This is a genomic window from Actinoplanes sp. NPDC051537 (assembly GCF_055586105.1).
Genome location: NZ_JBVJIU010000004.1, coordinates 225,624 through 280,786 on the forward strand (window position 1 = coordinate 225,624; position 55,163 = coordinate 280,786).

The 55,163-nt window shown below is 73.8% G+C and carries 52 protein-coding genes and 1 pseudogene (1 of these 53 only partly in view); 23 read left to right on the forward strand and 30 right to left on the reverse strand.

The annotated features are described in order from the left end of the window. Nucleotides 1-1,267: the 3' portion of a serine/threonine-protein kinase gene (locus tag ACZ6TB_RS10765; protein ID WP_465552960.1), read on the forward strand. The gene continues 245 nt to the left of window position 1, outside the view; only the last 1,267 of its 1,512 coding nucleotides appear in the window; the start codon falls outside the window, past its left edge; it ends in the stop codon at nt 1,265-1,267. Here the strand turns inward: ACZ6TB_RS10765 and ACZ6TB_RS10770 are convergent. From ACZ6TB_RS10770 to ACZ6TB_RS10780, 3 genes are all read right to left on the reverse strand, one after another. Further along, entirely contained in the window at nt 1,264-2,529 is a 1,266-nt protein-coding gene (locus ACZ6TB_RS10770) for an ROK family protein (RefSeq protein WP_465552962.1), read from the reverse strand. The two genes, ACZ6TB_RS10765 and ACZ6TB_RS10770, sit on opposite strands and share 4 nt — an antisense overlap. Before the next feature lie 206 nt (nt 2,530-2,735). Further along, nucleotides 2,736-3,845, reverse strand: a complete 1,110-nt coding sequence (locus tag ACZ6TB_RS10775) for an RCC1 domain-containing protein (protein WP_465552964.1) — start codon at nt 3,843-3,845, stop codon at nt 2,736-2,738. Between the two features lie 586 nt (nt 3,846-4,431). After that, nucleotides 4,432-5,967 (reverse strand): amidohydrolase family protein, encoded by a 1,536-nt coding sequence (locus ACZ6TB_RS10780; protein ID WP_465552966.1) that lies wholly within the window; start codon nt 5,965-5,967, stop codon nt 4,432-4,434. Between the two features lie 231 nt (nt 5,968-6,198). Between ACZ6TB_RS10780 and ACZ6TB_RS10785 the strand changes: the two genes are divergently transcribed. Then, complete coding sequence (locus ACZ6TB_RS10785) at nt 6,199-6,951, forward strand: SDR family NAD(P)-dependent oxidoreductase (protein WP_465552968.1); 753 nt, start codon at nt 6,199-6,201, stop codon at nt 6,949-6,951. Next, nucleotides 6,951-8,147: a four-carbon acid sugar kinase family protein gene (locus ACZ6TB_RS10790; protein WP_465552970.1), complete on the forward strand. Its 1,197-nt coding sequence runs from the start codon at nt 6,951-6,953 to the stop codon at nt 8,145-8,147. The genes ACZ6TB_RS10785 and ACZ6TB_RS10790 overlap by 1 nt, the downstream gene beginning before the upstream one ends. Here ACZ6TB_RS10790 and ACZ6TB_RS10795 read toward each other — a convergent pair. The 5 genes from ACZ6TB_RS10795 to ACZ6TB_RS10815 form a co-directional block, all read right to left on the reverse strand. Continuing rightward, the gene (locus tag ACZ6TB_RS10795) at nt 8,128-8,361 is read right to left on the reverse strand and encodes a biotin/lipoyl-containing protein (RefSeq protein WP_465552972.1); all 234 of its coding nucleotides are present in this window, start codon (nt 8,359-8,361) and stop codon (nt 8,128-8,130) included. The genes ACZ6TB_RS10790 and ACZ6TB_RS10795 overlap by 20 nt on opposite strands. After that, the gene (locus tag ACZ6TB_RS10800) at nt 8,358-9,380 is read right to left on the reverse strand and encodes an alpha-ketoacid dehydrogenase subunit beta (protein ID WP_465552974.1); all 1,023 of its coding nucleotides are present in this window, start codon (nt 9,378-9,380) and stop codon (nt 8,358-8,360) included. Before ACZ6TB_RS10800 ends, ACZ6TB_RS10795 begins: the two co-directional genes overlap by 4 nt. Then, nucleotides 9,377-10,447: a thiamine pyrophosphate-dependent dehydrogenase E1 component subunit alpha gene (locus tag ACZ6TB_RS10805; RefSeq protein WP_465552976.1), complete on the reverse strand. Its 1,071-nt coding sequence runs from the start codon at nt 10,445-10,447 to the stop codon at nt 9,377-9,379. The genes ACZ6TB_RS10800 and ACZ6TB_RS10805 overlap by 4 nt, the downstream gene beginning before the upstream one ends. Nucleotides 10,448-10,519: 72 nt before the next feature. Beyond that, on the reverse strand, nt 10,520-10,912 hold the full coding sequence (locus ACZ6TB_RS10810) for an SgcJ/EcaC family oxidoreductase (protein WP_465552978.1): 393 nt from the start codon (nt 10,910-10,912) through the stop codon (nt 10,520-10,522). Beyond that, nucleotides 10,909-12,108, reverse strand: a complete 1,200-nt coding sequence (locus ACZ6TB_RS10815; RefSeq protein ID WP_465552980.1) for an MFS transporter — start codon at nt 12,106-12,108, stop codon at nt 10,909-10,911. Before ACZ6TB_RS10815 ends, ACZ6TB_RS10810 begins: the two co-directional genes overlap by 4 nt. Before the next feature lie 89 nt (nt 12,109-12,197). Here ACZ6TB_RS10815 and ACZ6TB_RS10820 point away from each other — a divergent pair, with 89 nt between their 5' ends. Beyond that, entirely contained in the window at nt 12,198-13,142 is a 945-nt protein-coding gene (locus tag ACZ6TB_RS10820) for a sensor histidine kinase (RefSeq protein ID WP_465552982.1), read from the forward strand. Between the two features lie 7 nt (nt 13,143-13,149). Here the strand turns inward: ACZ6TB_RS10820 and ACZ6TB_RS10825 are convergent, their stop codons facing one another. Continuing rightward, nucleotides 13,150-13,509: a response regulator transcription factor gene (locus ACZ6TB_RS10825; RefSeq protein WP_465552984.1), complete on the reverse strand. Its 360-nt coding sequence runs from the start codon at nt 13,507-13,509 to the stop codon at nt 13,150-13,152. A gap of 35 nt (nt 13,510-13,544) precedes the next feature. Between ACZ6TB_RS10825 and ACZ6TB_RS10830 the strand changes: the two genes are divergently transcribed. Continuing rightward, nucleotides 13,545-15,836, forward strand: coding sequence for an ATP-binding protein (locus ACZ6TB_RS10830; protein ID WP_465552986.1), 2,292 nt, complete (start codon nt 13,545-13,547; stop codon nt 15,834-15,836). Nucleotides 15,837-15,842: 6 nt separating this feature from the next. Here the strand turns inward: ACZ6TB_RS10830 and ACZ6TB_RS10835 are convergent, their stop codons facing one another. Continuing rightward, nucleotides 15,843-16,802: a hypothetical protein gene (locus ACZ6TB_RS10835; RefSeq protein WP_465552988.1), complete on the reverse strand. Its 960-nt coding sequence runs from the start codon at nt 16,800-16,802 to the stop codon at nt 15,843-15,845. Nucleotides 16,803-16,916: 114 nt separating this feature from the next. On the opposite strand from ACZ6TB_RS10835, the gene ACZ6TB_RS10840 reads away from it, so the two are divergent. From ACZ6TB_RS10840 to ACZ6TB_RS10860, 5 genes are read left to right on the forward strand one after another with little or no spacing between them, the layout of a single operon-like run. Next, nucleotides 16,917-17,228, forward strand: coding sequence for a type VII secretion target (locus ACZ6TB_RS10840; RefSeq protein WP_465552990.1), 312 nt, complete (start codon nt 16,917-16,919; stop codon nt 17,226-17,228). Then, nucleotides 17,225-17,926, forward strand: coding sequence for a WXG100 family type VII secretion target (locus ACZ6TB_RS10845; protein ID WP_465552992.1), 702 nt, complete (start codon nt 17,225-17,227; stop codon nt 17,924-17,926). The genes ACZ6TB_RS10840 and ACZ6TB_RS10845 overlap by 4 nt, the downstream gene beginning before the upstream one ends. Before the next feature lie 7 nt (nt 17,927-17,933). After that, nucleotides 17,934-18,620, forward strand: a complete 687-nt coding sequence (locus ACZ6TB_RS10850; protein ID WP_465552994.1) for a hypothetical protein — start codon at nt 17,934-17,936, stop codon at nt 18,618-18,620. Between the two features lie 12 nt (nt 18,621-18,632). Further along, nucleotides 18,633-19,094: a hypothetical protein gene (locus tag ACZ6TB_RS10855; RefSeq protein WP_465552996.1), complete on the forward strand. Its 462-nt coding sequence runs from the start codon at nt 18,633-18,635 to the stop codon at nt 19,092-19,094. Between the two features lie 57 nt (nt 19,095-19,151). Then, on the forward strand, nt 19,152-20,003 hold the full coding sequence (locus ACZ6TB_RS10860; protein WP_465552998.1) for an SMP-30/gluconolactonase/LRE family protein: 852 nt from the start codon (nt 19,152-19,154) through the stop codon (nt 20,001-20,003). Here ACZ6TB_RS10860 and ACZ6TB_RS10865 read toward each other — a convergent pair. Together ACZ6TB_RS10865 and ACZ6TB_RS10870 are read right to left on the reverse strand one after the other, a co-directional pair. Beyond that, a complete protein-coding gene (locus ACZ6TB_RS10865) occupies nt 19,987-21,300 on the reverse strand; it encodes a lipase family protein (RefSeq protein WP_465553000.1) in 1,314 nt (437 codons plus the stop codon). The genes ACZ6TB_RS10860 and ACZ6TB_RS10865 overlap by 17 nt on opposite strands. A 293-nt stretch (nt 21,301-21,593) precedes the next feature. Then, nucleotides 21,594-22,178 carry a GIY-YIG nuclease family protein gene (locus ACZ6TB_RS10870; protein WP_465553001.1) on the reverse strand — a complete coding sequence of 195 codons (585 nt, stop codon included), beginning with the start codon at nt 22,176-22,178 and terminating at the stop codon, nt 21,594-21,596. Between the two features lie 361 nt (nt 22,179-22,539). On the opposite strand from ACZ6TB_RS10870, the gene ACZ6TB_RS10875 reads away from it, so the two are divergent. After that, a complete protein-coding gene (locus ACZ6TB_RS10875) occupies nt 22,540-23,691 on the forward strand; it encodes an aminotransferase (RefSeq protein ID WP_465553003.1) in 1,152 nt (383 codons plus the stop codon). A 65-nt stretch (nt 23,692-23,756) separates the two neighbouring features. On the opposite strand, the gene ACZ6TB_RS10880 is transcribed toward ACZ6TB_RS10875, so the two are convergent. Together ACZ6TB_RS10880 and ACZ6TB_RS10885 are read right to left on the reverse strand one after the other, a co-directional pair. Further along, nucleotides 23,757-24,434, reverse strand: a complete 678-nt coding sequence (locus ACZ6TB_RS10880; protein ID WP_465553005.1) for a VIT1/CCC1 transporter family protein — start codon at nt 24,432-24,434, stop codon at nt 23,757-23,759. Between the two features lie 94 nt (nt 24,435-24,528). Next, nucleotides 24,529-24,978 (reverse strand): hypothetical protein, encoded by a 450-nt coding sequence (locus ACZ6TB_RS10885; RefSeq protein WP_465553007.1) that lies wholly within the window; start codon nt 24,976-24,978, stop codon nt 24,529-24,531. Between the two features lie 258 nt (nt 24,979-25,236). Here ACZ6TB_RS10885 and trpD point away from each other — a divergent pair, with 258 nt between their 5' ends. Beyond that, the gene (gene trpD / locus ACZ6TB_RS10890; protein ID WP_465553009.1) at nt 25,237-26,376 is read left to right on the forward strand and encodes an anthranilate phosphoribosyltransferase; all 1,140 of its coding nucleotides are present in this window, start codon (nt 25,237-25,239) and stop codon (nt 26,374-26,376) included. Here the strand turns inward: trpD and ACZ6TB_RS10895 are convergent. Beyond that, nucleotides 26,329-27,021 carry a phosphotransferase gene (locus ACZ6TB_RS10895; protein ID WP_465553011.1) on the reverse strand — a complete coding sequence of 231 codons (693 nt, stop codon included), beginning with the start codon at nt 27,019-27,021 and terminating at the stop codon, nt 26,329-26,331. The two genes, trpD and ACZ6TB_RS10895, sit on opposite strands and share 48 nt — an antisense overlap. 613 nt (nt 27,022-27,634) lie before the next feature. On the opposite strand from ACZ6TB_RS10895, the pseudogene ACZ6TB_RS10900 reads away from it, so the two are divergent. Then, nucleotides 27,635-27,835 (forward strand): annotated as a pseudogene (locus ACZ6TB_RS10900) (APC family permease); the annotation flags it as partial. Between the two features lie 577 nt (nt 27,836-28,412). On the opposite strand, the gene ACZ6TB_RS10905 reads toward ACZ6TB_RS10900, so the two are convergent. Further along, nucleotides 28,413-29,396, reverse strand: a complete 984-nt coding sequence (locus ACZ6TB_RS10905; protein ID WP_465553013.1) for an SDR family oxidoreductase — start codon at nt 29,394-29,396, stop codon at nt 28,413-28,415. Between the two features lie 186 nt (nt 29,397-29,582). Between ACZ6TB_RS10905 and ACZ6TB_RS10910 the strand changes: the two genes are divergently transcribed. Beyond that, a complete protein-coding gene (locus ACZ6TB_RS10910) occupies nt 29,583-30,410 on the forward strand; it encodes a helix-turn-helix transcriptional regulator (protein ID WP_465553648.1) in 828 nt (275 codons plus the stop codon). Here ACZ6TB_RS10910 and ACZ6TB_RS10915 read toward each other — a convergent pair. Together ACZ6TB_RS10915 and ACZ6TB_RS10920 are read right to left on the reverse strand one after the other, a co-directional pair. Further along, nucleotides 30,407-31,255: an SCO6745 family protein gene (locus tag ACZ6TB_RS10915; RefSeq protein WP_465553015.1), complete on the reverse strand. Its 849-nt coding sequence runs from the start codon at nt 31,253-31,255 to the stop codon at nt 30,407-30,409. The genes ACZ6TB_RS10910 and ACZ6TB_RS10915 overlap by 4 nt on opposite strands. A 16-nt stretch (nt 31,256-31,271) precedes the next feature. Next, nucleotides 31,272-32,087, reverse strand: a complete 816-nt coding sequence (locus tag ACZ6TB_RS10920) for a LysR family transcriptional regulator (RefSeq protein ID WP_465553650.1) — start codon at nt 32,085-32,087, stop codon at nt 31,272-31,274. Nucleotides 32,088-32,157: 70 nt separating this feature from the next. Here ACZ6TB_RS10920 and ACZ6TB_RS10925 point away from each other — a divergent pair, with 70 nt between their 5' ends. Beyond that, entirely contained in the window at nt 32,158-32,859 is a 702-nt protein-coding gene (locus ACZ6TB_RS10925) for an SDR family oxidoreductase (protein ID WP_465553017.1), read from the forward strand. 36 nt (nt 32,860-32,895) lie between these two features. Then, nucleotides 32,896-34,590 carry a serine/threonine-protein kinase gene (locus ACZ6TB_RS10930; RefSeq protein ID WP_465553019.1) on the forward strand — a complete coding sequence of 565 codons (1,695 nt, stop codon included), beginning with the start codon at nt 32,896-32,898 and terminating at the stop codon, nt 34,588-34,590. Here the strand turns inward: ACZ6TB_RS10930 and ACZ6TB_RS10935 are convergent. The 5 genes from ACZ6TB_RS10935 to ACZ6TB_RS10955 are packed head-to-tail and all read right to left on the reverse strand — an operon-like array spanning nt 34,587 to nt 37,549. After that, nucleotides 34,587-35,048 (reverse strand): DUF3291 domain-containing protein, encoded by a 462-nt coding sequence (locus ACZ6TB_RS10935; protein ID WP_465553021.1) that lies wholly within the window; start codon nt 35,046-35,048, stop codon nt 34,587-34,589. The two genes, ACZ6TB_RS10930 and ACZ6TB_RS10935, sit on opposite strands and share 4 nt — an antisense overlap. 40 nt (nt 35,049-35,088) lie before the next feature. Then, nucleotides 35,089-35,745 (reverse strand): helix-turn-helix transcriptional regulator, encoded by a 657-nt coding sequence (locus ACZ6TB_RS10940; protein WP_465553023.1) that lies wholly within the window; start codon nt 35,743-35,745, stop codon nt 35,089-35,091. A 39-nt stretch (nt 35,746-35,784) separates the two neighbouring features. Beyond that, nucleotides 35,785-36,240: an NUDIX hydrolase gene (locus ACZ6TB_RS10945; protein ID WP_465553025.1), complete on the reverse strand. Its 456-nt coding sequence runs from the start codon at nt 36,238-36,240 to the stop codon at nt 35,785-35,787. Beyond that, complete coding sequence (locus ACZ6TB_RS10950) at nt 36,237-37,094, reverse strand: oxidoreductase (RefSeq protein WP_465553027.1); 858 nt, start codon at nt 37,092-37,094, stop codon at nt 36,237-36,239. The genes ACZ6TB_RS10945 and ACZ6TB_RS10950 overlap by 4 nt, the downstream gene beginning before the upstream one ends. After that, nucleotides 37,058-37,549 (reverse strand): DUF6197 family protein, encoded by a 492-nt coding sequence (locus ACZ6TB_RS10955; RefSeq protein ID WP_465553029.1) that lies wholly within the window; start codon nt 37,547-37,549, stop codon nt 37,058-37,060. Before ACZ6TB_RS10955 ends, ACZ6TB_RS10950 begins: the two co-directional genes overlap by 37 nt. 83 nt (nt 37,550-37,632) lie before the next feature. Here ACZ6TB_RS10955 and ACZ6TB_RS10960 point away from each other — a divergent pair, with 83 nt between their 5' ends. Beyond that, nucleotides 37,633-38,268 carry a tetratricopeptide repeat protein gene (locus ACZ6TB_RS10960; RefSeq protein WP_465553031.1) on the forward strand — a complete coding sequence of 212 codons (636 nt, stop codon included), beginning with the start codon at nt 37,633-37,635 and terminating at the stop codon, nt 38,266-38,268. Here ACZ6TB_RS10960 and ACZ6TB_RS10965 read toward each other — a convergent pair. The 3 genes from ACZ6TB_RS10965 to ACZ6TB_RS10975 are packed head-to-tail and all read right to left on the reverse strand — an operon-like array spanning nt 38,252 to nt 42,348. After that, nucleotides 38,252-38,941: a SprT-like domain-containing protein gene (locus ACZ6TB_RS10965; RefSeq protein WP_465553033.1), complete on the reverse strand. Its 690-nt coding sequence runs from the start codon at nt 38,939-38,941 to the stop codon at nt 38,252-38,254. The two genes, ACZ6TB_RS10960 and ACZ6TB_RS10965, sit on opposite strands and share 17 nt — an antisense overlap. Before the next feature lie 13 nt (nt 38,942-38,954). Then, on the reverse strand, nt 38,955-41,690 hold the full coding sequence (locus tag ACZ6TB_RS10970) for an ATP-binding protein (protein WP_465553035.1): 2,736 nt from the start codon (nt 41,688-41,690) through the stop codon (nt 38,955-38,957). Continuing rightward, nucleotides 41,617-42,348: a sigma-70 family RNA polymerase sigma factor gene (locus tag ACZ6TB_RS10975; protein ID WP_465553037.1), complete on the reverse strand. Its 732-nt coding sequence runs from the start codon at nt 42,346-42,348 to the stop codon at nt 41,617-41,619. Before ACZ6TB_RS10975 ends, ACZ6TB_RS10970 begins: the two co-directional genes overlap by 74 nt. A gap of 153 nt (nt 42,349-42,501) precedes the next feature. Here ACZ6TB_RS10975 and ACZ6TB_RS10980 point away from each other — a divergent pair, with 153 nt between their 5' ends. After that, entirely contained in the window at nt 42,502-43,446 is a 945-nt protein-coding gene (locus ACZ6TB_RS10980; RefSeq protein WP_465553039.1) for an alkaline phosphatase family protein, read from the forward strand. Here the strand turns inward: ACZ6TB_RS10980 and ACZ6TB_RS10985 are convergent, their stop codons facing one another. After that, nucleotides 43,447-44,778 carry a S1C family serine protease gene (locus tag ACZ6TB_RS10985; protein WP_465553041.1) on the reverse strand — a complete coding sequence of 444 codons (1,332 nt, stop codon included), beginning with the start codon at nt 44,776-44,778 and terminating at the stop codon, nt 43,447-43,449. It abuts the gene before it with no gap. A gap of 95 nt (nt 44,779-44,873) precedes the next feature. After that, nucleotides 44,874-47,576, reverse strand: coding sequence for a helix-turn-helix transcriptional regulator (locus ACZ6TB_RS10990; protein ID WP_465553043.1), 2,703 nt, complete (start codon nt 47,574-47,576; stop codon nt 44,874-44,876). Between the two features lie 88 nt (nt 47,577-47,664). Here ACZ6TB_RS10990 and ACZ6TB_RS10995 point away from each other — a divergent pair, with 88 nt between their 5' ends. Both ACZ6TB_RS10995 and ACZ6TB_RS11000 read left to right on the forward strand, forming a co-directional pair. Beyond that, nucleotides 47,665-49,167: a hypothetical protein gene (locus tag ACZ6TB_RS10995; protein WP_465553045.1), complete on the forward strand. Its 1,503-nt coding sequence runs from the start codon at nt 47,665-47,667 to the stop codon at nt 49,165-49,167. Nucleotides 49,168-49,179: 12 nt separating this feature from the next. Then, on the forward strand, nt 49,180-49,668 hold the full coding sequence (locus ACZ6TB_RS11000) for a pyridoxamine 5'-phosphate oxidase family protein (protein ID WP_465553047.1): 489 nt from the start codon (nt 49,180-49,182) through the stop codon (nt 49,666-49,668). Here ACZ6TB_RS11000 and ACZ6TB_RS11005 read toward each other — a convergent pair. Beyond that, nucleotides 49,665-51,017 carry a sensor histidine kinase gene (locus ACZ6TB_RS11005; protein ID WP_465553049.1) on the reverse strand — a complete coding sequence of 451 codons (1,353 nt, stop codon included), beginning with the start codon at nt 51,015-51,017 and terminating at the stop codon, nt 49,665-49,667. The two genes, ACZ6TB_RS11000 and ACZ6TB_RS11005, sit on opposite strands and share 4 nt — an antisense overlap. Nucleotides 51,018-51,099: 82 nt before the next feature. On the opposite strand from ACZ6TB_RS11005, the gene ACZ6TB_RS11010 reads away from it, so the two are divergent. The 3 genes from ACZ6TB_RS11010 to ACZ6TB_RS11020 are packed head-to-tail and all read left to right on the forward strand — an operon-like array spanning nt 51,100 to nt 53,556. Further along, nucleotides 51,100-51,786, forward strand: a complete 687-nt coding sequence (locus tag ACZ6TB_RS11010) for a response regulator transcription factor (protein ID WP_465553051.1) — start codon at nt 51,100-51,102, stop codon at nt 51,784-51,786. A 46-nt stretch (nt 51,787-51,832) separates the two neighbouring features. Beyond that, nucleotides 51,833-52,855, forward strand: coding sequence for a glycosyltransferase (locus ACZ6TB_RS11015; protein ID WP_465553053.1), 1,023 nt, complete (start codon nt 51,833-51,835; stop codon nt 52,853-52,855). Continuing rightward, complete coding sequence (locus tag ACZ6TB_RS11020; RefSeq protein ID WP_465553055.1) at nt 52,852-53,556, forward strand: polysaccharide deacetylase family protein; 705 nt, start codon at nt 52,852-52,854, stop codon at nt 53,554-53,556. Before ACZ6TB_RS11015 ends, ACZ6TB_RS11020 begins: the two co-directional genes overlap by 4 nt. Before the next feature lie 373 nt (nt 53,557-53,929). Here ACZ6TB_RS11020 and ACZ6TB_RS11025 read toward each other — a convergent pair whose 3' ends face one another. Next, nucleotides 53,930-55,111 carry a hypothetical protein gene (locus tag ACZ6TB_RS11025; RefSeq protein ID WP_465553057.1) on the reverse strand — a complete coding sequence of 394 codons (1,182 nt, stop codon included), beginning with the start codon at nt 55,109-55,111 and terminating at the stop codon, nt 53,930-53,932. Nucleotides 55,112-55,163: the final 52 nt, after the last annotated feature.

The following is a 55,163-nucleotide window of genomic DNA, read 5'->3' on the forward strand; positions in this document are numbered from 1 at the left end:
TCCGCGGGGGCGGCGCACGCCGTACGTGGTGATGGAGGTCGTCGAAGGCCGCTCGATGGCGCAGTTGCTCACCGGCGACGCGCTGCCGTGGCGGGTTTCGGTGCTCGTCTGCGCGCAGGTGGCGGCCGCGCTGGCCGCCGCGCACGAGTGCGGGCTGGTGCACCGGGACGTCAAGCCCGGCAACGTGGTGGTGGCGGGCGCCGGGGTGAAGCTGCTCGACTTCGGCATCGCGGCCGCGTCCGGCGACGACGACGGGCCGGCCGGTCAGGTGCTCGGCACGCCCGCCTACCTGGCCCCCGAGCGCCTCGAGCACGGCGTCGTCCGGCCGGCGACCGACGTCTATGCGCTGGGGTTGCTGCTCTATTGCGCCATCGCCGGCCGTTTGCCATGGGAGGCGTCGACCGCAACACAAATGCTTCGTGCGCACCGGTACGAGGAACCGGCCGCCCTGCCGCGGGGTGCCGGCCTGCCGGGCGACATCGCCGACCTCTGCCGGCGCTGCCTCGACAAGGACCCGGACCGCCGGCCGTCCGCCGCCGACGCCGCCCGCGTGCTGGGCGCCGCGGCCGGGCTGACCCCGGCCGCCCTGCTGCTGCCCGGCGGTGCTGCCCCCGATGCCGAGCCGACGGCTCGCATCATCGCGGCCACGGTCCAACGGCGATGGCGGCGGACGCCCCGGGCCGGGCGGATCGCGGTCCTCGCCGGCGGCGTGCTCGTCCTGAGTGTCGCTGCCGCGTCGGCGCTGCCCGGCGACCCGGACGGCTCGGCCTCGTGGGCGCAGACCCCGGCCGCGGCCACGCCCACCGCGTGCAGCGTCGAATACACCGTCGCCCGCGCCGCCAACGGCCGGTTCACCACCCGTCTGCGGGTCGCCAACACCGGGACGGCGCCGATCACCGCCGGGCAGCTCACCTTCGCGCTGAAGCAGGAACAACGACTCGTCTCCGGCACGCCCGGCACCTGGCGGCAGAGCGGGAGCGCGGTCTCGGCCCGGATCGGCGACCTTCCCGCCGGCCAGGCCCGCACCGCGACGATCCAGGGCACCTACCGGGGGCTGAACGCGCTGCCCGACCGCTTCGAGCTCAACGAGGCCGCCTGCGACTCGGCGCTGTCCGTCGCCGGCGCGACCACCGCCACCGCCCCGCCACCGCCACCGCCGGCGCCCGGCAAGCCGGCCGCGCGTCCCGCCTCCGCCGACGACAAGAAGCCGGCCGAGAAGCCCGGGAAGGAAAAGAAGCCCGAGAAGGGAAAGAAGAAGGAAGACTAGGCGGTCGTCTGCAGCTGCCTCGCGGCCGGGATCGGGGAACCCTCGGCCAGCCACAGGCGCAGCGACTCGGGGCGGAACAGGCGATCCGCGGCCAGCAGCGCGCCGCCGACGGTGCCCTCGTGGAAGTCGAGCGACGCCGTCCGGATGGTGAGGTTGCGGGCGGCCAGCTCGATGGCGCCGGCCAGCACGGCGGCCCGGAACTCGTCGAAGAACACCTGGCCGTACCGGATGACGCCGCCGCCGAGCACCAACGTCCCGGGGTTGGCGAAGTTGACCACGCCGGCGATCGTGCGGCCGGTCAGCCGGGCGGCTTCGGCCACGGCGTCGTGGACCAGCGCGTCGCCGGCCTCGGCCGCGAAGCCGATGTCGGCCGGGACGATGTGGCCGCGCTCGGCCAGCCGCCGGGCCAGCAGCGGGCTCGCGCCCGACCGGGCGTGCTCGGAGAGCGTGCGCAGCACCGCCCAGCCGCTCGCCACCGCCTCGAGGCAGCCGGTCTTGCCGCACCGGCAGGTCGCCGCCGGGTCGTCGGTGACCCGGACGTGCCCGATGTCGCCGGCCGCTCCGCTGTCGCCGCGGTGCAGCCGCCCGTTCGTCACCAGGCCGCTGCCGATGCCGGTGGCGACCTTGACGAACAGCAGGTCGCGCCGTTCCCGGGGCTCGCCGCGCTCCCACTCGCCGAGCGCCATCGCGTTGACCTCGTTCTCCACCCAGACCGGCGCGTCGAACCGCCGCTGGAAGGGCGCCCGCACGTCGTACCCGTCCCAGCCGGGCATGATCGGGGCGGCCACCACCGAGCCGGCGGCGACGTCGACGGGGCCGGGCAGCGCGATCGTGACACCCCAGACCGGCGTACGCGTGTCGCTCAGCAGATCGTCGAAGACGCCCTGGACGGCGGCCAGCACCGCCTCGGGCCCGTCCTGCACGTCGATGTCGCGGGCCTCGCGGCGCAGCGGGTTGCCGTTCAGGTCGGAGACCGCGGCCTGCAGCGACACCGCGCCCAGCGACGCCGAGAGCAGCACGCCGGCGTCGGCCCGGAACCGGATGGTGCGCGACGGGCGGCCGCGGCGCTGCGGTGACGGCGTGGCCGTGAGCTCGGTGAGCACGCCCAGCTCGAGGCCCTCGCGGATGCGGTCGTTGACCACGGTGCGGCCCAGGCCGGTGACGTTCTCCAGGTCGGGCCGGGTGATCGCGGTCTCGGCGCGGACGAGCTCGACGATCTGGGCCAGCACGAGGATGTCGCGAGCGGACGGCGGCGCGGACAAACGATCTCCTTGGGACACCCGGCGGTCGATCGGATCGTACCGCGCGCCCCCAGCTTATGTTGATTCGATACATAAACAGGGGCGGCATGACCGAGCAGCGCGGGGGCGCCGGGCGGCCTGTTCACGCGCGGCGCCGGCCCTGGCTCAGAGGCCACCGGTCTCGAATGCCGCCGGCCCGGGCGCCGACGACACCGTCCAGTGGCGTGTCAGCTGGTCAGGCCGACCGAAACCGGGGTTGATCGGGTGATGGTGGTGCCGTCGCCGAGCTGGCCGGCCGGGTTGTAGCCCCAGCACCACAGGCTGCCGTCGGTGCGCCCCGCGCAGGCGTGATAGGTGACCACGAAGTTGCCGTTCCAGCTGGTGGCGTCGCCGACACGCACCGGCGCGTACCGGTTCGCGGTCGTGCCGTCGGCCAGCTGGCCGGCCATGTTGTTGCCCCAGCACCAGAGACTGCCGTCGGTACGCGTCGCGCACGTGGTGTTGAAGGTCGCGGCGACCCGGCTCCAGGAGGTGCCGTCCCCGACCCGCATCGGCGTGGTCTGGTAGGTGGCGGTGGCGCCCAGCTGGCCGTACCCGTTCTCGCCCCAGCACCACAGCGATCCGTCCGAGCGCACCCCGCAGGTGTACGCGTACCCGGCCGTCACGCCGGTCCACGAGGTCGCGGTGCCGACCTGCGCCGGAGTGGCCGAGTAGCTGAGGATGCCGATCCCGAGCTGCCCGGCCGTGCTGTCACCCCAGCACCAGAGCGTGCCGTCGGTCCGGATGGCGCAGGTGTGCGCGAACCCGGTCGTGACGCTCGCCCAGTTGGTGGCCGTGCCGACCCGCATCGGCGTGGTGGCGTAGTACGGGTCGGTGCCGACACCGAGCTGGCCGAGCCGGTTGAACCCCCAGCACCAGAGCGTCCCGTCGGTGCGGACCGCGCAGGTGTGGCTGTCGCCGGCGCTGACGGTGGCCCAGGTTGCGACGTCGCCGACCCGGGTCGGGACGTTCCGGCTCGTGGTCGTGCCGTCGCCGAGCTGCCCCCGGAAGTTGTTGCCCCAGCACCACAGCGTGCCGTCGGCGCGAACCCCGCAGGTGTAGCTGGTCCCGGCGTCGATGCCGACCCAGTCCGTGGCGGCCCCGACCCGCACCGGCCTGGTCTTAGCCGTGTTGGTCCCGTCGCCGAGCTGCCCGGTGTCGTTGCCGCCCCAGCAGCGGAGCGACCCGTCGGCCGGAATCGTGCAGGTGTGCGAGTACCCGGCGGCGACGCCGACGTTGCCCGCCGAGGCGGCGCGAGCCGCCCCGGCCGTGCCGACCAGCGCGCCGATGACGGCCACCGCGGCGACCGACCATCTGCCTAAAGCGCGCAGCCGACCATCGTGAGTTCTTTTCATGTGTGGTCTCCCAAGGGAGTCGGAGGGGAAAGGCTGGCGGCATCGTTGCCCCCGCGGGCCGCTGGAGGGCCCACCAGTTCATAACATTCGACATTGACCGACAGCAATGTTGCCGAATTGCTTTCCCGCATTTCCCGGGCGAGGCGGCGGGGCGGGGTGGCCGGGCAAGGTGGCGGGGCGAGGTGGGCCGGGCGAGGCTGGCCGGGCGAGACGGGCCGGGCGAGACGGGCCGGGCGAGGCGAGGCGGCCGCGCGAGGGGGCGGGCGGTGGCCGGGCGAGGCGGGCCGGGCGAGGCGAGGCGGCCGCGCGAGGGCCGGGCAAGGCGGGCCGGGCGTGGGGAGGCCGGGCGAGGGGAGGCGGCCGCGCGAGGGGGCGGGCGGTGGCCGGGCGAGGTGGGCCGGGCGAGGTGTGGCCGCGCTGAGGCGGCTGGGCGAGACGTGGCCGCGCAGAGGCGGCCGCGCCCGCTGGGCCGGGCCGGCCGCGCCCGCCGGGCGGGAGGGGTGGTCCGGCCCGGGCTGGGCGGCGGCCGTCAGACCGCGACGCTCGGCCGGACGCCGCCGTGGCAAGGGCAACCCCGGAAGGCGGCCGGCGCGGCCATCGCCGGCTTGGGCTGCTGCGCGGCGGCCTCGATGTCGGCGAGCATCTGGCGGCGGGCGGCCGGTCCGATCAGGCGGCCACCGGCGAAGACGCTGTCGATGCGGGTCGTGTTGTGGATGTCGTGCAGCGGGTCGGCCTCGAGCAGCACCAGGTCGGCCACCGCGCCGCGGGCCACCACGCCCTGGTCGGGGCGGCCCAGGTAGCGGGCGGGGTGGAGGGTCGACGCGGCCAGGGCCTCGATCGGGCGCAGGCCCGCCCGCACCAGCAACGCCAGCTCGTCGTGCAGGCTGAAGCCGGGCATGAGGTAGGTCGTGCCCAGGTCGGTGCCGGTCATCAGGGGCACGCCGGCCGCGGCCAGGTCGGCCGTCAGCGCGAGCCGCCGGGCGAACAGGTCGCGCGAATGGGCGATCTGCTCCGGCGTCCGGCCGGGCAGATACAGGTTGTCGAGTGCCCAGTCCCAATACCCGATCATGTCGGCGCTGAAGTAGCGGTAGCGCGGGTCGTGCCGGTCGATGCGCTCCGGCATGTCGTTCGACTCGTGCAGCACCAGCGTCGGCGTGACGTACGTGCCGTTGCGGGCGACCCGGCCGAAGACCCGCTCCGCCTTGCGCCGGTCGTAGCTGCGGGCCGCGGCGTACTCGTACGGGTTCATGCGGTTGAACCAGCCGTTGTAGTCGCCCGGGCCGATCGGCACCGACGCCACGCCCCGCCGCAGGCGATCCTCGTCGGCCGAGGTGTCGTACCAGATCTCGAACAGGTGCTCGACCGACCGCAGGCCCCGGTCGCTCGCCTCGGTCAGCGGGACGAGGTCGGGCACGTGCCCGAGGAACGGCAGCCCGGCCCGCCCGGCCTCGTCGGCGATCGCCAGGAACGACTCGCGGGTCAGCCGGGTGTACGTCTTGATGAACGCCGCCCCCGCCGCCCGCTCCTGCCGCACCACGGCCCGGGCCTGCGCCGGATCGGCCACCGCGACGTGCACGCTGCCGTCGGGGTCGAGCCCGTCCCACAGCGAGGGCGACCCGTCGACGAGCCGGCTGCCGATCGTCCACCGTGGGCCGACCCGCTCCCCGGCGGCGATCTGCCGCTGCCAGTCGCGCGCCTCGGCGCTCGCCGACATCTGCCGGGTCGTGGTCACGCCGTTGGCCACGTAGAGCTCCGGGTCGGTGTCGTCGATGCCGGTCGCGTGCGTGTGCATGTCGGCGAGCCCGGGAATCAGATATTTCCCGGAGCCGTCGACGACCGTGGCCCCGGACGGCACCGGCACGCGCTGCGCCGGCCCGGCGTCGAGGATGCGCCCGCCCCGGATGAGCACCGTCTGCCCGCGCCGGGCGCCCCCGACCGCGTCGATCACCGTCACCCCCCGGATCGCGATCAGGTCACCACCGGCCGCCGCCGAGGCGGACCCCAGCCGGGTCAGTCCGAAAGCCACCCCGAGTGCCGTGCCGGTGAGGATCGTCCGCCGCTGCATGAGCTTCTCCCGTCGAAGCAAGGTCCAGAAACAACAAGGACAGCCTGCTCGGTCCGGCGTACGGAGTCAGTCGTGCCAGGGCCCGGAAACGGGGTGGTCCTAGTACCACCATCGATCGGATATGCAGTGACGGTCACCAATCCGCCGCCCCCGGGCAGCAGCTTCCAGTGCTCGAAGCTGGTTCTTCGCGATGGCCTCGCCCTTCAACCACTGGACCGCCAGAATCGGAGCATGACGGGCTCGATCCTCATCACCGGCGGTGGCTCCCGGCGCGGCATCGGCCGGGCCACCGCCCTGCGTTTCGCCTCCCTCGGCTATGCGGTCGGGGTGCTGGACATCGACGCCGACGGAGCCGGCGAGACCGCCGGGGAGGCGAGCCGGGCCGGCAGCCCGCAAACCTTCGGCGCGTACGCCGATGTCACCGCCCCGCCCTCGGTGGCCGCGGCGGTCCGCGCCGCCGAGGCCGCGCTGCCCCCGATCACCGTGCTCGCCAACATCGCCGGCATCTCGGCGCCGACCCGCTTCGAGGACATCACCCTCGACGAGTGGGAGCACGTCTTCGCGGTCAACGTCCGCGGCACGTTCCTGGTCACCCAGGCCGTGCTGCCCGGCATGCGCGCCCGCGGCCACGGCCGCATCGTCAACCTCTCGTCGGTCTCCGGCCAGCGCGGCGGCGGCCTCTTCGGCGCCTCGCACTACTCGGCCAGCAAGGCGGCGATCCTCGGCCTGACCAAGACCCTGGCCCGCGAGCTCGATGGCGAGGGCGTCACGGTCAACGCGGTCGCGCCGAGCATGGTCGACACCGACATCACCCACGGCCTGATGACCGAGGACCGCAAGGCCGAGCTGGCCGCCACCACGATGATCGGCCGGCTCGCCACCGCCGACGACGTGGCCGGCGTGATCGCGTTCCTCGCATCGCCGGACGCCGCCTACCTCACCGGGGCGACGATCGACGTCAACGGCGGCTCCCACCTGCACTGATGGCGCTGACCGCGGTTCTCGACGACGACCCGACCGGCACCCAGTGCGCGACCGGCGTGACCGTGCTGCTGCGCTGGGACGTGCCGGCCATCGTGGCGGAGCTGCGCGCGTCGCCGAGCGTCTATCTCCAGACCAACTCGCGGGCGATGCCCGAGGCGGAGGCGGTCACGCTGGCGCGGGCGGTGAAGGGGCAGTTGCGGGCGGCGGCCGCGGAGCTGGGCCGGCCGATCCGCCCGATCCTGCGCGGCGACTCGACCCTGCGCGGGCACGTTTTCGCCGAGTCCGATGTCTTCGTGGGGAAGAGCGGTCCGGTTCTTTTCGTGCCGGCTTTTCCGCAGGGCGGCCGGACCACGGTGGGCGCGGTGCACCGGGTGGGGGAGACGCCGGTCGCCGAGACCGAGTTCGCCCGCGATCCGGTCTTCGGTTTCCGCAGCTCCCACCTGGTCGATTACGTCCGGGAACGCGGTGCCCGGCGGGGGGTTCCAATCCCGCTTGCGGCCGTACGCGACACCGCGGGTCACGCGGTGACGCAGGCGCTGCGGCGGGCGGGTCCGGGCGAGTTCGTCGTGCCCGACGCGGCCACCGACGACGACATCCGGCTGATCCACGCCGGTCTCGAGGCGGCCGGCCGGGACGAAGTCGTGGTGCGCTGCGCCGCCACCCTCGCCGCGATCTGCGCGGGCCGCCTCAGCACCGGCTGTCTCGACCGCCTCGCCCCGCAACGTCCCGGCGTGCTGGTCGTCTGCGGCTCGCACACGGCCGCCGCAACCGCCCAGCTGGCCGCCCTCACCGACGCCCCGGTGGAGATCCCCACCGATGCGGCGCTGGCCGACCCGCCGGCGGCCGGCCGGGAAGCCGCCGCCCGCCTCGAGGGCCGCCCGTTCGCGGTCCTCAGCACCGAGCGGATCCGCCGGCCCGAGCACGGTTCCCTCGCGCACGCGGCCCGCGTCGACCAGGCGCTCATGACCGCCGCGGCCGCCGTCGTCGCGGACTACGGCACGGTCGTGTCCAAGGGCGGCATCACCTCGGCCGGGATCGCCCGGACGGCCCTGGGCGCCGACCGGGCCCGGGTCCGCGGCCAGATCGCCGCCGGCATCTCGGTCTGGGACTACGCGGACGGGACCGTCCACGTGATCGTGCCCGGCAACGTCGGCGACCGGGACACCCTCGTGCGCCTCACGCGATCCGGCAGATGACCGTCCCCTGCGGTATCGACGCCTCCTCCTCGACGAGCAGGTGGACCGTGCCCGCCGCCGGGGCGAGCACGTCCAGTGAGACCTTGTCCACCTGCACCTCGGCCAGCACCTGGCCGGCCGCCACCCGCTCGCCCTCGACGACGAACCAGGTCGCGAGCACGCCCAGGGCCGAAGAGTCCAGTTTGGACAGCGCCGGGAACGGCACCTCGGTCATGCCGCCGCCACCGCGCGGATCGCCGCCTCGATCCGGTCGTGCCGGGGCAGCACCGCGTACTCGAGGCTGTGCGCGTACGGGATCGGCACGTCCGGCACCGCCACCCGGGCGACCGGCGCGCGCAGCAGGCCCGGATCCACGTCGGCGACCGACGCGACCACCTCGCCCGACAGCCCGTACGACAGATAGTCCTCGTCCACGACCACCAGCCGGCCGGTCTTGCGCACCGACGCCACGATCGCGTCCCGGTCCAGCGGCACCAGGCTGCGCAGGTCGAGCACCTCGACGTCGATGCCCTCGCCCGCCAGCCGGTCGGCGACGTCGAGCGCGTGGTGCACCGACAGCGACACGGTGACGACGGTGACGGTCGATCCCGGCCGGGTGATGCGGGCCTGCCCGATCGGCACCGTGTAGTCGCCGTCCGGCACCTCGCCGATCGCGCGCCGGTTCTTGGCCATCCAGGCCAGCCCCATCACACCCTTGTGGAACATGTAGACGACCGGCCCGTCGTCGCGGATCGCCGAGATCATCAAACCCTTGGCGTCGTACGGGTTGCTGGGCGCCACCACCTTCATGCCCGGCAGATGGGCGAAGGTTCCCCACAGGCACTGGCTGTGCTGCGCGCCGTCGCTGTACCCGCCGCCGACGGCCGTCGTCAGGACCATCGGCACCCGCACGTGGCCGCCCGACTCGTACGAAATCTTGGCCATGTGGTTGTAGATCTGGTCCATGCAGACGCCGAAGAAGTCCACGAACATCAGCTCGACGATCGGCCGCATGCCCTCGACCGCGGCGCCGATGCCGAGGCCGATGAACGCGGTCTCGGAGATCGGGGTGTCGATCACCCGGGTGGCGCCGAAGCGGTCCAGCAGGCCGGTCGAGGATCCGAAGATGCCGCCGTACGCGCCGACGTCCTCGCCGAGATAGATGACCGACTCGTCGCGGGCCATCTCGGCCGCGATCCCGTCGACCATCGCCCGGGCGGTGGTGAGCCGGTTGGTCTCGGCCGTTGCGGTCATGACACCGCTCCTTCCGCTTTGCCGGCCGGCGACGGGAACACGTAGCGCAGGGCGTCGGCGGGGTCGGGCAAGGGGCTCTTCTTCGCGTACGAGACCGCGTCCTCCACCTGCACGGCCGCCTCGTGCCGGATCCGGGCGACGCCGGCGTCGTCGAGCAGCCCGGCATCGCGCAGGGTGCGCTCGTACGTGGGCAGCGGATCGCGGCCCGGCACGTCCTCGATGTCCTTGCGGTAGGCCTGGGCGTCGCCCTCGAAATGGCCCCACAGCCGCAGCGTGTGCACCTCGATGAGGCTCGGCCCGTCGCCCGCGCGGGCCCGCGCCACCGCCCGCCCGGCCGCCGCGTAGACCGCCTCGACCGCGTTGTCCTCGATCCGCTCGCCGGGCATGTCGTACGCCGCCGCCCGCGCCGCGTTCGACGGCACCGACGTCGACGCCGACCGCGGCACCGAGATGCCCCAGTCGTTGTCCTCGACGATGAACACGACCGGCAGCCGCCACAGCGCCGCCAGGTTCAGCGACTCGTGGAAGGCGCCCTGGTTGGCCGCGCCCTCCCCGGTGACCGCCACGGCGACCCGGTCGGTGCCGCGCCGCTGGAACGCGAACGCCTGCCCGAGCGCCGGCGGGTAGCCCTCGGCGATGATGCCGGAGCAGGAGAAGTGCGTCGCCGGGTCGAACAGGTGCATGTGGCCGCCCCGGCCGCGGCCCAGTCCCGTCTCCCGGCCGAAGATCTCGGCCGCCATCCGGCTCAGGTCGACGCCGTGCGCGATCGCGAAATGGTGCGGCCGGTGCGTCGCGGTGACGGCGTCGTCGGTGGTCAGGTGGGCGCAGACCCCGGCCGCGACCGGCTCCTGCCCGGCGGCCAGGTGCATCTCGCCCGGCACCAGGCCCTTGCCGATGTCGAAGCCCGGTCCCTTGTCGGCGTGGTATTCGCGGAGCATCGCCTCCTCGAACGTCCGGCACAGCACCATCGTCCGGAACAGTTCCACGCGCGCGTCTTCGTCGATCTTCTCGGGTCCGCCCCCGGCCCTCTCGGGTCCGCCGGGCGGCGGCACAGTCGGAATGGTCATAGGGCCACGTTCGACCTGCCGCAACGCCTCGGCAACGGCCTCTTTCTCAGATGACGGGCACGGCGCGGGGCGTCAGGTGGCGGGGCAGTCGTGGTAGGCCTCGACCAGCCATCGTCCCGAGGCGCCGGACATCACCCACGTCGCCACCGACCAGCGGTCGGGGTCGGGCTCGGGCTCGTCCTGCGGGACGGTCACGCTGCGGCTGATCACGAGCGCGGTGGTGTCGTCGAGGAAGCGGATGCTCCGGACCCGGTGGATGCGGCGGGTGCCCTTGAGCGGGCCGGCGAACGCGGCGGCCATCGCGGTGCGGATGTCCGCCCGGCCGAGCAGGGCGAACCCGGGCAGGATGGCGGTCGCGTCGCCGGCGTAGCAGGCGACGAACGCCTCGACGTCGCCGTCCGCCCAGGCCGCCGACGCCGCGTCGATCAGCGCGCGTACCGCCGGCTCGTGGGAATTCTGTGTCATTGCTCGTCCTCTCCTCGGCCGTGTCTCGCGAGTGCAGACTCGCCCGGCGCGCCGGAGGAATCGGTCGCGCGGACCCGGCCCGCGAGGGCGAGGACGAGCAGGGCCGCCGCGGTGACGGCGGCGCAGGTGAGGAAGACGCCGCCGTAGCCGAGCGGGCCCGCGGAACCGGTGGCGATGATCGCGCCCGAGGCGATGGCGCCGACCCGGCGGGTGTTGACGTAGATGCCCGAGGCCAGGCCGGGGCGGGGGATGAGCTCCTGGAACAGCGTCAGGCCGACGCCGGCCACGGCGGCGAAGAACCAGGCGTTGAGGACCTGCAGGCCGAGCAGCATCACCGGGCCGCGGGCGTACGCCATGGCGGCGTAGAAGGCGATGCCGGCGACGCAGCCGGACGCGATCAGCCCGGGGGCCGCCACGCGGCGGCTCAGGCGGCCGATCGCCAGCAGCGCCGGGATCTCCAGGGCGGCGGCGACGCCCAGCGCCAGGCCGGCCCACAGCACCGGCAGGCCCATCCGGGCGGGGACGAACAGCGTCATGACCGACACCGTCGCGGCGTTGGTGGCCTGGAGGGCGACGAAGACCACGACCACCACCGCGACCCGGCCGCGGGAGACCGGCGCCCGGGACGCCTCGGGTTTCGGGGCCGCCGCGCCGGACGGGCGGCCGAGGAGGCGGGCCGTCACCGTGATGGTCAGCAGGGACACGCCGGCCAGCAGGGCCAGGACCGAGCGCACGCCGAAGCCGGACATGACCAGGGCGGCCAGCGGCGGGCCGGCGACCCAGGCGAAGGACACCACCGCCCGCGTGCGCACCACCTCGGCGGCGTCGGCGCCAGCGTGCTTGAGGTGGGCGAACAGCAGCGAGTTGCCGACGCCGGCCGGGCCGCCCAGCGCGACCAGCGCGCACACGGCGACCGGCAGCGACGTGGTCAGCGCCAGCGCGACGGCCAGCGCCAGGGTGAGGATCGCGCAGCCGAGCATGGGCCGCACGTAGTCGCGCCGGCGGTCGGCGTAGACCGGCAGCGCGAGCGCGGCGACGAACCCGCTCGCGTTGTAGATCGACAAGGCCCAGCCCACCTGGGCCGCCGTCGCGTGGAAGACGCCCGCCAGCAGCGCGGCCAGGGCCGGATTGAGCAGCGCGAACTGCAGACCCCAGAGCAGGGCGGCGGACGGGATGAGCAGTCGGCGCGTTCTCACCCGTCCGAGGAAACCCCAACGCGGCGCGGGCGGGGAGGGTCTGCCACAACCCCCCACCCGGCGGGCTGGTCCGATTAGTGTTGTTTGTCGTGATCCCAGCGGTTGCCGAGGCGCTCGCCCAGTCGGTCGACACCGGGCTGCTCATCGTCTCCGGCGACGTCGTGGTCAGCGTCAACCGGGAGCTTCTCCGCCTCTTCGGCGCCCCGGAGTCCGACCGGCTGGTGGGGGAGCGGGTCGAGGAGCTGGCCCGGCGGGAGCCGTTCCGGGCGGCCACCGAGCTGTGGGCGGGACGCTCCGGCCCGTACGGGAAAAGACGCCGTTGCCGCCTGCCCGGTGACCGGGTGGTCGAAGGCCGCTGGCACGCCCTGCCCTCGGACGGCCTCCCGATGGCCGTCGCCGTGGTCACCGACCTGACCCGGGAGATCCGGATCCGGGAGGGGCTGCGCCGGCACAACCGGGCCCTCGCCGAGGTGGTCGCCTCCAAGACCGAGCTGGTCACGGCGATGCTGCACGAGCTGCGCACGCCGCTGGCCGCCGCCCTCGCGATGGTCGACCTGCTGCCGGCGAGCACCGGCGACGAGCTGCTCGACGAGGCGCTGCCGATGATCGCCCGGAAGGTGCGGCGGATCGACGAGGTGGCCGCCGAGATCGCCACCGTCGCCGGCATCGAGAACGGGACGATCCCGCTCCAGCTCGCCGAGTTCGACCTGCTCGCGCTGCTCGGGCGGGACGGGACCGGACCGGTGGTGGGGGATCGCCGCCGGCTCGGGCAGGTCTTCGAGCGGCTCGGCGCGGCCGTGCGCGCGCTCGGCGGGGACGACGAGGTCGTGGCGGAGCGGGCCGGCGACCGGTGGCGGATCGCGTTCCCGCTGCCCGGGCAGTACGCCGCCGACAAGCTGTTCACCGGCGCGAACGCCACCGCGCTGATGCTGGCCCGCGCGGTGGTCGGCCGGCACGGCGGGTCGGTCGGCATCGAGAGCGAGGACGGCACGCCGTACCTGACGGTGCGGCTGCCGGCCGAAGGGCCCGGCTGAAAAGGGGCTAGGTGAGCGCGTCGACCCGGGTCAGCAGCTCCTGCGCGGTGAACGGCTTGACCAGGTAGTCGTCGGCGCCCGCGTCGAAGCCGGACGCCACGTCCAGCCACTGGCCGCGCCCGGTGAGCAGGATGATCGGGATCTCGGCCGTCTCGGCGTCGTCACGCAGCGCGCGGCACACCTCGAGGCCGGTCATGTCCGGCATCGTGACGTCCAGAACGGCGCAGTCCGGCGGGTGCTCGTGCGCGGCGCGCAGGCCGTCGCGGCCGGTGCTGCTGGTGGACACGTCGAGCCCGCCGGAGCTGAGCACGGTCGTGACGATCTCCAGCATCGTCGGATCGTCGTCGATCACCAGCACCGAAGTCACCGCGCCACCCCCGTTCACTACCTAGAGTAGTCGTCGTGGCGCATCGCGGTGAGCGGTTCGGCGAGCGATGGACCGTCGGCCGGATGCTGGCCGCCGGCTTCCTGCTCGCGCTGCTGGCCCTCGCCATCGTCGGCGCCAGCGCGTACGTGCGGATCGGCGACCTCATGCAGAGCCGCGAGCCGTTGCAGCACGCGCACCTGCTGCTGGGCGAGATCGGCCGGCTCGGCGACTCGGTGAACGGGATGGACCGGGCCGCCCGCAGCTACCACGAGACCGGCAACCAGACCTGGGCCCAGGCGCTGCGCGGCTCCTCGGCGATGGTCCGCGACCGGCTCGCCGACGTGCGCGCGTCGGCCGGTGGCGACCCGGCCCACGAGCGTCTGCTCAATCAGCTCGAGCCGCTCGTCGACACCCGGATCGCGCAGTTCCAGCGGGCCGTCGCCGACAAGCGGCCGGACCAGGTGAACTCCGACCTGGCCGACGTGCAGTCCCTGGTCAGCGCCATGCACGTGCAGGAGGAGCAGCGCCTCGCCGAGCAGCTGCACGCCGGGGACGTCAGCGCGCGGCGTACCCGGCTGCTGATCCTCGCCGTCTCGGTGGCGACGGCCGCGCTGGTGGCGCTGGGCGGCCGGGGGATCACCCGGCGGATCACCGCGCCGGCCCGCCGGGTCACCGCCGTGGCCAAGCGGGTGGCCGAGGGTGACCTGAGCCAGCGCGCCGAGGTGACCGGGCCGCTGGAGCTCGCCCAGATGGCCCGGGCGGTGAACGCCTCGATGACCGCGATGGTCGCGGCCCGGGACGAGGCGGTGGCGGCGGCCGCGGCCAAGTCGGCGTTCCTGGCCACCATGAGCCACGAGATCCGCACCCCGATGAACGCCGTGATCGGCATGACCGGGCTGCTGCTCGGCACCGACCTCGACGCCCGGCAGCGCGAGCTGGTCGAGACCGTGCACGCCAGCGGCGAGTCGCTGCTCGTGATCATCAACGACATCCTCGACTTCTCCAAGATCGAGGCGGGCGAGCTGAGCCTCGACGAGCGGCCGTTCTCGCCGCGGTCGTGCGTGCAGCAGGCGATCAACCTGGTCGCGCTGACCGCCGACGCCAAGGGCCTGCACCTGTCCAGCCATCTCGCCGCGGACTGCCCGGAGACGATGGTCGGCGACGAGAGCCGGATCCGGCAGATCCTGGTCAACCTGATCGGGAACGCGGTCAAGTTCACCGAGCACGGCGCGATCACGGTCCAGGTCACGGCGGTTGCCGGGCCGGGCGACGAGCGGATGACCGTACGGTTCGCGGTGCGCGACACCGGGATCGGCATCCCGCAGGACCGGCTCGATCGGCTGTTCCTGCCGTTCAGCCAGGTCGACGCGTCGGTGGCGCGCAGCTACGGCGGCACCGGGCTGGGCCTGGTGATCAGCCAGCGGCTGGCCGAGGCGATGGACGGCGGCATCTCGGTGGACAGCACACCCGGGCAGGGGTCGACGTTCACCGTGACGGTCCGCCTGCGACCGGCGTCGGCGGACGACGTGCCGGCCACCACCGGGCCGGCCCCGGTCGTGCCGGCTCCGGCCGCCGCCGGGCGGTCGCTGCGGGTGCTGGTGGCCGAGGACAACCCGGTCAACCAGCGGGTGGCGCAGCTGCTGCTGGAGCGGCGCGGGCATCGGGTGGAGCTGGCCGCGGACGGGACCGAGGCGGTGGCGGCGGTCCGGCGTACCCCCTTCGACCTGGTGTTGATGGACGTGCAGATGCCGGTCCTGGACGGGTTGGCCGCCACCGAGCAGATCCGCGCCGACCCGCCGCCGCACGGCCCCCCGCGGATCGTCGCGCTGACCGCCAACGCCATGGTCGACGACCGCGCCGCGTCGCGGCGGGCGGGCATGGACGGCTTCCTGGCCAAGCCGATCCGCGAGGCCGAGCTCGACGCCGTGCTGGCCGGCGCGTCGGGCCGGGCCGACGTGCCGGCGAACCTCCCCCCGGCGACCGAGGCCGAGAGCATCCGCGCGTGGGTCGACGCGATGGCCGCCTCGATGGGCCAGGACCGTGCCCGGATCGCCGAGATCCTGCGCAACTTCGCCGACCGCCTGCCGGACACGCTCGACCGGATGGACCGGGCGGCCGCCGCCGGCGACACGCGCGGCCTGGCCCGGCTCGCGCACAGCCTCAAGGGCTCGTCGGCCACCCTCGGCGCGAACCGCCTGGCGGCGTTGTGCTCCGAGCTGGAGGACCGCACCCACGCGCCGGCCCCCCTGCTGCACGACCTGCGGGTGTACGCCCACGAGGCCGGCGACGTGATGGGCGAGCTCTCCGAAGACCTCGTGCGGGGCTGAGGCCGGTCAGTCCTCCAGGCTGCGGGACAGGCTGGCCATGCTCGTGGTGAGCGCCGCGATGTAGGCGTGCATGCGCCAGCCGGTGGCGACCACGGTGGCCAGGCGGGCGGCCAGCACCGGCCGGGCGACCACCGCCGCGGGGGTGGCGGCCCAGACGGCGACCTGGGCGAACAGGTCGGCGATCAGGCCGCGGACGATGTCGCGGGTCAGCAGGATCAGGTCGCCGGCGGTGCGCATGAACAGGGCCAGCGCGTCGGCCATCGCGGCCAGCATGCTCAGGCCCTCGACGTTGTTGGACATCAGCGCCAGGTAGGCGGCCACGCCGGGCTGGTCGTGGCGCGGGAAGTCGCGGTTCAGGCAGGAGCGCAGGTCGACGGCGATCCGGCGCAGCTCGGCGGCGGTGCCCTCCCAGCCGGCCACCTCGACCGCCACCGCCTCGGGGTCGCCGGTCAGGTCGTCGAGCATCCGGCGCAGCGGCGCCACCCGGGCCATCGCGCCCGCCAGGCCGCCGGCGCGCAGGGCGGTGGCGATCGGGTCGGCGGGGACGGCGAACTCGGCGACCGGCGCGGCGTCGGCCAGTTGCGGCTCGAGCCACTGGCGTTTGGCGATCACCTCGATCAGGCCGTCCATGAAGTGGCTCTCGATCTCGGGCTCGTCCTCGAACTCCAGCAGCAGGTGCACCGGGTCGCGCTCCTCGGGGAGCCGGCCGACCAGGTCGACCAGGCGCAGGTCGCCACCGGCGACGCGAGGAAGGTTCCGGACGATCTCCTGAAGGGACTGCTCGACGTACGAGATGAGCTCCTGATACCGCACGTGGCGGTCGCGCAGGCCGGTGAGGATCCAGCCGCAGTCCCGCCCGAACGCCGCCTCGTCGTGACCGGCCTGCTCGCGGGCGAACCACACCGCCTCGAGCCGCGAGCGCACCGCGTCGAGGTGTGACGCGTGCACCAGGAACCCCTGCCCCATCACCGCACGGTAGCGCGTCGCCCGGCGGCCCGGCGTCCCGCCGAGAGCAGCGGAAACATCCCGCAACGACGCCGGGGGACAGCTCGGATCGACACCAGTTGTTACGCTGCGGCCGTGGCGGAGGGATTCAAGGTCGTCAGCGAGCAGCTGCGGGGGCACGCGGCCAGGATCGAGCAGCTGGGCGGCGAGTTCGGTGCGGTCAAGTCCGCGAGCGGCTTCATCACGGGCGATTCGGCGGCGTACGGGCTGCTCTGCGGTTGGATCTCGGACATCCTCGAGGGCCGGCACCGGGAACAGGACCGGCTGGTCGCGTACGCGGAAGAGAACTTGACCCTGCTCGCCGACGCGCTGCGCACGACCGCCGGGGAGTACGACCAGATCGACAAGAACATCGCCGACACCCTGCGCGCGGCGGGTGCGCTGTGAGCGACGGCTCGCTGATCGCGGACGAGGTCTCCACCCGGCGGCCGTGGACCGGATCGTCGATCGCCGACAACATCCAGGGCCTGCACGACGCGATCGAGGGCGGCAGCTGGGTCGACCAGGCGCTGGCCGGCGGAAACCTGGCCCTCGACGTGGCGTCCTCGGCGCTCGACCCGTTCAGCGCGCTGCTGTCGAACGGGCTCGGCTGGGCGATGGAGTACTTCGACCCGCTGCGCGAGATGCTCGACCAGCTCGCCGGCATGCCCGACCGGGTCCGGCAGCACGCGGCGACCTGGGGCAACATGGCCGACGCGCTCCAGGGCATCGCCACCGACCTGCAGGGCGCGGTGTCGCGCGACATCCCGGACTGGATCGGGACGACCGCCGACGCGTACATCGGGATGGCGGCCGGCAACATCGACGGGATCAGTGGCCTGGCATCCGCGGCGGCGGCGATGGCGGCGGCCACCGAGGCGGCCGGCAACCTGGTCGACTTCACCCGTCAGCTCGTACGCGACCTGATCGCCGACCTGGTGGCGCGGGTGATCGTCTGGGCCGCCGAGGCGATCTTCGTGGTCACCATCCCGGTGGTGGCCGAGCAGATCGTGGTCGCCGTCGTGAAGTGGGCGGGCCGCATCCTGACCTACACGACCGCCCTGGTCACCAGCCTGACCAACCTCACCAAGCTGCTGAACGGCTGACCGCGCGATGGCGAAACCACACCCGCACGGCACCAGCGGCTCCTCCCATCCCCATGAGGGCGAAGGTGAAGGCGGCTCGTCGCCGACGCATCACGGCGGCGGCACCTCGGTCCGGCCCGCCGGCAGCGTCAGCGACGTGCACGCGATGTCCTCGGAGGCGCTGGAAGCGTCGCGCCCCGGCGGCAACGGCTATCAACCGGCACTGCCCGCCGGGCGCACGCCCAAGGCGCTGACCCCGGGCCGCACGTCGAAGACACTCGCGCAGATCCGGGCCGCCCGCGGCGGGCCCTCCCGGGGCGCGATCGGCGAGGAGTACGCGCGCGAGCTGTACGGCGCCGGGCCCGAGCGGCACTACCCGGTGACCCCCAACAACGACCCCGACTTCCCGGTCACCACGCCCGGCGGCCGCAAGGTCGACGCGCCCGTGGACGAGCCGAACGGCAACACGACCGCGATCGAGGTCAAGCACTACAAGGACTGGAAGACGGTCACGCTGCCGGACGGCTCGAAGGAGAGCCAGCCCGCCACCGTCCCGCTCAACGGTCATCTCCGCGAGGAGATCGCCAAGGACGTGGCCAAGCGCAACGAGGACCCGACCTACGATCCGCGCTGGGTGTTCCTGCAGGCGGGCCCCGGTCCGGAGCTGCGTCAGAAGCTGACCGACGCCGGTATCATCTTCGTCGAGTACGGCTAGGAGAGGCTTCTCGTGACTGACCCCGACCTGATCGACGCCGCGCGGGAGACTCTGCGGAGCTGGAGCGAGGATCACCGCAACAACTACGACTCGGTGGTCGAGGTGATCGGCGCGCCGTTCGGTGACGCCGAGCGCGACCCGCTGACGGCGATCCCCTACCTCCAGCGGTACATCGACGAGATGCCGTTCGCCGAGTTCGAGAGCTCGGACTGGATCACCCTGCAGAACGACATCGTCTCGTTCCTGACCCGCGTCGAGAACGTTCTGCACAACGCGACCTGGCAGGTCCGGGCGGCGCCGAACGCGCCGCGCGGCTACCGGTACGTGCTGATCACCGCCGACGCGTCGGACACGCTGCACTTCGTCGACCCGTACGAGGTGGTGGCGCTCGAGTTCCAGCAGGAGGCGATCGACGTGGTCCGCATGATCGCCACCGTCGAGGCCACGTTGGAGTCTCCCGCCAACGTTTTCTGAGGTTTGTCGATCGGGGCGCGCCGCCATTCGTGTAGTGGGTGAGAGGAAGGTGGCGTGATGCCCGAACCGAGAGTTCTGTTGGATGGTCTGGGAATTCCCGAGTCGCCCCGATGGCACGACGGCCGGCTGTGGTTCTGCAACTGGATCGAGCAGCAGATCGTGGCCGTCGGCCTGGACGGCAGAACGGAGGCTTTCCCGGCGCCGGATCAGCGGCTGATGGGCTGGTCGATCGACTGGCTGCCCGACGGCACGCTGCTGGTCACCGGCGACAAGCTGTGGCGCCGGGCGCCGGACGGGTCGTTCGCCGTCCACGCCGAGCAGGGCGGGAACGAGATCGTCGTCGACGGGCGCGGCCACACGTACGTCAACGGCGCCGACTTCGACTTCGCCGGTGGTGAGGCCCCCAAGCCGGGCTACATCAAGCTCGTCACCCCGGACGGCCGGGTTCGCCAGGTCGCCGATGACATCCAGTTCCCCAACGGCATGGTCGTCACGCCCGACGACCGGACGCTGGTCATCGCCGAGTCGTTCGCGGGGCTCCTCACCGCCTTCGACATCGAGCCGGACGGCGGGCTGACCAACCGGCGGGTCTTCGCCGACGGCGTCGGCCCGGACGGCATCTGCCTCGACGCCGAGGGCGCGATCTGGGTCTCCACCGGCGGCTCGGCGGTCGTGCGGGTCGCCGAGGGCGGGGAGGTCCGGCAACGCGTCGAGCTCGACGAGAACCGGGCGCCGTTCGCGCTTGCCCTCGGCGGTCCGGACCGGCGGACCCTGTTCATCCTGACCGCCGAATGGCGCCCGGCCGACGGCATCACCGACAACCTCGGCCGGTTGACCGGCGGGCCCCGTACCGGAAAGGTCCTCGCGCTCCCGGTCGAGGTGCCGGGCGCGGTCAGGGCTGCAGCTTGATCACCCCGCAGGTCGACAGGGCGGGGACGCCGGCCAGGCGGTAGGCGAGCCAGTCGATCGCCGTGCCCTGGTCGGCGAGCAGCGGTCCGAAGTGGTTGATCAGCGGGTCGAGGGCGTCGGGCAGCAGGATCGGGGCGTAGACGACGTTCCCGCCCCGCTTGCACCAGTCCACGGCCATCGTGCGGGCCTGACCGTGCGGCACGAGGTTGTCGGCCACGCCGGTGGCGACCCGCACCACGCCGGTCGGCTTCCGGGCGCCGATGAGCTGGCCGTCGATGTAGGCGCGCAGGACGGGCTCGGCCGCGATGATGTCGCCGACCGACTCGCCGTTGGTCGTCCAGCCCGTGCTGCGCTTGCCGGCGTACCCGAAGAGAGCGTCACCGACGCACATCGTGGACAGGTCCTTCAGCGCGGCCCGGCCGGCGTCGTTGAGGTACTTGTCGACCAGCGGGCGCAGCTCGGGGTCGGACTGCACGAAACCGCTGACCGACCAGCCCAGGGCGCCGACCAGCTCGGTGCCGTCGATCGCCTTGGTGACGTCGGCCAGGTTCGCGGGTGGGGCGCCGGCATAGGTGGCTTTCAAGAGCACATCCGGCGCGTACGTCGATTGCAGTTCGGCGGCCGCGGCAACAGCCCCGCCGCCCTGGCTGTACCCGTACAGGCCGACCACCGACCGGGCGGTGATCGTGGCGCCGGGCAGGGCCTTGGCCGCGCGCGCGGCGTCGAGGACGGCGTGGGCCTCGTCGACCCGGTTCACGTAGGTGTGCAGCCGATCGGTGGCGCCCAGCCCGACGTAGTCGGTCTGCACGACGGCGATGCCCTTGGCCAGCAGGCGGTACATGGCCAGGATCTCGTACCCGATGGAGATCGTCGTCTGGCCCTGGTCGGCGCCGACGACGAGGCCGCGCTGCAGGGCCAGCGAGGTCGAGCACTGGTCGCCCTGGCCCATCGTGCCGGGCGCGAGCACGACCAGCGGGCGGGGGCCGGGGCCGGTCCAGCTCGCGGCCGGTTCCAGGTAGGAGCCGGTGACCGCCACCGGGCGGCCGTTCTCGTCGGTGGACTTGTACATGATGCGGGTCGCGCTGCCGGGCAGGCGGGAGTTGATGCCGGGCAGGGAGAGGGCGAGGGGGAGGGGCTCGGTGCGGACGAGAGCGCCGTCGGCGGCGGGGAGGGTCGCCGGCGGCGTGTAGAAGGCGGGGATCTCGACGCCGCGGTCCGCTCGGGCCGGGGCGGCGATGCCGACTCCGGCCAGCGTGACGGCGCACAAGATGGCGGGGATGCGGGCGCGTACCGACATGTCCGGCCTCCATCGTTAAGCCTGGGTTACCGGAAGGTAACTAGGAGAACCGAGACATTCCAGAGTGTGGAACTCTCACTCCTCGACAGCGCCGCGGCCCGATCGGCGGGCCGCGGACCCTGGTGAGGTTGTCAGGTGTAGCTGACGGCGGTGCGTCATCGGCGTCCTGCTGTCCACCGTGGGGATCGGTGGCGTCGCCGGCTCGGTCATCGCTTCACGGCTGCGGGCCATGGTCGGACTCGGTCCGGCAACCGCCAGCCTCGCCGTCGCCCTGTTCTCAGGGCCTGGCGGGGTTACTCGAGTACGTTCGCCGCCGGGCGGGCCGAGGTGTCGTACGCGTTCTTGGCGGCGACCACGGCCGCTTGGACGTGTACGGGGTCGACGCCGTGCACGTTCAGCGGCGGGTGCAGACGCCGGACAAGGTCGGCCTCGACGGTCGCCGGCTCCGCGTCCTCGGCCCAGGTCAAGCGCAGGTGCGCGTACATCCACGCGGTCAGCCGCGTCTCGTCCCCGGGGATCAGGACGACACGATCGGTCCAGGTCGTCCGGTAGCCCTCGGACACAAGAAGCCCGGCCAGCGTACGGCGGAGCGTTGAGCTGCCCGAACGCCTCAGATGGTTGCGCAGGATCCGGCCCCGCAGGCTCGTCGCCCGGCCGAGATACAGCAGCCGCAGCGACGGCGCGCTCCCGTTCGCCGGTCCGGGCAGGTCGGGAAGGACCGAAGGAGCAGCCCACCACGCGTAGACACCGCTGCCACGGCTGAGTTTCTTGACGGCCACGCCGAGTTCCACCGGCGGCCCGGACAGCAGCCGCAGGGCCTCCTCGACTCGCTCCTGGCCGGTGGGGAGGTCGTCCAGTGGCGTTTCAGGAGTAGTCATCGAGACCATGCTAGGCGTCCCGGGCCGGGCGGCCGCGGCTGCTGTTTCTCCCCGGTCATTTCTCCTCGGTTTTGACCGAGGTGGCGGTCACGCTGCCGTCCGTGCCGGTCGCGCCCTGGACGGTTACGGATTGGCCGGATCCGCCCGCGTCGCTCAGGCTGCCGCCGCCGGAACCGCTGCCCCCGTCTGTGCCCCGTCGGCCGCGACCGCGAGGACGGCGTTGAGCGCCACCGAGGGACGTCGCAGGTCGAAGCGCGCTGACATGGGCCACACTGTCGTGGCCGGCCCTGGCAGAACGTTCTGCGGCACCTGTGGAAGAGCTACGAACATCCGGTCGCCCGACCGCGACTACATTTGAGCGGTGCGGCTGAGCAAGCGGACTCTCGATCAGATCGACTCGCCGATCACCGCCGCGTACGACCTGCTGGAGCTGCGCGGCCCGGGCGCGCCGCCGCCGCTCGATCTCGCCCAGGCGTCCCCGCCCTACCCGCCGGCGCCCGAGGTCGCCGAGCACCTCGCGCGGGTCGTGCGCGACGCCGAGGGCGGCCGCTACACCGAGGTGCCGGGACTGCCCAAGCTGCGCGCGGCGTTCGCGGCCGAGCTGAGCCATGACTATGCGGGGGTCGTCGAACCGGGGCAAGTCGTGATCACGGCTGGTTGCAATCAGGCGTTCAGCCTGGTCGCGTCGGCGCTGGCCGACGCCGGCGACGAGATCGTGCTGCCCCTTCCGTACTACTTCAACCACGACATGTGGTTGCGGCTCAACGGCATCCGGCCGGTCCATCTCGAGCCCGGGCCCGGCCTCGTGCCCCGGGCCGCCGACGCCGAGCCGCTGATCACCACCCGGACCCGGGCGATCCTGCTGGTCACCCCGGGCAACCCGACCGGGGTCACGATCGACCCGGACGGCATCGCCGCGTTCGCGGAGCTGGCCGAACGGCACGGCATCGCCCTGATCCTCGACGAGACGTACCGGTCCTTCCGCGACACCACGGCGCCGGCGCATCGGCTGCTCGGCGAGCCGGGCTGGGACCGTACGGTGGTCAGCCTGCACTCGTTCTCCAAGGATCTGGCCATCCCGGGCTATCGGGTCGGCGCGGTGGTCGCCTCGGCGGCACTGAACCGCGAGATCTGCAAGCTTCTCGACTGCGTCGCGGTGTGCGCGCCGCGCATCGGCCAGGAAGCGGCATGGGCCGGGCTGACCTACGCGCGGCAGTGGCGTTCGGAGCGGTCGGCCGAGATCGCTCGCCACCGCGACCTGCTCGCCGCCGCCCTGGCCGAGCGGCCCGGCGGCTACGAACTGCTCGGCATCGGGGGCTACTTCGCCTGGCTGCGGCACCCGTTCCCGGACCGATCCACCGACGATGTGGTACGCGATCTGGTGCTCCGCCACGACACGCTGGTGATGCCGGGGACCGCGTTCCTGCCCGCCGACCGGTCGACGATCCGGGTGAGCGTGAGCAATCTCGGCCCGGCGATGATCGGCGGGTTCGCGCGCGCTCTCGCGACCTGACATCCGGAACGTCCAGCCGTCGACCGGCGAGCTTCCGGCCTTGACCGCAAAACCTCGCGAGGAGTTCAGCCGAACAGCAAGCCCCCGAGGTAGGTCAGCAGCATCGTGGCCACGCCGATCGAGACGGTACGGAGCAGGGTGCGGGGAACGCTCGTGCCGCCGAGGGTGGCGATCACCAGCGCGGTGAGCGACAGCGCCACGACCACCGCCATGATCGTCGCGGCGCTGCGCCATGCCGGCGGGGTCAGCAGGATCACCAGCAGGGGGACGCCGGCCGCGAGCGCAAACGCCAGCCCCGCGATCACCGCTTTCGTCCACGGGGTGGCCGGGCGGTCGCGGAGCACGATGCCGTACTCGGCCTCGGCGTGCGCGGCCAGCGCGTCGCTCGCGCTCAGCTCGGCGGCCACGGCGCGGGCGAGCTCCGGAGAGAGTCCCCTCGCCTGGTAGAGCTCGGCCAGCTCGATCTCTTCCTCGGCCGGCGTCAAGGCGATCCGGCGACGTTCGGCCTCGAGTGTCGCCTGCTGGACGTCGCGCTCGTCGGCCGTTTCGGCGTACCGCATTCCGCCCAGAGCGAGCCCGCCGCCGACCATCGCGGCCAGCGAGCCGACGAGCAGGATCGCGCTGCCCGCCCCGGCGCCGAGCAGACCCTCGACGATCCCGGCCGACGCGATGATCCCGTCGTTGGCGTCGATGACGTGTTCGCGGACCCTGCCGGGATCGACCCGGGCCCAAATCCCGGTCATTGTCACCACCCGGGGCCGCAGGGCGACAAGCTCGCATTCGGTGTGATCAGCGTAGGCGACCACGAACGCGGCCGGAAGCCCGTCAACCCGGGGTTCAGGCGCGCCGCACCGCGACCGTCACCCAGCGTGGCGTCGCGTAGATCTCGCCGGCCCAGCCGTCCGCGTTCCGGAACGCCAGGCTGGTCGTTTCCGCTCCGGCCCGGTCGGCGACGATCGTGAAGGCGCCCCGGGGCAGCTCGCGTCGATAGAACGCGAGCACCGCCTCCGGGTCCGGCGCGGTCAGCGTGAACGAGGCGCCCGACTCGTGGTCGGAGAGCGTCGTGACCTGGCTGTCCGGCGGGAGCCGGAAGGCGTACGGCAGATGGTTCACGCCCGCGGCCGCTTGGGCGGTGGCGTGCATCGTTCGCGCGCCACTCGCCGGGCTCGGAGCGATCGCGACCGGTTCGTTGCGTCGCGCCTCGAGGGTGGTGGCGCTGCCGCAGGCGCCCATGCCGGCGAAGGCCAGCAGAGTTGTCACCAGGGTGGCGATCCGCCTCGCGATCATGCGTCGACTTCCTCCCGGTGCCGTCCTGGGCGCACCCGAGATCAGATCAGGAAAGGCGCCGATCCCCATTCTCGATGATCGCGTCAAGGTTGGGGGGCGAATGTTAGAGTGCCGGGCATGATCATGCGTTCGACCGGTTGGTGGCCCGTCTCCTAGGCGGCCCTTGACCTGTTCGAACCCACCCGGCCGCCCGATGAGGCGGCCGTCTTCGTTGGGGAAGCTCGCAGCCTCGCCGGGCCTTCTCGTGCGAGGACTGCCATGGCATCGACCACTTCCCCCGCGGCCCACCGCGATGCGCCCGACTCGAGATCCGCGACGTCGTCCTGGGCGGTCGTTCTTTCCTGCCTGCTCAGCGGCGGAGACCTGACCAGCGCCCAGACCGCGTGGGCCATGAACCAGATCATCTCCGGGACGGCGACGCCGGCCCAGATGGCCGGCTTCCTGACCGCGCTGCGCGCCAAGGGGGAGACCCCCGCCGAACTCTCCGGCCTGGTCACGGCCCTGCGCGCCAACGCGACCGCCGTGCCGGTCGCCGGCGCGACGGTGGACATCGCCGGCACCGGCGGTGACGGCACCGGCGCCGTCAACGTCTCCACGATGGCCGCCGTCGTTGCGGCCGCAACCGGGGTGACGGTGGTCAAGCACGGCGGGCGGTCCGCGTCATCGTCGACCGCCGGCGCCGCCGACCTGGTCGAGCACCTCGGGATACCGCTGGACCTGACACCGGAACAGGCCGCCCGGATAGCGGCGGAGGCGGGCGTGACGTTCCTGTACGCACCAAGATTCAACACCGGCCTGCGCCACGCCTCGCCCGTTCGCCGCGAGCTGGGCGTGCCCACGGTCTTCAACCTGGTCGGCCCGCTGATCAACCCGTCCGATCCGCGGTGTCAGGTGGTGGGCGTCGCGGATGCGCGGATGGCGCCGGTCGTCGCCGGCGTGCTGGCCGCCCACGGACAATCCGCCCTGGTCGTGCGCGGGGATGACGGGTTGGACAAGCTGACCACCTCGGCCACGTCACGGATCTGGACGGTCCGCGGCGGAACCGTCACGGCGACCCGGCTCGATGCTCGAGACCTGGGCTTCGCCCGGGCGCCCGCCGGCGCGCTGCGGGGCGGCCGCGCGGCCGCCAACGCGGGCGCCCTCCGGTCCGTTGTCCGCGGTGAGCGCGGCCCGGTCCGAGATGTTGTGGTTCTCAACGCCGCCGCTGCCCTGGTCGCTTCCGGCGAGCGTGACACGCCTCCGCTCGATCGGTTCGCCGCCGCCGCGGCCCGGTGTGCCGATGCCATCGACACCGGAGCGGCCGAGGCGACGCTCACCCGATGGATCACCGCCAGCCGGCGCATAGCCGGCTCAACCCGCGACGACGCGCCGGCCGTGGAGGTCCATCCAGCGCAATAGGTCTTCGAAGACTTGTGCCCCGCCGTGCCGTTCGAGCGCGAGGTGCTGAGCGCGGGCACGGTGGAACCGGGCGGTCAATGCCTCCATCACGGCTTCGACCGAGACATCGCCGTAGGTGTCGCACATCAGATGCGCCTTGCGCGCCTGTTCGGCCACGGCGACGTCGGCCTCGGTCAGGTCCGCGAAACACCACACCGCATGCGCGACGTCGTCCACGCGCCGCCCTGGGCCCAGATCGGCGTCGAAGTCGATGAGAGCGACCGCCCGCTCGCCGAGGAAGACGGTGTTGTGCGGGCCGAGGTCCCCGTGGCAAACGGTCTCCTGATCGGCGCGCAGGGGGGACGTTGCCGCCGCGTCGTGAAAATCGCGGATCAGAATCGCCGCACTGCGGATTCGGGCGTCGGAAAGCCGGTAGGGGCCGGCGCCCGGTACCTCGCCGTCGACGAAGGTCAGAATCTGGCGTCCGCGCTCGTCGTAGCCGAGCGGACGGGGAGCGCCGCGGAAGCCGGCATCGGCGAGGTGCTGCAGGACCGCGTCCACGTAGGCGGACCGGTCATGAGCCGGCCGGCGCGTGGTGCCTCCCACCCGGACAAGTCCTTCGGTCAGCTTTCCGCCCTCGAGGCTGTGCTCGACGGACTCCTCCATGTGGCCACCTTGGCCCTGGGCCGGCCGCTGAGCAACAACCGCACATCCGGATGTCGAGCGCGACGACACCGTGGGTAAAGCCAACGGTGGGGGCCATTCCTCTCGGTGCGCCCGCTCAGCGCGCAACCATGCCGCTTATCGCCATCACCGCAGCGATTAACACGACGGGCCAAGGGCAGTCTGTTACTGCGAGTGCGCCGGGCACTCCCGCGATTGGGGTGAACATCGCCGTGATGACTGCGGCCTTCGGCCACTCATCACGCTGCGACGACGTGGCTGTCGACGGTTCCTGCCCGGCCGCCGCCTTCGGTCAGCCCAGAAGCATTATGCGAGAAGTACCCACTTCTGGTCCCTCGTTCGTGTACACGGCCCGAACGCCGAGGCATCCCGGCAGCGGAGGATCAACCCGTGGATCCAGTTCCTCCAATGCCGGCCGCTCACGTGCGAAGCAGCCGGCACCTCCGGGCTCCGGCGCGATCATCGTCGCCCCCGAGCCGGCCATGCTCGGCGCCACCTTCCAGGGGCGTCCGCCGTAGTGGGGAGTATTGCGGCTGCGGGCAAACGGCCGGACGCATGACTGTCCACACTCCAGAGTTCCGGACGCACAATGTCAGCGGTAATCCTTTCCCTCTTCACCGTCGGCTTCGTGGCGATGAGCCGGCACATCGTCAACTCCGGCGCCTTCTACTCCTACATCTCGCACGGCCTCGGCCGGGTGATCGGCGTCGGGGCCGCGTTCGTGGCCCTCCCGGCGTACTCGCTGATGCAGATCGGCCTGTTCGGGCTCTTCGGCTCCGCGGCGTCCGGCATCCTCGCCGCGTTCGGCGTCAAGGCCCCCATTTTCTCTCCGTCGTGCTGACCGCCACCGTGATCGGCTTCTGCTGGGCCACGATCGGCGCCGAAGAGTTCCGGCTGCAGCCGTGCCATCGCCGGGCGAGCCCGGCCCCCGCTTTTCCGTGGAGGGCCGGGCTCCTGCGCTCAAGGGAGCTTCGCGCCGCTGGTCACGTAGTGATGGATGGCCAGTAGAAGGGCGAATGCGCCCCCGCCCACAAGGACAGACGCGGGCGGATTGTTGCCTCCCGCCCACGCCGGAAGGGCTGCTGCCGCGCCCACGACCGCGCTGAAGAACGCCATCAAGGCGAGCCAAACAGCCCACATCTCATTTCTCCTCCGTCACGTCTCCGCGTACCTTTCCGGTTGTGCGGAGAGTTCCGGGCCCGGTTTCTCCTTCCCTAAATGATCCCAACGGGCGTCTCACCAGCACAATGCGTGTTCGCCGGTTGAATGTGCCAATGCTTCCAACGCCCGTTCCATGACTGTCTTCGACCGAAATCACGGACAGTGATATCTGGTCGGGTGGCTCTTCAAGGGAGCGAACAATTCACGGCGGCTCAGACGAACTTGTCTTCGGACGCCGGCGGCCATTGCGCTTCCGTAAAGGCCGGGAATACGACACCGGTGAGCTTCTCGGAAAGCTGCCACACGCGGCGGGCCTCTTCCTCGGAGCGCAGGCGGGAATAGAGCGTCTGCTCGGCCGGTGGGCCGGAGAGGTGGCCGAGGCCGCTCGGGCCGTAGAAGCGGCCGCCGGCGTCGGGGGCGGTGGCGGCCAGCAGGGCCGGGAGGGCGGCGGATTCGGGGGTGCCGAGCAGGATGCCGCGGCGGGACAGGGCGCGGATCACCCGTACGCCCATGGTGTCCTTTGCCCGGCCCAGCTCCGGCCGTGCGGCCAGCAGGTTCGTGGGTGCGACGCCGGGGTGGGCGATCGTGCTGGTGATGCCCCAGCCCGCGGCTCGGCTGCGGCGTTCCAGCTCGAGGCCGAACAGGCCGAAGGCGATCTTCGACTGGCTGTACGCGCGGCCGCCGCTGTAGGACTTCTCCCAGTTCGGGTCGGCCCAGTTGATGGCGTTCTGGTTGGCGGCGACGCTGATCTGCGACGTCACCCGGGCCCGGCCGGCGCGCAGCAGGGGGAGCAGCTCGGCGACCAGCGCGAAGTGGCCCAGGTGGTTGCTGCCGAACTGGAGCTCGAAACCGTCCGCGGTGGTCTGCCGGTCGGGCGGGGTCATCACGCCGGCGTTGTTGATCAGCAGGTGGATCGGGCGGTTCTCGGCGCGCAGGGTGGCGCCCAGGGCGGCGACCGAGGCCAGCGAGGACAGGTCGAGGTCGCGCAGGGAGAGCGCGGCCCGCGGGTGCTGGCGGCGGATCTTCTCGACGGCGGCCTCGCCCTTCGCGCGGTTGCGGACGGGCAGGACGACCTCGGCGCCGGCCTCGGCCAGGCGGGTTGCCAGGTGCAGGCCGACGCCGTCGCTGGCGCCCGTCACTACCGCGAGCGTTCCGGTCAGGCCGGGGAGGGTGATGTCCGGTCGGGTGCGTGCCATTCTCGCTGCTCCTAGTCGACGAACTGACGAATCGGCGTCCTGCGTCGAAGGTCGCACCCGGACCACGGGCTATCCACGGCCTGTCGATCCCACCCAAGGCGCGGCCGGATGGGGGGATCGACAATCCGAGGCTGCGATTCGCGGCCGGTGGTAGAAACGGGAAACCGGGGGGAGAAGCCGTTGATGATCGACCGGGCCGGGCTCGCCGAGTTCCTGCGCCGCCGCCGCGAGTCGCTGCAGCCCGAGGACGTGGGTCTTCCGCGCGGGCAGCGGCGCCGCACGAGCGGGCTGCGCCGCGAAGAGGTCGCCACGCTGTGCCACATCTCGGCCGACTACTACAGCCGGCTCGAGCGGGAGCGCGGGCCGCACCCGTCCGAGCAGATGGTCGCCTCGATCGCTCAGGGCCTGCACCTGTCGGTGGACGAGCGCGACCACCTGTTCCGCCTGGCCGGGCACCATCCGCCGACCCGGGGCGGCAGCGGCGAGCACATCAGCCCGGGCCTGCTGCGCATCCTCGACCGGCTGGACGACACCCCGGCCGAGGTGGTCACCGAGCTGGGCGAGACCCTGCGCCAGAACGCGTTCGGCGTCGCCCTCACCGGGGACCAGACGCGATATACCGGGCCGGACCGCAGCATCGGCTACCGGTGGTTCACCGACCCGGCGTTCCGGGACCGCTACCACCCCGACGACCACGAGCTGCACTCCCGGGTCTTCGCCTCCGGGCTGCGCCAGGCGGTCGCCGTGCGCGGCCCCAAATCCCGGGCCGCGCACCTGCAGCAGCTGCTGATGGCCCGCAGCGAGGAGTTCCGCGCCGTCTGGAACGAGCACGAGGTGGGCATCCGCTACAGCCACGTCAAACGGTTCGTCCACCCGGAGGTCGGCATCGTCGAGGTGACCTGCCAGTCGCTGCTCGACCCGGACCAGGCGCACGCGCTTCTCGTCTACACGGCCGTTCCCGGCAGCGAGAGCTACGAGAAGCTGCAGCTGCTGGCGGTGATCGGAAGCGCCTAGACCGGGCGGCGCAGCGGGATCGGGTTGTCGTCGGGCAGGGCCGTCCACGCCCGCTCGGCCAGCGGCACCAGCAGCCTGGCGCAGCGTTCCGTCCCGGCCGCGCCGAGGCGCTCCCACGGGCCGGCGGCCAGGCGATCGGTCAGGGCCTCGACCTCGTCGTAGGCGGCGCGGCCGGCGTCGGTGGCCTTGCCGTCGGCGGCCAGCCAGCCGCGGGACCGGAGGCGGTCGGCGGCGGCCTGCCACTCGTCGTCGGTCCAGCCCCGGGCCGGCTGGGTCACCTCGCGCAGGGTTTCGCCGTCGACGCCGACCCGCCAGACCAGGGACTCGCAGCCGTCCACGCCGGTGGTCAGCAGGGCGGCCACGTGGCCGTCGCCGCGGTGCTCCCGCAGCAGCGTCGCCGCGTGCCACAGGCGGCCGACCGGCGACTCGGGCCACGGCAGGTCGGCGTACGCGGCGGACAGCACCCGGCCGGGAATGTCCAGGTGGCGAGCGGCCGCCTCCAAGGCGTCGGCAGCGTCGGCCACGGAGGCCGCGGGCAGGCCCGAGAACAAGCCGGTCAGGGCGGCAACGGCGCCCGCCTCGCGGGCCTCGAGCGCGGCCGCCGGAGTGATGCGCGACCACACACCGGGGAACGCCCGCGACACCATGGCCGGCGCGAAGCCGAAGAACGCCGCGGTCACCGGGCCGGGGCCGACCGCACCGAGCGCGGCGGCCCGGCCGGCGAAGTAGCGCCGCCAGAAACCGGTCAGGCCGGCCGCCTCGAAGGCCTCGGCGGCCTGGGGCGTGAAGTAGGTGACGGCGTGCAGCGGCTCGAACAGGGACCACAGGCGGCGGGGCGTATTCATGGTTCGTATCATCGCCTCACAGCGGCGGGAAGCGCAGCGCCAGGTCGGCGAACTCGTGCAGCAGCCGGTCGTGGCGGGTGGCGACCCAGGCCAGGCTCACCTCGTTGTCGGGTATGTCGTCGATGCGTACGTGCGCAAGATCTTGCCTGGTATAGAAGCGCGCGGTGGAGAGCGGCAGGATCACCACGCCCCGGCCGGCGGCGACGTGCTCGAGCTTCTCCTCCACCGCCAGGTAGGCGCCGCGCCACTCGGGAACGGCGGCCGGATCCTGGAGCAGTTGCTCGCCGGCCAGCTCGGCGATGCCGGTCGACTCCTTGCCGGCCAGGCGGTGCTCGCGCGGCACGACCACCACGCGCGGCTCGGTGACCAGCGGGCGCAGGGTCAGGCCGCGCTGGTCGACCGGCAGGCGCAGGTAGCCGGCGTCGGCGCGGCCGTCGTGCAGGACCTCGGTCTGGTCGGCCACGCTCGTGCGCAGGACGTCCACGGTCAGGCCCGGATGCGCGCCGGCGAGCCGGCGGACCGCGTCGGTGACGATCAGGCCGGGCATGAACGCGACCACGAAACGGGCGGCGGACGCGACCCGGCGGCGCAGCGCCTCGGCCGACCGCAGCAGCGGCTCCGCGTCGGCGAGCAGCCGGTGGCCGGCCTCGGTGAGCTCGGTGCGGCGCCGGTCCCGTACGAACAGCTCGGCATGAAGCTCTTGCTCGAGGGCCCGGATCTGCCGGGAGAGCACCGGCTGGGCGATGTGCAGCTCGGTCGCCGCCCGGCCGAAATGCAGGTGCCGGGCGACGGCCACGAAGTAGCGAAGCTTGCGCAGGTCGACGTCGCTGATGCCATCAGGGTATTACAGGCGGCGAAAGAGGTCTTGGACGATCGGCCGCCGGCGGACGCAGCGTGGACGCATGACATCTTTCGACAATCAGCGGGTGGTCGTTCTCGGCGGCAGCTCGGGCATCGGGTACGCGACCGCGGAAGCCGCCCGGGCCCGGGGCGCCTCGGTCGTGGTCGTCTCGCGCTCGCCGCAGGAGGCCGCCGACCGCCTCGGCGTGACCGGCCTCGCCGCGGATCTGACCGATCCCGACGCGGTGGCGCGCGTCCTCGGCGGCATCGGCCCGGTCGACCACCTGGTCTACACGGCCGGGGAGGCGCTCTCGCTGATGCCCCTCGCCGGTTTCGACCTCGGCCGGGCGCACGGATTCTTCGAGCTGCGGTACTTCGGCGCGCTCGCGGCGGTGCGCGCGGTCCTGCCGCACCTGCGGCCGCGGGGTTCCATCACCTTGACCACGGGTACGGCCGGAGACCGTCCCACCCCGGGCTGGTCGGTCGCGGCCAGCATCTGCGGGGCCGTCGAGTCGCTGACCAGGGCACTCGCGGTCGAGCTGGCCCCGATCCGGGTCAACGCGGTGAAACCCGGCGTCACCCGATCGCCGATGTGGGGTGCGGGGGAGGGAGTCGAGCAGTTGTACGCCGAGACGGCGAAACTGGTGCCGCTCGGCCGGCCGGGTGAGGTCGCCGATGTGGCCGAGGCCGTGCTCTACCTGATGGCCCAGTCCTACACGACCGGCACGATCCTGCCCGTCGAGGGCGGCGCCCTGCTCGCATAGGAGTCAACCGGGGCGGGACCGGGTACATCGCCGGGCATGACTGCCGGCCCGGTCCTCGTGCACGAGCGGTACCGGCTGGGCCGGACCGTGGGCGCGGGCGGGATGGGTCGCGTCTGGCAGGCCCGGGACGAGATCCTCGACCGGGACGTGGCGCTCAAGGAGATTTTGCTGCCGGGCGAGCTGGCCGACGCCTCGGTGCGGCGGCACATGCTGCGCGAGGCCCGGGCCGCGGCCCGGCTGTCGCATCCGGCGGTGGCCCAGATCTACGACGCCTTCGAGTCGGACGGGCGCGCGTGGATCGTCATGGAGTACGTGCCGTCCCGCTCGCTGCAGGAGGTGCTGGACGAGGACGGCCCGCTGCCGCCCGCCCGCGTGGCGGAGATCGGTCTCGCGGTGCTGTCGGCACTGACCACGGCACATGCGGCGGGCGTACGGCACCAGGACGTGAAACCGGCGAACGTGCTGCTCGCCTCCGACGGCCGGGTGGTGCTCACCGACTTCGGCGTGGCGTCGGTCGAGGGGGAAAGCGTCAACACCAGCGCCGGCCTGGTCATCGGTTCGCCGCAGTACATGGCGCCGGAACGGGTGATGGACGGCGAGAGCACCCCGGCCGGCGATCTGTGGTCGCTGGGGGCGACGCTGTACGCGGCGGTGGAGGGACACGCGCCGTACGCGCGGCGCTCGGTGATGGAGACGATCACCGCGATCGCCAGCGAGGAGCCGCCGCCGCCCGCTCAGGCCGGGGAGCTGGAGCCGGCGCTGGACGGGCTGTTGCGGAAGTCGCCGGTCGACCGCATCGGCGCCGAGGAGACCGAGAGGTTGCTGTGGGAGGCCGCGATGTCCGCGGCCGCCCCTGCCCCGGCCTCGGCCGACACGCCTGCCGCCACCGCCCCCGCGCCTGCCGCGCCCGCGCCTGCCGCGCCCGCGCCGCCCGCGCCCGCGCCGCCCGCGCCCGCGCCGGCCCCGCCCGTGCCCGGCACGTCCGAGACGCCCGCGCTCGATGCGCCCACGCCGGCGAGGCCGAGACCCCGCCGGGCGCGCCGGGCGATCCTCATCGGCGCGGTGGTGCTGCTGCTCGTTGCCGCGGGCATCGCGTGGGTCGCTCTCCGGCCGGATCGCAACGATTCGATCGCGGGGACGACGCCAACCGCCTCGCCCGTGCCGTCCGCCTCGCCCTCCGGCCCGGCGTCGGCGTCGACCGGGGGCGGCGCACCGCCGTCCGCCGGGGCCGGCTCGGCGCCGTCCACCGAGGCCACCGTCGCCTCGGCCGCCGCGGGCGGGAAGACGCGGCCGCCGCTGCCGGCCGGCTGGATCGACTATCGCGACCCCACCGGGTTCTCCCTCTACGTGCCCGAGGGCTGGGCGCACTCCAAGGAGAGGGGCATCGTCTACTTCCGCGGCGGCGGGCGGGTTCTCGGCATCGACCAGACCAAGAGCCCTCAGTGGAACCCGGTCGCGGACTGGCGGGGCAAGGCCGACTACCGGGTCGCCCGCGGCGATTTCCCGGGGTACCACGAGATTCACATCAGGTCCGTCGACTACTTCCTCAAGGCCGCGGACTGGGAGTTCACCTTCGACCGGTCGGGCGTACGGCAGCATGTCAACAACCGGGGCCTGATCACGTCGCGGCACCAGGCGTACGGGATCTATTGGCAGACCTCCGATGCCGGATGGGGCGCCGCCCAGCCCGACCTGCGCCTGGTTTTCGCCAGTTTCCGGCCGGCGAGCTAGCGCGGCGCGAGCTCCGGCGCCGGGAACACGTCGCGGAACGTGAAGGCGTCGGGCGCCGGACCGCCGGCCCGGAGGCGTTCGAGACGCGCGATGCCCTGCCCCAGCGTCGGGATCTCGCCGGCCGGGATCCACCACAGCACCAGGGCCGCCTCCGGTCCGTGCGGGACGAACCAGTCGCGGCGGCGGCGCAGGTACTCGAGGTGGTGCGACTGGTAGGCGTACGCCCGCAATTGCTCCGGGGTCTTCCAGACCGAAAGCGTGTAGATGCGGCTCGGGTCGGCCGGCTCCGCGATCGTGCCGTCGGCGCCGTCGCCGGCCAGCCGCCAGACGAAGCCGGGCGAGCGGTCGGCGAGGTCGTTCATCAGCGCGATGCCCTCGGCGAAGTCGCGCATCGAGGGGTCTTCCAGCGGGGCTCGGAGCCGGGCGGTGTTCATCTGGGCCAGGTGGAAGGCGGTCATGGGCCCAGCTCACCAGCTCCCGGTTCTAATGTCAATGGAACTACTTTTTAGAAATGATGACGCAGCACCGGCCCGGCGCCGCATCCATCCGCGCGGCCCATCGATCGTCCAGGCCGGAACCCGCCAGCAGCCCGGTCACCATCGCGAGGTTCATCCCGCAGATGACCGGCGGAAACTGCTCGGCGAGCCGATGGAACGGGCAGTTGCGCAGCTCGATCCGGTCCGGGCCGTCGGCCACCGGCGCGTACCCCTGCCCGGTGAGCAACTCGGTCACGTCGGCGCAGGCCGGCGTCCGCGTGCCGTGCCGCTCCGCCACCTCGTAGAGCACCTGCTCGGCGCCCGCCTGCTCGAGCGCCTCGGCGAGCAGCTCGGCGGCGGTGCGGTAGGCGCGCGGCGGCACGCTGACCGCGTGCTCCCCGGCGGCGAGGTGGTACAGCTTGGCGGGCCGGCCGGCGCCGGGGCCGGTCTTCCCCGACCGGCGGGCGTACGAGACCTCGAGCAGCCCCGCCGCGACCAGTTTGTCGAGGTGGAACGCGGCCAGCGTGCGCCCGACCCCGAGCGCCGCGGCCACCTCGTCCCGCCCGACCGCCCCGCTCGCCGCCGAGAGCTCCGCGACGACGTGGTAGGCCTGCCGCCGCACCGGATCGGTGAGGCTGGCCAGGGCGTCGAGGTCGTGCAGGTGGTCCGAGGTCGTCACCGGGCAATCGTATTGCCAATGGGGCTTGTCGCTAGAACCTCAGTGCTCGATCAGGCCGCCGACCGGGACCGGCGGCACGTGGCCGCTCGCCGGCCGGGTCCGGGCCAGCGCCAGCCCGACGTCGACCAGCGACGACCGGCGCAGCCCGGCGACCTCGGCCGGCGGCACCCACGACGGCTCGGTCGTCTCCCGGTTGGGCTCGGGCCGCAGGGTGCCGCCGGTGATCCGCACCAGGTAGAAGACGCCGACGTTCTGGTGCTCGGCCCCCGCCCGCGCCTCCGCCGCCGGTATCACCCGGGAGTCGACGCCGAGCAGTTGGTCGACCTCCGCGTGGTAGCCGGTCTCCTCGGCCACCTCGCGGCGCACGGCGTCGAACGGGTCCTCGCCGTGCTCGACCCGGCCGCCGGGCAGGGTCCACGTCGTGCCGGCGTGGCGGGTCAGCAGCACCCGCCCGCCGGAGATGCACACCGCGTACGCCGCCAGCCGGAAGGTCATCCCAGCAGCGCGAGGTCGTCGTCGGTCAGGCTCAGGTCGCCGGCCGCGATGTTCTGTTCCAGATGGGCCAGCGAGCTCGTGCCGGGGATCAGCACGATGTTGGGGGAGCGGGCCAGCAGCCAGGCCAGCGCGACCTGCGGCGTGGTGACGTCGTGGCGGGCGGCGACGGCGGCCAGGTGCTCGGCGGTCACCGGGCGGAAGCCGCCGACCGGGAAGAACGGCACGTACGCGACGCCGGCCTCGGCGGTGGCGTCGACCAGCGGGTCGTCGTCGCGGGCGGCGATGTTGTACAGGTTCTGCACGCAGACGATCTCGGCGACCGTGCGGGCGAAGGCGAACTGCCCGGCCGAGATGTTCGAGATGCCCAGGTGCCGGATCAGGCCCTCGGCCCGCAGGGCCATCAGCGTCTCCAGCGCGGTGGCGAACCCGGCGTCGTCGTGCCCGCGGTCGCCCAGGCGCAGGTTCACCACGTCGAGCCGGTCCACGCCGAGCGAGCGCAGGTTGGCCTCGACGCCCCGGCGCAAACCGTCGGGGGTCATGCCCTTCTGCTCGGCCGGCGGCAGGTGGATGTCGTCGCCCTCGACCAGGGCGCCGATCTTCGTGACGATGACAAGGTCTTGCGCGTACGGGTGAAGAGCGCTCCGAATCAGATCGTTCGCGGCCACGCCGTCGCGCGCGTAGTAGTTGCAGGTGTCCAGGTGATTGACGCCCAGCTCGACCGCGCGCCGCAGGATGGCCAGGGCCGTGTCGCGGTCGGGCCGGTCACCGCGCGGCCAGCCGGTGAGCTTCATCGTGCCGTAGCCGACACGGCGGACGGTCAGGTCAGGACCGAAGGACCAGTGATCATTCTCCACGAGGGTCGACGGTAACGCGCGCCGACGCGGTCCGCCGACCGGTCGACCAGTCGCAGCACCTCGTCCCTGGTCCGGTAGTCCCGGTCGTTCCAGGTGGTCAGGTCGCGCACCCGGGCGGCCCGCACGAGCGGCGGCGCCAGCGGCCCGACCGGATCGGCGCCGGGCGTGACGTCGAACAGCGTGTGCCAGAGGGCGTCGAGCGCCGGGTACGCGTACTCCTTGCGCGGGCTCAGCAACCAGGCCCCGTGCACGACCGCCCCGACCAGGCACGCCCCGACGACCCGGGAGCGGTCGACGCGTACCGGCAAGAAGGGCAGGCGGCGGACGGCGGGCGTCTCCACGGCGTACCAGGTGCGCTGGACCCAGCCCCGGGCGATCACCCCGCGCGTCGCGCTGAGCACCGCGAGGGCGTCCTGATGGCGGCGCGGGGGAGCGGTCAGTTCGGTGTGCGGCACGTCAACCTCCCGATCGACCTCGATTGTCGCGCCGATGCCGCCGCGGGGCTAGGGTCTGATCTGCCGATCACGAGGGGGCGGCGATGGACCGGATCGAACGGGCCCGGGAAGCATTCGAGCGGGCGGTGTACGGCGGTGACACCGGCGCGCTGATCGAAGCCGAGCGCGATCTGGACGCGGTCGAGGCCGACACGGCGCTGGCGCGGGGCCGGCTCTTGCATGCCCGGTTCCAGGCCGCGGCCGGCGGCGCCGAGGATCCCGCCGAGCTGCCGTTGTTCGAGCGCGCGCTGGCCTTGTACCGGGCGCTGGGCGACTCCCGCGGCGAGGCCGAGGCCCTGTTCTGGATCGGCTGCCTGCACCAGTTCATCCGGCGCGACGACGAGACCGCCGTGCCCTGTCTGGAACGAGCGGCCGAGGCCGGCGACCGGCGGACCCGGGCCGAGGCGCTGCGGCACCTGGGCATCGCGGCGCACGCCGCCGGCCGGCTCGACGAGGCGCGTGAGCGGCTCGAGGAGTCGTCCCGCCTGCGCCGCGAGATCGGGAACCTGTCCGGGGTGGCCGCCAACATGGTCGGGCTGGCCTACATCGCCGCCGCCCAGGACCGCCGCGCGGACGCGCTCGCCATCCTCGACGAGGCGCACGGCATCGCCGTCGCGCAGGGCGCCCACGCCGTCGCCGGGCACATCGAGCAGGCGAGAACGGTCACTCGGGGGCAGTGAGCGGCTGCGCCGCGGTGAAGGCGACGCTGAGCAGGCCCGCCCGCGTGCGCACCTGGTACCGGCTGCGCCCGCGCTTCTCGACGGTGCCGGTCAGGCCGGCGTACTTGCCCGACCCGGTCAGCCGCACCCGGTCGCCGACCGCCACCGGGATCGGCGCGGGCTCGGGCCGGCCCCCGTCGCGCAGCCGGGCGAGCTCGGCCTCGTAGCGCGGGTCCATCGCCGCCGGGGCGCCGCGATGGGTCCAGGTGTAGCGGGCGGAGAGGTCGAACCGGGGCGAGCACTCCGGGCACGATCGCACGCGCACCGGCCGGCGGTGGGCGGTGGTGCGGTGGCCGGCCGGGCAGGTGCCCACCCACGCCCCGTCGACCTGCGGCGCGTCCGCGGGCAGGCACCGCCCGCCCGAGTAGCCGATGCGCCGCGCGACCGTCCGCCACACCCGGTCGTGCCCGTGCCGGGGCCCGGCCAGCGCGTGCGCGATCTCGTGCAGCACGATCTCGGTGACCTGCTCCGGCGAGTACAGCGCGATCAGCGGCCGGGACAGGGCGATCTCGCGCCGGTCCGAGCGGCAGGCCCCGGCCCGCGTCTTGGCGTTGTCGTACGTCAGCCGCCACCCGCTGAGCCGATGCCGGGCCATCAGCCCGAGCGCCAGTTCCCGTGCTTCCCCCAGATCCAACCCGCGACGCTCCCTAGTCCGCGTCCGACGGGCGTAACTGGCGCCGGGACGTGATGCCCAGCTTGGCGAAAACCTTGCGCAGATGCCACTCGACCGTGTGTGGGCTGAGGAACAACCGGGCGCCGATCTCCGGGTTGGTGAGGCCGGCCGCGGCCAGGCGGGCGATGTTTCCCTCCTGCGGGGTGAGGGCGTCGTCGCCGCGGGTGGCGCGCTCGGCGGCGGGCTCGCCCGCGGCGCTCAGCTCGCGGCGGGCGCGGTCGGCGAAGGCGGCGGCGCCGGCGGTGGCCAGCATGTCGTACGCGGTACGCAGCGGGCCGCGGGCCTCGAGGCGCCGGTTCTCGCGGCGCAGCCATTCGCCGTACAGCAGATGGGCCCGGGCCAGTTCCAAGCGGATGCGGGTCCGCCCGAGCCGTTCGATCGCCTCCCGGTATCCGGCCTCGGCCGCGTCGCCCGTCGCCAGCAGCGCACCGGCCCGGGCGAGCAGGCCGAGCCCCCAGTCGGTCCCCGCCGCCCGCGTCTTCGCCGCGAGCCGGTCGTAGGCCCCGGCCGCCGCCCCGGGCCGGCCACTGCGCACGGCCGCCTCGATCAGCTCGGACAGCGCCCAGCCGCCGACGCCCGACTCGAGCGGGTAGGCGGCCGCGGCCTCCGCCGCCGTCCGGGCTTCGCCGTAGCGGGCCAGCCCGTTCAGCAACAGCGACTGCGCCCAGCGGGTGACCATGGCGCCGGCGTCCTCGCCGCGGGCCGCCGCGTCGGCCAGGCTCGTGCCGATCAACGTGGACGCGAGCGCCTCGTCGCCGCGCCAGGCGGCCAGCGACACCGCGCCGTACGACACCAGCGCCACCCCGGTCGCCTCACCGATCGCCTGGATCTCGGCGATCAGCGAGGCCGCCGCCGCGTGGTCGCCGGCGACCATGCGCACGTACGCCAGCGAGTTGAGGGTGAGCGGCAGCGAGCTGAGGTCGCCCGCCTCCCGGGCGACCCGCACGTGCCGCTCGGACAGCGTCGCCCAGCCCTCGTCGTTCCACACGTCGGCCGCCGTGACCGCGGCCAGCCACAGCCAGGACTGCTCGTCCGGGCCCGAGCCGTGGTCGTCGCCGAACGCCGCCAGCGCCTCGTTCACCTGCGGAATCGCGGCGGCGTACCCCTCCAGGCGGGCCACCGCGAGGCTGTCCAGCAGCAGGTCGCCGGGCCGGGGCCGGGCCGGCTTCGGCGCCGCCAGCACCGCCCGCGCCACCGCGGCCGGGCCCTCCGACCCGCCGGCCAAGATGATCGCGCCCATCGCCTCGCGGTAGGTGTCGCGGGCGAGGTCGAGGTCCAGCGGCTCGAGCCGGCGGCCGGCCTCCAGCAGCAGGCGCGGCGCGGCCGCGTCGTGCCCGGAGGCGAAGGCGATCTGGGCCCGCATCAGGTTCACCCGGGCCCGGTGCAGCTCGCCGGCCGGCCCGTCGTCGGCGGTGAGCAGCAGCTTCAGCGCGATCTCGAACGCGCCGCAGCGCAGCTCGGCCCCGGCCGCGGCCAGCGCGCGCACCGCCCGGGTCGCCGGGTCGGGCGTCAGCTCGGTCGCCCGCCGCAGGAACTCGGCCGCCGCCGCGATGCCGCCGCGGCGCTGGGCCCGGTCGGCCGAGCGGACCAGCTCGGCGGCGACGTCCTCGTCGGCGTCGGCCGCCGCGTGCGCCCGATGCCAGGCGCGCCGGTCGGGGTCGGCCGCCGGGTCGGTCGCCTCGGCCAGGGCCCGGTGGACGTCGCGGCGGTCGGCGGGTGTCGCCGACCGGTAGATCGCCGTGCGCACCAGCGGATGCCGGAACCGCACCCGCGAACCCAGCTCGATCAGCCCGGCGGCCTCGGCCGGCGCGCCCGCGTTCATCGGCAGGCCCTGCAACCGGGTCGCCCGCAGCAGCAGGCTCGCGTCGCCGAGCGGCTCGGCCGCCGCGGTCAGCAGCACCTTGCGGGTCGACGCCCGCAGCGACCGCACCCGCCGGGCGAAGCTGCGCTCGATCTGGTTCGCCATCGGCTGCGCGTCGGGCAGCCCGAACCCGCCCGCCAGCTCGGCCGCGGTCAGCCCGCGCGGCAGCTCGATCAGGGCCAGGGGGTTGCCGCGCGTCTCGGCGACGATCCGGTCCCGGACCCGATCGTCGAGCCGCCCGGGCACGGCCGAGTCCAGCAGCGCGCGGGCGTCGTCGTCGGCCAGCCCGCCGACCGGCAGCTCCGGCATGCCGCGCCAGACCGCGGTCGCGACCGGGTCGCGTACGGCGAAAATCATGCCGATCCGCTCGGCCACCAGCCGCCGCGAGGCGAACGTCAGCGCCCGCGCCGACTCCTGATCGAGCCACTGCCCGTCGTCGATCACCGCCAGCAACGGCCGGTCCTCGGCCGCCGCGGCCAGCAGGCTCAGCACGGCCAGCCCGACCAGGAACCGGTCCGGCGGGCTCCCGGCACTGTGCCCGAAGGCGACGGCCAGCGCCTCGCTCTGCGGTCCCGGGATCCGCTCACGCAGGCCCAGCAGCGGCGCGCACAGCTGGTGCACGCCGGCGAACGGCAGCTCCATCTCGGACTCGACCCCGGCGGCCCGCACCACCCGGAACCCGCCCGCCTGCCCGGCGAGATGGTCGAGCAGGACCGACTTGCCGACCCCCGCCTCACCGTGGATCAGCAGCGCGCGTCCCTCGCCCCCGCGCACATCATGGAGCGCACGGCTCAGAACCGCACGCTCGAGGTGCCGGTCGCGGAACTCGTGTGCCCCCGCGCTCGTCATGACCGCAACGCCTTGATCCCCCCGACCCGAGACTAGAGGTCCCGGCGACGTTGCGGTAGGCGCTGTGCGCGGCCGCGAGCAGGGCTTCCAGGCCGGCGAGCTCACCGGCGAGCGAGGCCGCGGCGAACGCCCGGACGAACCGGCCGGGGTGGGGCGAATCGGCCGGGCGGCGCACCCCGGCCGCGATCCGGGCGCGGGCCCGCGACACCAGCTGGCGGGCATTCTCCGGGCCGATGTGCAAGATCTGAGCGATTTTCCCGTACGGGTACGCGAAGCCCTCCCTCAGCAGGTACGCGCCTCGCTCGTACGGTGGCAGGCGCTCGACCAGCAGCCGGGCGGCCAGTTCGATGGTCTCCCGCCGCTCGGCCTCGGCCGGCGGATCGCCATCGCCGGCCGGTTCGCGGTCCGGCCCGATGGCCACATAGGTCTCGTGCCGCCGCCGGGCGCTCCGCACCAGGTTGATCGCGAGCCGCACGGTCGCGGTCGCCAGGAACGCGTCGGCGTTGCGCACCGCGGCCCGGTCCGTGCGCTGCCAGCGGACCCAGACCTCCTGCACCACGTCCTCCGCCTCGTGCACGTTGCCGACGATCCGATGCGCGAGCGCGAACAGTCGCGGGCGTGCCCGGACGAAGCTGTCCACATCGAGCTGAGTACTCACCTTCCCGACTCCCCCCTCGGCCGTGTCGTCCCCACGGTCGTCCCCGGGGGAGTGACCACGCGCCCCGGAGATCCGTGGTCGAGTCCGTGGTCGGCGGGTGGGGCTGTGCGCTTTTACCGTTTTCTCAGGATTTCGTGGCTAGCATCCGCGGGCATGAGCTCTCCGTTACGCCGCCTGGGCCGGCTTGCCGCCCTGATGATCGCGGCGACCACGGCCGTGGCCTGCACGCAGGGCGAGCCGGCCCCGCGGTCGCCGGTCAGCGCCTCGCCGCCGGCGCCGGACGCCGGGCACAAGGTGATGATCATCGCCGAGGAGAACCGCGGCTACCACCAGATCATCGGCAGCTCGCACGCGCCGTACCTGAACCGGGTCGCCGCCGTGTTCGGCACCGCCACCCATTTCGACGCCGGCTACCCGGCGCACTGCCCGTCGCTCGCCGCCTACATCCTGATGACCAGCGGCGGCACCGGCGGCATCTGCGACGACAAGGACCCGAAGGCGCACCGGCTGACCGGCGACAACGTGTTCCGGCAGGTCGCCGCCTCGGGGCGGCAGTGGCGCGCCTATGCCGAGGCCGCGCCGGGCGCCTGCGTGCTCCGCGGGCACGGCCGCTACCTGGTGCGGCACGTGCCGGCCACCTACTACCGGGGCGAGCGGGCCGACTGCCGGCGCTGGGCGGTGCCGCTCGGCGGCGGGCGCGCGGGCGCCCTGCACGACGACGTCGCGGCCGGGACGCTGCCCGCCTTCGCGTTCGTCAGCCCCGACGCCTGCGACGACATGCACGGCGCCCCGGGCTGCCCGAGTGACCTGATCGCGGCCGGCGACCACTGGCTGGCCGGGTGGCTGCCGCAGATCATGGCCGGTCCCGACTACCGGTCCGGCCGGCTCACGATCGTGGTCACCTGGGACGAGGGCACGTCGACCAGCAATCACATCCCGACCCTCGTGATCGGCCCGGGCGTCCGGCACGTCGCCACCACCGCGCCGCTCACCCACTGCTCGACGCTGCGGTTCACCGAGGAGCAGCTGGGCCTTCCGCTGCTGGGATGCGCCGCGGCCGCCCCGTCACTCGGGGCGGCCTTCGGCATCCGACGGTGATCAGCCCACCGGGCCGGTCGCCAGCTTCACGGTGGCGCTGTGCGACTGGCCGGAGACGTCGGTCCACTTCACCTTGACCTTGTCGCCGGGGTGGTAGCGATCGAGCAGGTTGGTCAGCGCCGTAGCGTCGCTCACGGTGGTGCCGGCGACCGACTGGATCACGTCGCCCCGGGCGAGGCCCGCGGACTCGGCCGGCGAGCCCTGGACCACGCCGAGCACGGCCGGGCCGGACTCGTTCGCGTAGCCGTTGCCGCTGGTCTCGATGCCCAGATAGGCGGTCTCGCCGATGTGCACCACGCCGGACGACTTGCCGGCCCGGATCTGGTCGGCGAGGGCGACCGCGGTGCCGATCGGGATCGCGTAGCCGTCGCCGCCGGCCGCCTGGTAGCGGAACCCGGCCGAGGCCGCGGTGTCGACGCCGATCACCTGACCGGAGGTGGTCAGCAGCGGGCCGCCCGAGTCGCCGGCCTGGATGGCGGCGTTGACCTCGATCAGCCCGGTGAGCTTCTCGGACGCGCCGGACGCCTCGTCCGACGCGGTGATCGACTGCCCGAGCGCGGTGACCACGCCGCCGACGGCGCTGGGGGTGCCGCCGGTGCCGCCCGCGTTGCCGATCGCGACCACCTGTTGCCCGGCCGTCACCGGGGTGCTCGACAGGGTGGCGGTGGCCAGGCCGGACGCGCCGGAGAGCTTGAGGACGGCGATGTCGCCGGTACGGTCGTAGCCGACCACGGCCGCCCGATAGCTCTTCTGGTTGCCGATGTCGGTGACGGTGATGCTGGTGGCGCCCGAGACCACGTGGTTGTTGGTGAGGATGACGCCGCTCGAGTCGATCACGATGCCGGTGCCGGCGGCCTCGGCGTTCTGCGCGCCGAGCACGGAGACGATGTCCACGAGCGCCGGGTCGACCTTGGTCGCGACCGCCGAGATCTGGCTGTCGGTGGGCCCGCCCGCGGCCGTGCCCGAACTGTCCCCCGAGCCGGACCCGTTGCCGGACCCGACGCCGCCGCCGTTGCCGGTCCCGCCGTTGTCCGTCCCACTGCCGCCGCCCGAATTGTCCGGGTTCAACGGCAGGTACGGCGACAAATAGCCGCTGCTCGACGACGACGATGCCGCCGCGTCGGGGTGCAACGACCAGCCCGCGGCGAACCCGCCGGCCCCGGCGAGCACGACCGCCGCGATGCCGCCGCCGACCGCCGCCACGATCCGCCCGTGATGCCGTTTGCGCGGGGGCGGCGGGGCCGGCTGCTGATAGGGGTACTGCTGCCACTGCTCGGGCGGGGGCCACCCGCCCGGCTGGGGTGCGTAGGTGAACTGTTCAGGAATGGTCACCGGAGGTCGCCTCCCGAGCCGCCGAATTCGCGCTGACGACTCCGGTCTACCGCCGCTTTCTTAGGAACCCCTGTGGGCCTGCTGTATGTACGCCGCTAGATGGATGCCCCGCGGGCGATCGCGGCGGCGGCCAGCTGGGCGCGGTTGGTGACGTCGAGCTTGGTGAAGACGTGCGCGAGGTGGGTCTTCACCGTGCCGCGGCTCATCAGCAGGCGGGCGCCGATCTGCGGGTTGGTCAGGCCCTCGGCGACCAGGCCGACGACCGCGAGCTCGGTCGGCGTGAGGCTGGACCAGCCGGCGGCCGGGCGGCGCCGGCGGCCGCGGGCCCGCCGGACGTAGGCGACGCCCTGATCGAGGGTGAGCCGCGTGCCCTCGGCCGCGGCCCGGTCGAACGCGGTCGCCCCGAGCGCCCGCCGCAGATCGCCGGCGGTCTCGTCGTACGCCCGCTGCTGGTCGGCCCGGCGCGGAAGGCCCAGGGCCGCGCGGGCCGAGCCGGCCGCGCAGAGGATCCGCACGTCGTCGGGCGCCGGCTGGATGGCCGCACCGGCGCGGGCCAGAGCCTCGAGGCTGTCGAGCTGATCCGCGCGCAGCCGATGGTCCGCCCGGATGGTCAGCGCCGCGTGGTGAAGCTCGACCGCCCGGGCGAGGCCGTCCGGCTCGGCGGCGGCGAGCTCGGCCCGGGCGGCGTACGCCTCGGCCAGCGCCCCGGGCATCCGCAGGCGGCGAGCGACCTCGACCGCCCGGTCGAGCACCGCCACCGCCTCGCCGGGACGGCCGGTGGCGGCCAGCGCCGCACCGAGCCGGGGGAGGGCCCGCGCGGCGAGCCAGGTCGCGGCGTCCCGGTCGGTGGAACGGGCCGCCCGCCGCAACGCGTCGACGGCGGCCGGCGGGTCGTCCCGGCACATCGCCAGCACCGCCACGGCGTCGTCGAGACCCGGTATGAACACCTCGTCCCCGGCGCCCTCGACCAGGCGCAGCACCGGGCCGATCACCTCGGTCGCCCCGGCGAGGTCGCCGGTCGCCGCCCTGATCCGGGCGAGCACCGAGCGGGCCATCCCGACCCGGAGGTAGTCGCCGAGCGGCTCGGCGACCAGCAGCGCCTCCGCGGCCAGGTCCGCCGCCCGGCCCGGGTCGCCGCCGGCCAGGGCGCCCTCCGCCTGGTACGTCAGCAGCGTGGACAGCACGCCCCGGTGCTGTCGCAGGTGCCGCCGGACCGGCTCGTCGACGATCGCCTCGGCCTCGTCGTGCCGGTCGCGCAGGTGCAGGATGATCGCCTGGAGCGCGCGGGCGCCGCCGAGCACGAAGGAGTTCCCGCCGGCCCGGGCCGCGGCGTGGGCCCGCTCGCACAGCTCCCACGCCTCGTCGAAGTCGGTGTAGAACGAGCCGACCGCCAGCAGGTTCAGGCACAGCGCGCGCAGTCCCTCGTCGCCGGCCCCGGTGGCCAGCTCGAGCGCCCGCGCGGCGGCGTCCCGCTCGACGTCGAGCGGGCCGGCCGTGTCGGCGACCAGGGCGAGACCGGTCATCAGCCGGGCCTGCAGCAGGGAGCGTTCGCCCGGCACGCGGTCGACGGCGCGCCGCAGGAAGCCGATGCCCTCCCGGCCGCGCCGGTCGGAATGCCACAGCCAGGCCAGGGACGCGGCCAGCTCGCGGCCGGCCCGCGGGTCCTCGTGGGCGAGGCTCCAGTCCAGGGCCGCGCGCAGGTTGTCGTACTCGAGCACGAGCGCCTGCCGCCACCCGTCGGCGTCGCTCTCCCGGTCGCCCTCCGCGGCCTCGACGAAACGCAGGTACCAGGCGAGATGCCGGCCGCGCAGCGCGGTGTCGCCCTCGGCGTCCACGAGACGGGCCGCGGCGTACGTGCGGATCGTCTCCAGCATCCGGTAACGCGACGCGTCCGCCCGTACCTCCGCCACCACCAGCGATTTGTCCACCAGCCGGCCGAGTGCCGGGATGTCGGCGGCGCAGACCGCCTGCGCCGCGTCGAGCCCGAACGTCCCGGCGAACACGGCGAGCCGCCGGAACACCACGCGATCGGCCTCGTCCAGCAGCGCGTAACTCCAGTCGATGGATCCGAGGAGGGTGCGCTGCCGGCGTTGTGCGCCCCGGGGCCCGCGCACGAGCAGCGCGAACCGGTCGTCCAGGCCCGCTTCGACCTGCCGGGGCGTCAGGGTGCGCACCCACGCCGCGGCCAGTTCCAGCGCCAGCGGTATCCCGTCCAGGTGCGCCGCGATCGAGCGGATGGCCGCCTCGTTGGACTCGTCGAGCGCGAACGTGGGCTGCACGAGGCGCGCCCGATCGACGAACAGCGACAGCGAGTCATCGTCGGACAGGGGCGGAACCCCCAGAACCATTTCCCCGGGTACGCCGAGCGGCTCCCGGCTGGTGACCAGTACGGTGATCCGCGGGCAGGCGCGCAGCAGGTCCTCCACCGTGCCCGCGACCCCGTCGAGCAGGTGCTCGGCGTTGTCCAGGCACAGCAGCGACCGCCGGCCGGCCAGATGGGCGCGAAGGGCGGCGCCGCCGGCGACCGGCCCGGGCACCGCCTCGGCGATGGTGTCCGCGACCATCGCGCCGTCACCCACCGTCGCGAGGTCGACCCACCAGACGCCGTCCGGGTAGCGATCGGCTCGACCGCCGGCGACCTGGGCCGCGAGCCTCGTCTTCCCGGCGCCGCCCGGCCCGGTCAGGGTCACCAGCCGGTGCTGGTCGAGCAGCCCGGCCGCGGCCCCGATCTCGGTCCGGCGTCCGACGAAGGACGTCAGCGGCGCCGGGAGGTTGGTCGGCGCCCGGGCTTCCCGCATGGACCCCAGGATGCCATCGGCCACCCGCGGCGGCGGCATCGGCCACTTGGCAGATGATCCGCGACCGCGTGCGGGGGAGGCTCGGGTCATGACGAACGGACCACTTACCGTCTCCACCCGCAACCCCCGCTACTTCACCCCGGTCTCCGGGCCGGGCGCCGGCCGCGCGGTCTACCTGACCGGGTCGCACATCTGGAACAACCTGCAGGACGGCATGGGCCCCGGTCCCGGCCGCCCGGACCGGCCGGAAACCATGGACTTCTCCGCCTACCTGCGATTCCTCACCGAACGAGGGCACAACTTCATCCGGCTCTGGCGCTGGGAGCAGGTCCTGTCCCAGGCCGCGGGCGGGAACTACCACCTCAACATGACGCCGCAGCCGTGGTCGCGGACCGGGCCGGGCCCGGCCAAGGACGGCGAGCCCCGCTTCGACCTGGACCGGCTCGACGACGGCTTCTTCCGGCGGCTGCGCGAGCGGGTGGTGGCGGCCGGCGAGGCGGGCATCTACGTCGGCGTCATGCTGTTCGACGGCTGGGCGCTGCATCTCAGCCCGCCGCCGGACCACATCGAGGGCCACCCGTTCCACGCCGCCAACAACGTCAACGGCGTCTCGGCAAGCTCGATCAACGACCTCCAGGTCCTGCCGCTCGACCCGAAGATCCGGGCGATTCAGGAGGCGTACGTCCGGAAGGTCGTCGACACCCTGCAGGACCTGCCGAACGTGCTGTGGGAGGTGGCCAACGAGTCGTCCGGCGACGGCACGGTCACCGACGAGTTCGCGGGGTTCCTGGGCATGGACAAGGCGCCGGTCTGGGGCGACTCGACCGGCTGGCAGTACTGGGTCGTCGACACGGTCAAGCGGCACGAGGCGGAGTGCGGCTACGACCCGCACCCGATCGGCATGACCATGCAGTTCCCGGTGGCCGAGCAGACCAAGGTGAACGACCCGCTGCTCGGCAGCCGCGCCGAATGGATCTCACCCGGCTACGACGACGAGATCTTCGCCGGCGGCGGCCACCCGATGGCCCCCGGCAACCCGCCGTCGCACTGGTACACCGACCCGCCGATCGCCGACGGCGCGAAGGTGGTCCTCAGCGACACCGACCACTACGCGCCGGGCCAGGGCGACGCGCTCTGGGCGTGGAAGTCGTTCCTGCGCGGCCACCACCCGATCCTCATGGACTACGGCCTCATCGCCGGCCTCGAGCCCGGCGACGAACCGGCGGCCGAGACCGGCGTGCCGCCGTTCGCCCACTACGAGCCCGCCCGGTGGGCGATGGGCGACACCCGCCGGTACGCCGAGCGGATGAACCTGATCGACACCCAGCCGCGGCGCGACGTCGCCTCCACCGGGTACGCCCTGGCCAACCCCGGCGCCGAGTACCTGGTGCTGGAGCCGCACGGCGACGGCCGGTCGTTCACCGTGGACCTGCGCGCCGGCTCGTACCGGGTCGAATGGTTCGCCGTCACCACCCGCGAAACGGCGACGGCCGACGTGCTGACCGTCGAGTCGGACGGCGCGGTCGAGCTCTCCTCGCCGTTCCCGCCCGGCCCCGCCGTCGTCTACCTGAACCGCGACGCGGTCGTGTGAGACTGAACAGCGATGGCCGACACGAGCTTCAGCACGCTGGCGAGGACGCTGCTCGACACGAACGGCTTCCTCACCCTGGGCACGGCCGACCCCGGCGGCCGGCCGTGGACCTCCCCGGTCTACTTCGCCGCCGACGGCCTCCGCGAGTTCTACTGGTGCTCGGAGTCCGGCGCCGTGCACTCGCGGAACATCGCCGAACGCCCCGAGGTGAGCATCGTCGTGTTCGACTCCAGCGTCCGGCCCTACTACGGCCGTGCCCTGTACGCGGCCGGAACGGCGGCCGAGCTGGCGGGCGCCGACCTCGACCGCGGGCTGCGGGTGTATCCCGGGCCGAGCGACCGGGGCGGCTCCGCGCTCACCCGCGACGACGTGACCGGCTCGTCGCCCTACCGCCTCTACCGCGCGACGGCGACCGACCTGTGGGTCCTGTGCCCCCGCGAGCCGGGACAGCCGTGCCCGCCGCACGGGCTCGCCAAGGACCACCGGGCCCGCGTCGGCTAGGCCGGCTCCGGGCCGGGCCGCGGCAGCCGGATCCGCATGGCGGCGCCCTCGTCGCGGGCGTCGGCGGTGAGCGTGCCGCCGTGCGCGGCGACGATGTCGCGGGCGATGGACAGGCCCAGCCCAGCGCCGCCGCCCGTGCGTGACCGGCTGTCGTCGAGGCGGACGAACCGGTCGAAGATGCGCTCACGGTCGGCGGCCGGGATCGGCGGGCCGTCGTTGGCGATCACGATCTCCGCGTACGCCTGGTCGCCGCGCACGGTGATCGACACCTCCGCGGCGGCGTGCCGGGCCGCGTTGTCGACCAGGTTGCGCACCGCCCGCAGCAGCGCGTCCGCGTCGCCGGTGACGCGCGCCGGCTCGACGGTGGCGCGCACGGCCAGCCCCGGGTGCAGCTCGGCCAGGCGCTCCCGCTCGGTGTAGACCAGGTCGTCCAGGTCGACGTCGCCCCGGCGTACGCGCAAGGGATTGTCGTCCATCCGGGCCAGCAGGAGCAGATCGTCGACCAGCCGGGCCATCCGGGCGCTCTCGGTGCGGATGCGGCCGACCGAGCGGGTCGCCGGCTCGGGCAGCTCGGCGCCGTCGAGCAGGTCCGCGTTCGCCTGCACCGTCGCCAGCGGGCTGCGCAGCTCGTGACTGGCGTCGCCGACGAACCGGCGCTGGGCGGCCGAGGACGCCTCGATCCGGTCGAGCATCGTGTTCATGGTCGAGGCCAGCGCCGCGATCTCGTCGTCGGTGGGCGGCACCGGCAGCCGCTCGTGCAGGTTGCGGGAGGTGATCGTCGCGGCCTGCCGGCGCATCGCCTCGACCGGCAGCAGGGTGCGCCCGACGAACCAGAACGTGGCGATGCCGACCACCACCGCGAGCAGCGGCAGGCCGATCAGCATCGCCGCCAGCACCGCCTCGGTCCCGTCGTCGATGCTGTCCTCGGAGACGGCGACGAGCACCGTACGGTCGCCGGCTCCCTCGGCCACCACCAGGAACGGCTCGCCGGGCGGGTGCCACCGCCCGGTCGCCTTCTGACCGGCCCGCGGGCGCAGCTCGGAGATCGGACCCTGCCCGGCGAGCGCGTCCGACGCGGCCTCGACCCGGCCCGAGGCGTCGAGCACCTGCACGACCGTGCGCTCGCGGGCCGACGGGCGCAGCAGGGTGGCCAGGTCGGAGCCGTTCTTCACGGCGGCGACGACCTGGGTCGCCTTGTCGTCGGCCACGCTCGTGACGTTGTCGAGCAGGATGACGCGGGTGGTCACCAGCAGCGCCACGCCGGCCAGCAGCGAGGCGATCGCGACCACGACGGCGGCGGCGAGGGCGGACCTCAGCCGTACGCCGAGGCGCCGTCGCAGCGAGAACATGGGCGCCACGGTAGCGGCCCGAACCCGGGCCCGGCGGGTGTCTTCAGCACATTTTCAGGTGCTCGGGGGTCAGTCTGGACCCATGCGTGTGCTGGTGGTGGAGGACGAGGTCAATCTGGCCGAGACGATCCGGGACGGCCTGAGCGAGGCCGGCTTCGTGGTGGACGTGGTGCACGACGGGGTGGACGGGCTGTGGCAGGCGACCGAGACGCCGCACGGCGCGTACGACGTGGTCGTCCTGGACATCATGCTGCCCGGGCTCAGCGGCTACGAGGTCTGCCGGACGCTGCGGGCCCGCAAGGTGTGGACGCCGATCCTGATGCTGACCGCCAAGGACGGCGAGTACGACCAGGCCGACGCGTTCGACCTCGGCGCCGACGACTACCTGACCAAGCCGTTCTCGTTCGTGGTGCTGATCGCCCGGCTGCGGGCGCTGATCCGGCGCGGCGCCCCCGAGCGGCCGGTCGTGCTCTCGGCCGGCGACCTGCGGCTCGATCCGGCGCAGCGGCGGGTGTGGCGCGGCGAGGAGCCGGTGGCGGTGACGCCCCGGGAGTTCGCGATGCTGGAGTTCCTGATGCGGCACGAGGGTCAGGCGGTGACCAAGCGGGCGATCCTCGAGAACGTCTGGGACGCCCACTTCTCCGGCGATCCCAACATTGTCGAGGTCTACATCGGCTACCTGCGCAAGAAGATCGACCACCCCTTCGACCGGCAGTCGATCGAGACGGTCCGCGGCGCCGGCTACCGCATCGTGGCCGACGGGTCCTGAGCCGTGTTCAGCGATTCTTCAGCGCCGCGTCATCACCCTCTCCCGCATGCTGAGCCCTTCACCCGTCCTGATCGTCTCGGCCGGCATCGGCGCCGGTCATGACGGCGTCGCCGCCGAGATCGCGCGGCGCATGAGCGCCTCCGGGATCACCGTCCGGCGCGTCGACTACCTCGATCTGCTCCCCACCGGCTGGGGAAAGACCATCAAGCGGACGTACGCGCGGCAGCTCGCGCTCGCCCCCGAGAGCTGGGGCCGCCTGCTCGACGTCATGGCCCGCCCCGGCGCGGCCCGGCGCGCGGCCTGGCTGGCGGACCGGGCGGCGCGACGCCGGCTGCTGGCCGAGGCCGGCCCGAACCCGGCGGCGGTGGTGTCCACCTATCCGCTCGCCACCCAGGCGCTGGGCCGGCTGCGGCGGTCCGGCCGGCTGACCGCGCCGGCCATCGCCGTCATGACCGATCCCTCGGTGCACCCGCTCTGCGTGGCCGCCGGCATCGACCTGCACATCGCCCAGAACGACGAGGCCGCGGCCGTGATCCGGGACGTGCACGGCCTGCCCGCGGCCACCAACGCCCCGATGGTCGGCCCCGCCTTCCGCCCGCGGCGCGGCCCGGCCGACATGCGCGAGGCCCGCAGGCGGCACGGCCTGCCCGCCGACGTCCGACTGGTGCTCGTGGTGGCCGGCTCGTGGGGCGTCGGCGACATCGACGCCACCGTGCGCGACCTGGGCGGGGCCACCGACGCGGTGCCGGTGGTGGTCTGCGGGCGCAACACGGCCCTGCGCGACCGGCTCGCCGCGACCGGCAAGGCGATCGCCTTCGGCTGGGTCGACGACATGCCCTCGCTGCTGCACGCGGCCGACGTGGTGGTGCACAACGCGGGCGGCCTGACCAGCGCCGAGGCCCTCGCCAGCGGCGTGCCGCTGATCAGCTACCGGTGCCTGCCCGGGCACGGCGTGGCGAACGCGGGCGTGCTCCAGCGCGCGGGCTCGGCGGCGTGGCCGCGTACGGAGGAGGAATTGGCTTTCGCTCTGAAAACCGCGATGGCGAGCACCGTTCCGGTGACCCGATGAGCGCCGTCCGCACGGCCGTGGAGTCGATCGCCCACCCGCTGCCCGCGGTCGCCGCGATCGGCCCGCTGCGCCGCCGCCTGCTGCCCCGCCTGGCCGGCCTCGGCAACCCCCGGCACGTGGCGCTGACCTTCGACGACGGCCCGCACCCCGACGCCACCCCCGAGCTGCTGGGCCTGCTCGACCGGGCCGGCGTGCGCGCCACGTTCTTCCTGCTCGGCCGCGCGGCGGAGGAGCTGCCGGAGGTGGCGCGGGCGATCGCCGACGCCGGCCACGAGATCGGCGTGCACGGCTACGAGCACCGTCTGCTGCTCAAGCGGACGCCGGGCGCGACCCGTTTCGACCTGAGCCGGGCCACCGCGGCCATCACCGCGGTGACCGGTGCCCGGCCGCGATGGTGGCGGCCGCCGTACGGCGTGGCGAACGCCGCCGCCCTGCTGGAGGCCCGCCGCCTGGCCCTCCGCCCGGTCCTGTGGACGTGCTGGGGTCGAGATTGGACGGCCGGCTGCACCCCCGACTCGGTCTACCGAAGCGTCTTCCGCCGGCTCGACGGCGGAGGCACGATCCTGCTGCACGACAGCGACCACGCCGCCGCCCCGAAGTGCTGGCTGTCCACGCTCGGAGCCCTCCCCGCCATCCTCACCACGTGCCGTGCCCGCGGCCTGGCCGTCGGCCCGCTCGCCGAGCACGGGCTGTCCCGGTGAGGCCCTGTCCCGCCGAGGTGACGCCATGCTGGTCTTGTTCGTCTATGCGGTAGGCGCTCTCGCCGCCCTGCGCGCCCGCCGAATCCGCCCGGCGGCATGCCTCGCCGCCATGGCCGCGGCCGCGTTCGCGCTGACCGAGGCCCTGACGCTGAGCGGCCCCCGCCCGCGTCCGTGGCCGGCGGGCCTGGCGGTGGCCTTCGCCGTGGCGTTCGGCGTGCTGTTGTTCCTCGACCGTCGCCTGGGCCTGCTGCTGGCGGCGGTAGCGGCGCTGGCCCGCATCGACCGCCCCGGCGACATGGCGGCCGCCGTAGCCATCGCCGCCCTGTCGGCGTTCGGCGTCTTCGTCGCCGACCGAGGCGCGAGCACCCTCGGCTCAGACCGCGCCCGCGGGCGCATCGGCGTCGGAGGCGCCGGCTTCAGGCCGACCGGCAGACGAGCCGGCGGCGGGCGTCTCCGCGGGGACGGTCCGGGCGGCCTGCACTTGGAGAACGGCCGCGAACCAGCCGAGCAGCAACACCCAGAGATAGGGGTCGACCAGCTCGATCCGGCTCCCGGCAACCTGATCGGCCGCCCCCAGCGAGGGCGGCATGAGAGGGGGGATGAGCGCAGCCGGCCCGGCCGCCGACAAGGTCTCGACCAGGATGACGACCAGCAATGACCCGGTCGTGGCCGCGACGAGGGCCGCCCGCAGCCCCATCACCGGCCCACCACCGCCCGCCGGCCCACCACCGCCCGCCGGCCCACCACCGCCCGCCGGCCCACCACCGCCCGCCACCGGCCGCCCCGCCCCGGAGTCGCCGCCGCCCGCCGCCCGCCCCGTCCCGGGATCGCGCCCGCCCACCGGCCGCCCCGCCCCGGGATCGCGGCCGCCCACCAGCAGCCCCGCCCCGGCCGCGCCGCAGGCCACCAGCACGATGGCCGCTCGCGGATCGGCCGGAATCGGCGGAAAGACCAGCGCGCCCGCCACCCACAGGCCGACCGCCCCCGCACCGCCCGCGAGGCCGGTCACGAGCGCGCGGGAGGATGTAGCCGCCCACCCCGTGGTCAGGGCGAGCGCCCCCACCAGGTACCCGGCGAACATCAGCGACAGGACCGGCACCCCGCCCAGATCGTCGTTGGTCTTGTGGGCGATGTCCCGGGTCATCTCCGTCGCCAGCGTCCCGACCAGCACGTACGCCACCACGCGAGTGAGGCGCGCCGCGCGGTCGCGGGCCACCGGGCCGAGCGGTCCGACCAGCCCGAGCTCGGCGACCACCGCGATCACCACGGCGATCGCCACCACGCCCCACCGCCGCGGCGCCCAGTCGATCCAGGCGCTCCACCGCAGCACCCCCGCCACGATCGCGACCGGCAGCAGCAGATATCCCACCCGCTGCCACACCGCGGCCCGCCCGGCGACCACGCCCAGGCACCCGGCCGCGAACCGCCACCGCTCGCCCGCCGCGTCGACCGTCTCGAGCTCGGCGAGCATCGCCCGCCCCCAATCCCGCCGCCCGGCCGGCAGCAGCCGAACCCCGCCGCCCAGCACCCACGAGGCCCCGTCGCGCCGGCTCACCACGCACCCGCCCGAATCGTCCCGGCCGGCGTCCGCCCCTGGACGCCGCGCC

Excerpts from the sequence above, each read along its gene's own strand:
- ACZ6TB_RS10780 (WP_465552966.1), bottom strand. The coding sequence starts at position 5,967 with ATGCAGCGGCGGACGATCCTCACCGGCACGGCACTCGGGGTGGCTTTC.
- ACZ6TB_RS10785 (WP_465552968.1), top strand. The coding sequence starts at position 6,199 with ATGACGGGCTCGATCCTCATCACCGGCGGTGGCTCCCGGCGCGGCATC.
- ACZ6TB_RS10790 (WP_465552970.1), top strand. The coding sequence starts at position 6,951 with ATGGCGCTGACCGCGGTTCTCGACGACGACCCGACCGGCACCCAGTGC.
- ACZ6TB_RS10795 (WP_465552972.1), bottom strand. The coding sequence starts at position 8,361 with ATGACCGAGGTGCCGTTCCCGGCGCTGTCCAAACTGGACTCTTCGGCC.
- ACZ6TB_RS10800 (WP_465552974.1), bottom strand. The coding sequence starts at position 9,380 with ATGACCGCAACGGCCGAGACCAACCGGCTCACCACCGCCCGGGCGATG.
- ACZ6TB_RS10805 (WP_465552976.1), bottom strand. The coding sequence starts at position 10,447 with ATGACCATTCCGACTGTGCCGCCGCCCGGCGGACCCGAGAGGGCCGGG.
- ACZ6TB_RS10810 (WP_465552978.1), bottom strand. The coding sequence starts at position 10,912 with ATGACACAGAATTCCCACGAGCCGGCGGTACGCGCGCTGATCGACGCG.
- ACZ6TB_RS10835 (WP_465552988.1), bottom strand. The coding sequence starts at position 16,802 with ATGGGGCAGGGGTTCCTGGTGCACGCGTCACACCTCGACGCGGTGCGC.
- ACZ6TB_RS10850 (WP_465552994.1), top strand. The coding sequence starts at position 17,934 with ATGGCGAAACCACACCCGCACGGCACCAGCGGCTCCTCCCATCCCCAT.
- ACZ6TB_RS10860 (WP_465552998.1), top strand. The coding sequence starts at position 19,152 with ATGCCCGAACCGAGAGTTCTGTTGGATGGTCTGGGAATTCCCGAGTCG.
- ACZ6TB_RS10865 (WP_465553000.1), bottom strand. The coding sequence starts at position 21,300 with ATGTCGGTACGCGCCCGCATCCCCGCCATCTTGTGCGCCGTCACGCTG.
- ACZ6TB_RS10870 (WP_465553001.1), bottom strand. The coding sequence starts at position 22,178 with ATGACTACTCCTGAAACGCCACTGGACGACCTCCCCACCGGCCAGGAG.
- ACZ6TB_RS10880 (WP_465553005.1), bottom strand. The coding sequence starts at position 24,434 with ATGACCGGGATTTGGGCCCGGGTCGATCCCGGCAGGGTCCGCGAACAC.
- ACZ6TB_RS10885 (WP_465553007.1), bottom strand. The coding sequence starts at position 24,978 with ATGATCGCGAGGCGGATCGCCACCCTGGTGACAACTCTGCTGGCCTTC.
- trpD (WP_465553009.1), top strand. The coding sequence starts at position 25,237 with ATGGCATCGACCACTTCCCCCGCGGCCCACCGCGATGCGCCCGACTCG.
- ACZ6TB_RS10895 (WP_465553011.1), bottom strand. The coding sequence starts at position 27,021 with ATGGAGGAGTCCGTCGAGCACAGCCTCGAGGGCGGAAAGCTGACCGAA.
- ACZ6TB_RS10905 (WP_465553013.1), bottom strand. The coding sequence starts at position 29,396 with ATGGCACGCACCCGACCGGACATCACCCTCCCCGGCCTGACCGGAACG.
- ACZ6TB_RS10915 (WP_465553015.1), bottom strand. The coding sequence starts at position 31,255 with ATGAATACGCCCCGCCGCCTGTGGTCCCTGTTCGAGCCGCTGCACGCC.
- ACZ6TB_RS10925 (WP_465553017.1), top strand. The coding sequence starts at position 32,158 with ATGACATCTTTCGACAATCAGCGGGTGGTCGTTCTCGGCGGCAGCTCG.
- ACZ6TB_RS10930 (WP_465553019.1), top strand. The coding sequence starts at position 32,896 with ATGACTGCCGGCCCGGTCCTCGTGCACGAGCGGTACCGGCTGGGCCGG.
- ACZ6TB_RS10935 (WP_465553021.1), bottom strand. The coding sequence starts at position 35,048 with ATGACCGCCTTCCACCTGGCCCAGATGAACACCGCCCGGCTCCGAGCC.
- ACZ6TB_RS10945 (WP_465553025.1), bottom strand. The coding sequence starts at position 36,240 with ATGACCTTCCGGCTGGCGGCGTACGCGGTGTGCATCTCCGGCGGGCGG.
- ACZ6TB_RS10960 (WP_465553031.1), top strand. The coding sequence starts at position 37,633 with ATGGACCGGATCGAACGGGCCCGGGAAGCATTCGAGCGGGCGGTGTAC.
- ACZ6TB_RS10970 (WP_465553035.1), bottom strand. The coding sequence starts at position 41,690 with ATGACGAGCGCGGGGGCACACGAGTTCCGCGACCGGCACCTCGAGCGT.
- ACZ6TB_RS10980 (WP_465553039.1), top strand. The coding sequence starts at position 42,502 with ATGAGCTCTCCGTTACGCCGCCTGGGCCGGCTTGCCGCCCTGATGATC.
- ACZ6TB_RS10990 (WP_465553043.1), bottom strand. The coding sequence starts at position 47,576 with ATGCGGGAAGCCCGGGCGCCGACCAACCTCCCGGCGCCGCTGACGTCC.
- ACZ6TB_RS10995 (WP_465553045.1), top strand. The coding sequence starts at position 47,665 with ATGACGAACGGACCACTTACCGTCTCCACCCGCAACCCCCGCTACTTC.
- ACZ6TB_RS11000 (WP_465553047.1), top strand. The coding sequence starts at position 49,180 with ATGGCCGACACGAGCTTCAGCACGCTGGCGAGGACGCTGCTCGACACG.
- ACZ6TB_RS11005 (WP_465553049.1), bottom strand. The coding sequence starts at position 51,017 with ATGTTCTCGCTGCGACGGCGCCTCGGCGTACGGCTGAGGTCCGCCCTC.
- ACZ6TB_RS11010 (WP_465553051.1), top strand. The coding sequence starts at position 51,100 with ATGCGTGTGCTGGTGGTGGAGGACGAGGTCAATCTGGCCGAGACGATC.
- ACZ6TB_RS11015 (WP_465553053.1), top strand. The coding sequence starts at position 51,833 with ATGCTGAGCCCTTCACCCGTCCTGATCGTCTCGGCCGGCATCGGCGCC.
- ACZ6TB_RS11020 (WP_465553055.1), top strand. The coding sequence starts at position 52,852 with ATGAGCGCCGTCCGCACGGCCGTGGAGTCGATCGCCCACCCGCTGCCC.